At 61.5% G+C, this 53,551-nt stretch carries 46 protein-coding genes and 2 pseudogenes (1 of these 48 only partly in view); 28 read left to right on the top strand and 20 right to left on the bottom strand.

The window, feature by feature from the left end:
• Positions 1-112: 112 nt before the first annotated feature.
• Positions 113-1,084: pseudogene (locus BSP75_RS01345) on the bottom strand (IS256-like element ISAs3 family transposase); the annotation flags it as partial.
• 75 nt (positions 1,085-1,159) lie between these two features.
• On the opposite strand from BSP75_RS01345, the pseudogene BSP75_RS01340 reads away from it, so the two are divergent.
• Together BSP75_RS01340 and BSP75_RS01335 are read left to right on the top strand one after the other, a co-directional pair.
• Positions 1,160-1,357, top strand: a pseudogene (locus BSP75_RS01340) (substrate-binding domain-containing protein); the annotation flags it as partial.
• Positions 1,358-1,721: 364 nt separating this feature from the next.
• A complete protein-coding gene (locus BSP75_RS01335) occupies positions 1,722-2,672 on the top strand; it encodes a bile acid:sodium symporter family protein (RefSeq protein ID WP_075111964.1) in 951 nt (316 codons plus the stop codon).
• A 79-nt stretch (positions 2,673-2,751) separates the two neighbouring features.
• On the opposite strand, the gene ovoA is transcribed toward BSP75_RS01335, so the two are convergent.
• Positions 2,752-4,902 carry a 5-histidylcysteine sulfoxide synthase gene (gene ovoA, locus BSP75_RS01330; RefSeq protein ID WP_075111963.1) on the bottom strand — a complete coding sequence of 717 codons (2,151 nt, stop codon included), beginning with the start codon at positions 4,900-4,902 and terminating at the stop codon, positions 2,752-2,754.
• A 364-nt stretch (positions 4,903-5,266) separates the two neighbouring features.
• Between ovoA and BSP75_RS01325 the strand changes: the two genes are divergently transcribed.
• Positions 5,267-5,989: a head GIN domain-containing protein gene (locus BSP75_RS01325; RefSeq protein ID WP_075111962.1), complete on the top strand. Its 723-nt coding sequence runs from the start codon at positions 5,267-5,269 to the stop codon at positions 5,987-5,989.
• A gap of 57 nt (positions 5,990-6,046) precedes the next feature.
• Here the strand turns inward: BSP75_RS01325 and fghA are convergent, their stop codons facing one another.
• Positions 6,047-6,883, bottom strand: coding sequence for an S-formylglutathione hydrolase (fghA, locus tag BSP75_RS01320; protein ID WP_075111961.1), 837 nt, complete (start codon positions 6,881-6,883; stop codon positions 6,047-6,049).
• Positions 6,884-6,931: 48 nt separating this feature from the next.
• Positions 6,932-8,059: an S-(hydroxymethyl)glutathione dehydrogenase/class III alcohol dehydrogenase gene (locus tag BSP75_RS01315; protein ID WP_075111960.1), complete on the bottom strand. Its 1,128-nt coding sequence runs from the start codon at positions 8,057-8,059 to the stop codon at positions 6,932-6,934.
• Positions 8,060-8,179: 120 nt separating this feature from the next.
• Between BSP75_RS01315 and BSP75_RS01310 the strand changes: the two genes are divergently transcribed.
• A complete protein-coding gene (locus BSP75_RS01310; protein WP_075111959.1) occupies positions 8,180-9,085 on the top strand; it encodes a LysR substrate-binding domain-containing protein in 906 nt (301 codons plus the stop codon).
• 116 nt (positions 9,086-9,201) lie between these two features.
• Here BSP75_RS01310 and BSP75_RS01305 read toward each other — a convergent pair whose 3' ends face one another.
• The 3 genes from BSP75_RS01305 to BSP75_RS01295 are packed head-to-tail and all read right to left on the bottom strand — an operon-like array spanning position 9,202 to position 13,414.
• The gene (locus BSP75_RS01305) at positions 9,202-10,728 is read right to left on the bottom strand and encodes a DHA2 family efflux MFS transporter permease subunit (protein WP_075111958.1); all 1,527 of its coding nucleotides are present in this window, start codon (positions 10,726-10,728) and stop codon (positions 9,202-9,204) included.
• A gap of 11 nt (positions 10,729-10,739) precedes the next feature.
• Entirely contained in the window at positions 10,740-11,945 is a 1,206-nt protein-coding gene (locus BSP75_RS01300) for an HlyD family secretion protein (protein WP_075111957.1), read from the bottom strand.
• Between the two features lie 23 nt (positions 11,946-11,968).
• Complete coding sequence (locus BSP75_RS01295) at positions 11,969-13,414, bottom strand: efflux transporter outer membrane subunit (protein ID WP_148140579.1); 1,446 nt, start codon at positions 13,412-13,414, stop codon at positions 11,969-11,971.
• Between the two features lie 100 nt (positions 13,415-13,514).
• Here BSP75_RS01295 and BSP75_RS01290 point away from each other — a divergent pair, with 100 nt between their 5' ends.
• Positions 13,515-14,120 carry a TetR/AcrR family transcriptional regulator gene (locus tag BSP75_RS01290; RefSeq protein ID WP_075111956.1) on the top strand — a complete coding sequence of 202 codons (606 nt, stop codon included), beginning with the start codon at positions 13,515-13,517 and terminating at the stop codon, positions 14,118-14,120.
• Between the two features lie 397 nt (positions 14,121-14,517).
• On the opposite strand, the gene BSP75_RS01285 is transcribed toward BSP75_RS01290, so the two are convergent.
• Positions 14,518-15,381 carry a YicC/YloC family endoribonuclease gene (locus tag BSP75_RS01285; RefSeq protein ID WP_042062476.1) on the bottom strand — a complete coding sequence of 288 codons (864 nt, stop codon included), beginning with the start codon at positions 15,379-15,381 and terminating at the stop codon, positions 14,518-14,520.
• Positions 15,382-15,528: 147 nt separating this feature from the next.
• On the opposite strand from BSP75_RS01285, the gene rph reads away from it, so the two are divergent.
• From rph to BSP75_RS01240, 9 genes are all read left to right on the top strand, one after another.
• Entirely contained in the window at positions 15,529-16,245 is a 717-nt protein-coding gene (rph, locus tag BSP75_RS01280) for a ribonuclease PH (RefSeq protein ID WP_021138508.1), read from the top strand.
• 75 nt (positions 16,246-16,320) lie between these two features.
• On the top strand, positions 16,321-16,974 hold the full coding sequence (gene pyrE / locus BSP75_RS01275) for an orotate phosphoribosyltransferase (RefSeq protein WP_075111955.1): 654 nt from the start codon (positions 16,321-16,323) through the stop codon (positions 16,972-16,974).
• Positions 16,975-17,145: 171 nt separating this feature from the next.
• The gene (locus BSP75_RS01270; RefSeq protein ID WP_075111954.1) at positions 17,146-19,575 is read left to right on the top strand and encodes a heavy metal translocating P-type ATPase; all 2,430 of its coding nucleotides are present in this window, start codon (positions 17,146-17,148) and stop codon (positions 19,573-19,575) included.
• Positions 19,576-19,965, top strand: coding sequence for a Cu(I)-responsive transcriptional regulator (gene cueR, locus BSP75_RS01265; protein ID WP_069556369.1), 390 nt, complete (start codon positions 19,576-19,578; stop codon positions 19,963-19,965). It abuts the gene before it with no gap.
• A 127-nt stretch (positions 19,966-20,092) separates the two neighbouring features.
• Positions 20,093-21,247 (top strand): GGDEF domain-containing protein, encoded by a 1,155-nt coding sequence (locus BSP75_RS01260; RefSeq protein ID WP_075111953.1) that lies wholly within the window; start codon positions 20,093-20,095, stop codon positions 21,245-21,247.
• Positions 21,248-21,277: 30 nt separating this feature from the next.
• Positions 21,278-21,541: a YihD family protein gene (locus BSP75_RS01255; protein ID WP_042062469.1), complete on the top strand. Its 264-nt coding sequence runs from the start codon at positions 21,278-21,280 to the stop codon at positions 21,539-21,541.
• 155 nt (positions 21,542-21,696) lie between these two features.
• Positions 21,697-23,148 (top strand): cytochrome c oxidase accessory protein CcoG, encoded by a 1,452-nt coding sequence (ccoG, locus tag BSP75_RS01250; RefSeq protein WP_058052061.1) that lies wholly within the window; start codon positions 21,697-21,699, stop codon positions 23,146-23,148.
• A 103-nt stretch (positions 23,149-23,251) separates the two neighbouring features.
• The gene (locus BSP75_RS01245) at positions 23,252-24,241 is read left to right on the top strand and encodes a serine/threonine protein kinase (protein WP_075111952.1); all 990 of its coding nucleotides are present in this window, start codon (positions 23,252-23,254) and stop codon (positions 24,239-24,241) included.
• A gap of 229 nt (positions 24,242-24,470) precedes the next feature.
• Positions 24,471-25,079: a thiol:disulfide interchange protein DsbA/DsbL gene (locus BSP75_RS01240; protein WP_042655883.1), complete on the top strand. Its 609-nt coding sequence runs from the start codon at positions 24,471-24,473 to the stop codon at positions 25,077-25,079.
• Positions 25,080-25,153: 74 nt separating this feature from the next.
• On the opposite strand, the gene pncB is transcribed toward BSP75_RS01240, so the two are convergent.
• Both pncB and BSP75_RS01230 read right to left on the bottom strand, forming a co-directional pair.
• Positions 25,154-26,332: a nicotinate phosphoribosyltransferase gene (gene pncB, locus BSP75_RS01235; protein WP_075111951.1), complete on the bottom strand. Its 1,179-nt coding sequence runs from the start codon at positions 26,330-26,332 to the stop codon at positions 25,154-25,156.
• A gap of 1 nt (position 26,333) precedes the next feature.
• Complete coding sequence (locus BSP75_RS01230; protein ID WP_075111950.1) at positions 26,334-26,969, bottom strand: nicotinamidase; 636 nt, start codon at positions 26,967-26,969, stop codon at positions 26,334-26,336.
• A 74-nt stretch (positions 26,970-27,043) separates the two neighbouring features.
• Between BSP75_RS01230 and BSP75_RS01225 the strand changes: the two genes are divergently transcribed.
• Both BSP75_RS01225 and BSP75_RS01220 read left to right on the top strand, forming a co-directional pair.
• Positions 27,044-27,694, top strand: a complete 651-nt coding sequence (locus BSP75_RS01225) for an NUDIX domain-containing protein (RefSeq protein ID WP_075111949.1) — start codon at positions 27,044-27,046, stop codon at positions 27,692-27,694.
• Positions 27,691-28,203: a DUF523 domain-containing protein gene (locus BSP75_RS01220; protein ID WP_075111948.1), complete on the top strand. Its 513-nt coding sequence runs from the start codon at positions 27,691-27,693 to the stop codon at positions 28,201-28,203. Before BSP75_RS01225 ends, BSP75_RS01220 begins: the two co-directional genes overlap by 4 nt.
• Here the strand turns inward: BSP75_RS01220 and BSP75_RS01215 are convergent.
• From BSP75_RS01215 to BSP75_RS01205, 3 genes are all read right to left on the bottom strand, one after another.
• Positions 28,119-29,093, bottom strand: a complete 975-nt coding sequence (locus tag BSP75_RS01215; RefSeq protein ID WP_075111947.1) for an acyltransferase — start codon at positions 29,091-29,093, stop codon at positions 28,119-28,121. The two genes, BSP75_RS01220 and BSP75_RS01215, sit on opposite strands and share 85 nt — an antisense overlap.
• A 6-nt stretch (positions 29,094-29,099) precedes the next feature.
• The gene (locus tag BSP75_RS01210) at positions 29,100-29,999 is read right to left on the bottom strand and encodes an acyltransferase (protein ID WP_075111946.1); all 900 of its coding nucleotides are present in this window, start codon (positions 29,997-29,999) and stop codon (positions 29,100-29,102) included.
• A gap of 127 nt (positions 30,000-30,126) precedes the next feature.
• Positions 30,127-31,641: a YifB family Mg chelatase-like AAA ATPase gene (locus BSP75_RS01205; RefSeq protein ID WP_075111945.1), complete on the bottom strand. Its 1,515-nt coding sequence runs from the start codon at positions 31,639-31,641 to the stop codon at positions 30,127-30,129.
• Positions 31,642-32,025: 384 nt separating this feature from the next.
• On the opposite strand from BSP75_RS01205, the gene ilvG reads away from it, so the two are divergent.
• The 6 genes from ilvG (at position 32,026) to ompA (ending at position 39,743) form a co-directional block, all read left to right on the top strand.
• The gene (ilvG, locus tag BSP75_RS01200) at positions 32,026-33,672 is read left to right on the top strand and encodes an acetolactate synthase 2 catalytic subunit (protein WP_075111944.1); all 1,647 of its coding nucleotides are present in this window, start codon (positions 32,026-32,028) and stop codon (positions 33,670-33,672) included.
• Entirely contained in the window at positions 33,669-33,947 is a 279-nt protein-coding gene (ilvM, locus tag BSP75_RS01195; RefSeq protein ID WP_075111943.1) for an acetolactate synthase 2 small subunit, read from the top strand. The genes ilvG and ilvM overlap by 4 nt, the downstream gene beginning before the upstream one ends.
• Before the next feature lie 12 nt (positions 33,948-33,959).
• A complete protein-coding gene (locus BSP75_RS01190) occupies positions 33,960-34,904 on the top strand; it encodes a branched-chain amino acid transaminase (RefSeq protein ID WP_075111942.1) in 945 nt (314 codons plus the stop codon).
• A gap of 143 nt (positions 34,905-35,047) precedes the next feature.
• Positions 35,048-36,889, top strand: coding sequence for a dihydroxy-acid dehydratase (gene ilvD, locus BSP75_RS01185; protein WP_075111941.1), 1,842 nt, complete (start codon positions 35,048-35,050; stop codon positions 36,887-36,889).
• A gap of 3 nt (positions 36,890-36,892) precedes the next feature.
• On the top strand, positions 36,893-38,413 hold the full coding sequence (gene ilvA, locus BSP75_RS01180; RefSeq protein WP_058052051.1) for a threonine ammonia-lyase, biosynthetic: 1,521 nt from the start codon (positions 36,893-36,895) through the stop codon (positions 38,411-38,413).
• 235 nt (positions 38,414-38,648) lie between these two features.
• On the top strand, positions 38,649-39,743 hold the full coding sequence (gene ompA, locus BSP75_RS01175) for a porin OmpA (protein WP_075111940.1): 1,095 nt from the start codon (positions 38,649-38,651) through the stop codon (positions 39,741-39,743).
• A 79-nt stretch (positions 39,744-39,822) separates the two neighbouring features.
• On the opposite strand, the gene BSP75_RS01170 is transcribed toward ompA, so the two are convergent.
• The 6 genes from BSP75_RS01170 to BSP75_RS01150 all read right to left on the bottom strand — a co-directional run bounded on the left by BSP75_RS01170 (position 39,823) and on the right by BSP75_RS01150 (position 46,338).
• A complete protein-coding gene (locus tag BSP75_RS01170; protein WP_231554903.1) occupies positions 39,823-40,932 on the bottom strand; it encodes a YeeE/YedE thiosulfate transporter family protein in 1,110 nt (369 codons plus the stop codon).
• Positions 40,933-41,055: 123 nt separating this feature from the next.
• Complete coding sequence (locus BSP75_RS01165) at positions 41,056-42,675, bottom strand: methyl-accepting chemotaxis protein (RefSeq protein ID WP_075111939.1); 1,620 nt, start codon at positions 42,673-42,675, stop codon at positions 41,056-41,058.
• A gap of 180 nt (positions 42,676-42,855) precedes the next feature.
• Complete coding sequence (gene rarD, locus BSP75_RS01160) at positions 42,856-43,752, bottom strand: EamA family transporter RarD (protein ID WP_042657341.1); 897 nt, start codon at positions 43,750-43,752, stop codon at positions 42,856-42,858.
• Between the two features lie 125 nt (positions 43,753-43,877).
• The gene (locus BSP75_RS21395; RefSeq protein WP_005341999.1) at positions 43,878-44,048 is read right to left on the bottom strand and encodes a hypothetical protein; all 171 of its coding nucleotides are present in this window, start codon (positions 44,046-44,048) and stop codon (positions 43,878-43,880) included.
• Positions 44,049-44,174: 126 nt separating this feature from the next.
• Positions 44,175-45,671, bottom strand: a complete 1,497-nt coding sequence (locus tag BSP75_RS01155; RefSeq protein WP_075111938.1) for an aldehyde dehydrogenase — start codon at positions 45,669-45,671, stop codon at positions 44,175-44,177.
• Between the two features lie 124 nt (positions 45,672-45,795).
• On the bottom strand, positions 45,796-46,338 hold the full coding sequence (locus BSP75_RS01150) for a cupin domain-containing protein (protein WP_075111937.1): 543 nt from the start codon (positions 46,336-46,338) through the stop codon (positions 45,796-45,798).
• A 186-nt stretch (positions 46,339-46,524) separates the two neighbouring features.
• Between BSP75_RS01150 and BSP75_RS01145 the strand changes: the two genes are divergently transcribed.
• The 6 genes from BSP75_RS01145 to BSP75_RS01120 all read left to right on the top strand — a co-directional run bounded on the left by BSP75_RS01145 (position 46,525) and on the right by BSP75_RS01120 (position 53,145).
• Positions 46,525-47,856, top strand: a complete 1,332-nt coding sequence (locus BSP75_RS01145) for an aspartate aminotransferase family protein (protein WP_075111936.1) — start codon at positions 46,525-46,527, stop codon at positions 47,854-47,856.
• 81 nt (positions 47,857-47,937) lie between these two features.
• Positions 47,938-49,434 (top strand): CoA-acylating methylmalonate-semialdehyde dehydrogenase, encoded by a 1,497-nt coding sequence (locus BSP75_RS01140; RefSeq protein WP_075111935.1) that lies wholly within the window; start codon positions 47,938-47,940, stop codon positions 49,432-49,434.
• Between the two features lie 83 nt (positions 49,435-49,517).
• Positions 49,518-50,246: a hypothetical protein gene (locus BSP75_RS01135; protein WP_042062433.1), complete on the top strand. Its 729-nt coding sequence runs from the start codon at positions 49,518-49,520 to the stop codon at positions 50,244-50,246.
• A 183-nt stretch (positions 50,247-50,429) separates the two neighbouring features.
• Positions 50,430-51,401: a LysR substrate-binding domain-containing protein gene (locus BSP75_RS01130; protein ID WP_042062431.1), complete on the top strand. Its 972-nt coding sequence runs from the start codon at positions 50,430-50,432 to the stop codon at positions 51,399-51,401.
• A gap of 106 nt (positions 51,402-51,507) precedes the next feature.
• Positions 51,508-52,347 carry a PfkB family carbohydrate kinase gene (locus BSP75_RS01125; protein ID WP_075111934.1) on the top strand — a complete coding sequence of 280 codons (840 nt, stop codon included), beginning with the start codon at positions 51,508-51,510 and terminating at the stop codon, positions 52,345-52,347.
• A gap of 345 nt (positions 52,348-52,692) precedes the next feature.
• Entirely contained in the window at positions 52,693-53,145 is a 453-nt protein-coding gene (locus tag BSP75_RS01120) for an Rrf2 family transcriptional regulator (RefSeq protein ID WP_005339654.1), read from the top strand.
• Between the two features lie 72 nt (positions 53,146-53,217).
• Here the strand turns inward: BSP75_RS01120 and BSP75_RS01115 are convergent, their stop codons facing one another.
• A protein-coding gene (locus BSP75_RS01115; protein WP_005339657.1) for a ferredoxin-type protein NapF crosses the window boundary here: on the bottom strand, positions 53,218-53,551 show its 3' portion. 188 nt of this gene lie beyond the right edge of the window; the window shows 334 of its 522 coding nt (coding positions 189-522); the start codon falls outside the window, past its right edge; it ends in the stop codon at positions 53,218-53,220.

Below are 53,551 nucleotides of genomic sequence, written 5' to 3'. Positions count from 1 at the left end.
GAAAGAGAGACAAGAGGTGTTGAAAGGCTGGGGTATCCATGATGGTAGACCTCAAGGTGATGGCCTACTTCAAGATTAGCCTTTCAACATGTAATTGGGACAGAGCCTAATCGAACAGCGTGATCAGATTATCCCAGTTACCCTGCCAGGAGCGCGCTATTTGCGGGTACTGGCTATCCCAGCGCTCGCCGAAGGCCGCCAGCGCCTGCTGAGCCTCACGTTCCGTCGCAGACTGGTAGATCTGCTTCAGTTCAGCCGTCACCGCCTTGTAGTCCTTCCAAGAGACGTAGCGCAACGAGTTGCGGACCATGTGGACGATACACAGTTGGACCTTGGTCTGGGGATACTCCACGGCAATGGCATCAGGGAAGCCCTTGAGACCATCCACACACGCAATCAGGATGTCTTCCAGGCCGCGGTTCTTCAGCTCGGTCAGGACCGACAGCCAGAACTTTGCCCCTTCGGTCTCGGCCAGCCACAGGCCCAACAGCTCCTTGTGACCCTCCATATTGATACCCAGTGCCAGATAGAGCGACTTGTTGATCACCCGCTGGTTCGCGCGGATCTTCAGCACAATGCAGTCCAGATAAACGATGGGATAGAGCGGATCCAGCGGCCGGTTTTGCCATTCGTGGACCTGCTCGATGACACGTTCGGTCACCTTCGATACCAGCCCCGCCGAGATGTCGGCGTCATACATCTCTTTGAACGCGTCCACGATATCGCGCGTGCTCAAGCCCTTGGCGTAGAGGGCGAGGATCTGGTCGTCCATCTGGGTCAGGCGGGACTGGCCCTTGCGGACAAATTGAGGTTCGAAGGACGAGTTACGGTCACGAGGCGCCTGGATGGTGACCTCTCCGTGCTGTCCTTTTAGGCGCTTGGTGGAATAGCCATTGCGATTGTTTCCGGTCCCGCGGCCTTGTGGGGCGTGTTTCTCGTAGCCCAGATGCTCGTCCATCTCGGCATTGAGCGCGGTCTCGACGGTGAGCTTGATCAGCTGTTGGGTGAGGGTGCCGAGATCTTTTTCAGATTTGATGTCTTTGGCCAGCTCAGCGGCCAGTGCTTTGAGTGTGTCTTGGTCCATTTGCTTACCCACGAAGGTATCCTTTTGAAAAAGTTACTTATTCGTGGGCGGTTACACAATTGGACTTACAGGATCCAGATTGAACTTATCAGCGTCAATGACATCCCCACCGCCAAGTTCACTTTCCCGCCCCTCTCCACTGTGCGGATCCACTCCGAGTTGATGGGCTCACAAGGGATCAATCTGCTGGTCGAACGGCTGCGAGATCAGCGCTCTGTACCACAGCGAGTATTGGTGCCCAGCCGGCTAATCTTGCGTGGTACCACCCGGTAGTTTTAGTAAAACTTGCTTACCTGCAGCCGCCTCATCCTGATACGGGACTGCCTGGATCTTTATCCATGATTGGTCGGGTGTGCTGGTTGATACCACCCTTGGCGCAATCCTGAGCGGGGATATTCAGCTGGAGGTGCCGGGCGACCACCTTTTGGTCCTGTACCTGTCAGGACTGGGGGGATCCTAGCATGTTTAATTTCACTCTATCCACTGGTCGTTGCTCAACCTTGCGCCTCCTGGTTATCACGGTAAGCTGGGGGTTCGTTTCAGCGGGAGGTGCCAGACACCTCCTGTTGTGTTTCTTGTCCTCCCCGCTCCTGACCTTCCGCCACGGAGGCAGGATGCGCTCTGATGGAGACCCCCTGTGCGTCTGGATCCCTTTACTGTTGTGCTGATTGCGGTGGTCACCCTGGCCTCCCTCTTCCCTTGCGAGGGGCAGGTGGCCGTCTGGTTTGGTCTGCTGACCAAGCTGGCGGTGGCGCTGCTCTTCTTCATGCATGGCGCCAAACTGTCGCGCCAGAACCTGCTGGCGGGCCTCGGCCACTGGCGGCTCCATCTGGTGGTGATGCTCAGCACCTTCGTGCTGTTCCCGCTGCTCGGGCTGCTGCTTACGCCGCTGGTGCCTAGCTGGCTGAGTCCGGCCATCTACCTCGGCTTCCTCTATCTCTGCGCCCTGCCTGCCACCGTGCAGTCGGCAATCGCCTTTACCTCGATGGCGGGGGGGAATGTGTCGGCGGCTGTGTGCAGCGCCTCGGCCTCCAGCATCCTCGGTATCTTCCTCTCGCCGGTGCTGGTGGGGATGATGATCCATGTGCAGGGGGAGGGGATCGATACCTGGCACTCCATTCAGGCCATCATGGTGCAGCTGATGTTGCCGTTTGTGGTCGGCCATCTGTCGCGGCCACTGATCGGCCGCTGGGTCGACAGCCACCGGCCGATGATCGGCAAGCTGGATCAGAGCTCCATCCTGCTGGTGGTCTACGTCGCCTTCAGCGAGGCGGTGGTGCAGGGGATTTGGCGTCAAGTAGGTTGGTACGATCTGGCCAGTATCGTGCTGCTGAGCTGCGTCTTGCTGGCGTTGGTGCTCTGCTGGAACGTCTGGATCAGCCGTCGCCTCGGCTTCAACAAGGCGGACGAGATAACCATCGTCTTCTGCGGCTCCAAGAAGAGCCTCGCCAACGGAGTGCCGATGGCCAACGTCATGTTCCCCGCCGCCAGCGTCGGCGTCATGGTGCTGCCGCTGATGATCTTCCACCAGATCCAGCTGATGGTCTGCGCTGTGCTGGCCCGTCGCTATCATGAGCAGGGGCATTGATACTCGCGCCGTTTTGACTGCCATAGCAAGAGGGAGGCCCGTTGGCCTCCCTCTTCTCATCTGCATGCCGACTGGCGGATTAGCGTTTGCGCCAGACGGTCAGCTGCGCCACCGTGTGCTGGTATTTGCGGGCGGTCTCGCGGATGACGAAAGGCACATCCCGCGGCGGGCAGTGCTCCTCGAACTCCGCCGCCAGCAGCCGTTGCAGCGCCTGATAGGTGGTGAGCGCCTCGCCGTTTTCGCGAATGCCGCCGAGCCAGTTGGCGGGTGGGGTATATTCCGCCAGCCAGGTGTAGGGGCTGGTGAGCATCAGCAGGCCGCCGCTGCGCAGCCGGGGGGCGATGTCCCGCAGGAAGCGGGCGGGCTCTCGCAGCCGGTCGATCAGATTGGAGGCGAGCACCAGATCGTAGTGGTCATATTTGGGCTTGAGGTTGCAGGCATCCCCCTGACTGAAGTGGATGCGCTCAGCCTCACTCGCCCCCAGTCCGTGACTCGACAGGCGCGCCTCGCAATACTCCACCAGTTCCCCCTCCAGCGGAATGGCGTAGCGGAAACTGTCCTGGCTGGCGAGGGCCAGCGCCACATCGATGAAGCGGGCGGAGTAGTCGACCCCGTCCACATGCTGGAAGTGACGGGCCAGTTCGAAGCTGGCGCGGCCGGTGGCGCAGCCGATATCCAGCGCCCGCTGGTGGTTGCTGCAAAGCTCGCCAGCAAGATCAGCAAGCGTTTTGGCGTAGTTGGCTACCCCGAAGTGGCTCGGACCGTACTGGAAGTCGAGGTACTGAGCGACCAGCGTGTCGGTTTCATAGGGATTCACGATAACGGGTTCCTGATAACGGGAGACCAGATAGCGGAAACCCGCATGCTGGAAGAAGTGACGCCGGAAGGCGTAACGGGATGATTTGAGCGCTTCGTTACCCGTGCTGATCCAGCTGCCGCCCTTGATCAGGGTGTGCTTGCCATCAAAGGTGGGGGTGGAGAAGTCGTCGTAGAGCGGGTGGATTTTAAAGCCGTCGAAACCATCGATGGCGGTGCTGGTCCACTGCCAGACATTGCCCACCAGATCGAAGAACTCCCCTTGCGGGCAGGCATCCACCGGGCAGGAGGAGGCGAAACGGGCCAGATTGATATTGCCGGGGGCCTCCGTCCAGTCCGGCTGATCGCCGGGTAGCTGCTCGCGCAGCAGCATCCATTCCGCCTCGCTCGGCAGCTGGATGGGGAGGCCGGTCCGGGCCGCCTTCCAGCGACAGAAGGCGGCCGCCTCCAGCTGGTTCACCTCGACCGGCCAGTCCCAGGGCATGGCAACCTGTTCGGTCATCAGCCGCAGCTGCAATTGCCCGGGCTCGGCAGGATCACTCACCCAGAAGGTGGGCATCTGCGCCTTGGCATACTGGCCCCAGCCCCACCCCTCCTCATCCCACCACTGTTGCTGGTCGTAGCCGCCCGCCTGTACGAAGGCGAGGTACTCGGCATTGCTCACCAGCATGCGGCTGGCCTGAAACGGGGCCAGCTCGATATGGCGCTCGCCATATTCGTTGTCCCAGCCGTAGGTGGCGTCCTGCTTGCCAAGGCGCACCTTGCCGCCGGCCACCGGCAGCAGGCTGTTGGCGGGCACCTGGTCAATGCGGTGGCGGGCTTCGGTACAGGCGGGCCAATAAGGCTGCGGCCGCACCCAGGCGAGTGGCAACTGGCGGATCAGCACGCTGGAGGTCTCGAGGTGGATGCGCTCGTGCTCTATCCCCATCAGGATCACCCAGGCCGGGCTCTGCCAGTCGATAGGCAGGGTGAGCGGCATCTGGCGGATGAAGTCGCACACCAGCGTACGGACTTTGGCCCGATAGCTGCGCAGCTCGGTGACCTTGGGCCAGTCGTAGTGGGTCTCGTCCAGATCGTCCCAGCTCATCTCGTCCACCCCGATGGCGACCATGGCCTCGATGCGGGCATCCAGCCGCTGGTCGATCAGGCGCGCCGCCAGCAGCTTGTTGATAAAGAAGGCTGCGGTGTGGCCGTAGTAGAAGATGAGCGGGTGGCGCAGCGGGATCGCCTTGTTGAACCAGGCGCGCTCATCGGCCAGACAGTCGAATAGCGAGTCGTAGAGATCGAAGGTCTGGCAGAAGTAGCCAAGCAGCTCGCGCCGTTTCTGCTCGGGATCGTTGCCGATCAGCAACGGGGTGCGAGTCGGTTCCGGCAGACCGACGGCAGTGGCATAGAGAGGGCTTGCTTGGGTCATGCTCTGACTCCTTGTTGGCAGTGAAGACTGACAAGACAGTGGTAATGACATTACCGCAATAGAGAGCTTGGTACGCACGAAGTACCACTATTGGCTCAACAGATCGGTACGGCAATCAAAAATTGCCACGGGCTGTCAGCATAGTGACCGGCAGGGCGACCCGCCAATCAGCCATAAACATATCCGTTCGAGGATGGTCATTTTCACCAACATATGGTCTAAATGACTCTCTAAATACTGAGATTGGTGCAGGGGGAAATAGTTATTTCCTTTTGAATCATGCAGTTGATCTTTTGGCGCACGCTTTGCAAAGCATGAAAACCAATTGGCCCCGGATGGCCAATAGATAACGAGGAGAGTGGTGATGAAGTGGATGATGGTTGTCATGCTGGTGGCAGGGCTCAGTGGTTGCAACTGGCTGGACGAAACCCGGATCAGCGGTGCTGGCGCCGTGATCGAGCGCCAGCAACCGTTGGGCGAGAGGGTGACCCGGGTGTTGGCAGGCGTGCCTGCCACCCTCTATCTGGTGGCGGGCGAGCCGCGCGGCATCCTGATCAAGGGGCAGGAGAACCTGCTGCCCTATCTGGAGCTGACCGAGAGCGGCAACAAGCTGGAGATCGAGGTGAAGGAGGGTTATCGGCTCGACCCCACCGAACCGCTGGAGCTCACCATCACCCTGCCCGAGCTCCATGAATTGGCGCTGGCGGGCATTGCCAGTGGCGAGTTGAGCGGCTTCAAGGGGGATTCGCTGGTGCTGTCGGTGGCCGGGGTCGGTGACCTGACAGCCAGCGGGCTGGAGATGAACCGGTTGGAAGGCAATATTGCCGGTGCGGGCAGTCTGGATCTGGGGGAGGGATCGGCCAAAGCTCTCACGCTGAACATCGCCGGGTCGGGTGATATTCAGGGGGGCAATCTCAAGGGTCAGGAGGTCGAGGTCAATATCGCTGGCAGCGGAGATGTGGAGGTGCGGGCGCAGGATCTGCTCAAGGTCGGCATCGCGGGCTCGGGGTCGGTCAGCTATTGGGGCGATCCCCGACTGCGTAGCGAGATCGCCGGTTCCGGCGATGTGAGTCGTGTCGGCAGCTGATGCCAACCGATCACCACAACCCCCAACTGAAACAGGCCCGTTACGGGCCTGTGTTGATCAGAGATGGCGGGCGTGAAAGCGCAGGTGCGCCTCGATAAAGCTCGCCACGAAGTAGTAGCTGTGGTCGTAGCCCTCGTGGCGGTTGAGTTCTAGCGGCCACCCCTTGCTGGCGGCCACCTCTGCCAGCGCATCGATATGCAGCTGCTCGGCGAGGAAGGGGTCGTCCAGCCCCACATCCACCAGGGTCGGCAGCGGCGTGACCGGCTGGTGGCGCAGCAGTTGGCAGGCATCCCACTCCTGCCACAACAGCGGATTGCTGCCGAGATACGCCCCGAGCGCCTTCTGGCCCCAGGGGCAGCGGCTCGGGTGGCAGATCGGGCTGAACGCCGAGACCGAGCGGTAGCGACCCGGCTCGCGCAGCGCGGCGATCAGTGCCCCGTGACCGCCCATGGAGTGGCCGCTGATGGCGCGCCGGGTCGAGACCGGGAAGTGGGTCTCGATGAGTTCGGGCAACTCGCGGGTGACGTAGTCATACATCTGGTAGTGCGCCTGCCAGGGGCTCTGGCTGGCATTGACGTAAAAGCCTGCCCCCATGCCGAGGTCATAACTGGGATCGTCCGCTACGCCGTCGCCGCGCGGGCTGGTGTCCGGTGCCACCAGCGCGATGCCGAGCTCGGCGGCGATGCTCTGGGCGCCCGCCTTCTGCATGAAGTTCTCATCGGTGCAGGTGAGGCCGCTGAGCCAGTAGAGCACCGGCACCTTCTGGCCGGTGAGGGCCTGAGGCGGCAGATAGATGGCAAAATTCATCTCGCAGCCGAGCACACTGGCGCGGTGGCGATAGCGCTTGTGCCAGCCGCCGAAGCTCTTGTTGCTGCTGATAATCTCCAGATTCATCGAAGGACTCCTGCACCCCGCCCACGAAGGCGGGCGGGGTGATCAAGCTCAGTAGTGGATGACGGTGCGGATGCTCTTGCCTTCGTGCATCAGTTCGAACGCCTCGTTGATCTGCTCCAATGGCATGGTGTGGGTGATGAAGTCATCGAGGCGGAATTCACCCTGCATGTAGCGCTGCACATAGCTCGGCAGTTCGCTGCGACCGCGAACCCCGCCGAAGGCGCTGCCGCGCCAGACCCGGCCGGTCACCAGCTGGAATGGACGGGTGCTGATCTCCTGACCCGCTCCGGCGACGCCGATAATGACCGACTCGCCCCAACCCTTGTGGCAGCACTCCAGCGCCGCACGCATCACCTTGACGTTGCCGATGCACTCGAAGGAGAAGTCGACGCCGCCGTCAGTCAGCTCGACGATCACTTCCTGAATCGGTTTGTCGTAATCGTTCGGGTTGATGCAGTCGGTGGCGCCCAGCTTGCGGGCCAGCTCGAACTTGCTCTCGTTGATATCGATGGCGATGATGCGACCGGCCTTGGCCAGACGGGCGCCGATCACGGCGGAGAGGCCGATGCCGCCCAGACCGAAGATGGCGACGCTCTCACCCTCCTTCACCTTGGCGGTGTTCATCACGGCGCCTATGCCGGTGGTGACGCCGCAACCGAGCAGGCAGACCTCTTCCAGCGGGGCGGCCGGGTCCACCTTGGCGATGGAGATCTCCGGCAGTACCGTGTATTCGCTGAAGGTGGAGGTGCCCATGTAGTGATAGATGGGCTGGCCATCTTTCGAGAAGCGGGTGGTGCCGTCCGGCATCAGACCCTTGCCCTGAGTGGCGCGGATCTTCTGGCAGAGGTTGGTCTTGCCGGATTTGCAGAACTTGCACTCGCCGCACTCGGGGGTGTAGAGCGGGATCACGTGATCGCCCACCTTGACGCTGGTGACCCCTTCGCCGACCGATTCGACGATGCCGCCCCCCTCGTGACCGAGAATGCAGGGGAAGACCCCTTCCGGATCCTCACCAGACAGTGTGAAGGCATCGGTGTGGCAGACGCCGGTGGCGACGATGCGCACCCGCACCTCGCCCGCTTGCGGCGGCATGACTTCCACCTCTTCGATGGAGAGGGGCTGACCCGGGCCCCAGGCGATGGCGGCTTTACACTTGATGCTTTGAACCTGTGCCATGAATGACATCCTTCTTGTTGAGCAGGGTGAACAGAGATGAGTTCGGACATTCAGTGTAGTTTCCCGCCGATTTGGTGATAATGAGGGCAAATCTCAAATCACTTTTACACACAGGTAATAATGTTCGGCTGGGAAGGGATCTGTGAATTTGTCAGCGTAGCTGAGCAGGGGGGCTTTACCCCGGCGGCGCGCAAGCTGGGGGTGTCGGTGGCGCAAGTCAGCCGTCAGGTGGCCCAACTGGAGGATCGGCTGCAGGCCAAGCTGCTGCTGCGCACCACCCGTCAGGTGCGGCTCACCGAGCTTGGCGAGATCTACTATCGCCACTGCCGTCAGCTGCTCGACAACCTCTACGAGGCGGAGCTGGCGGTGGGGCGCCATCAGGCGGTGCCGCAAGGCTCGCTGCGCATCACGGCCCCCGTCTCCTACGGCGAGAGCCGCATCGCCCCGCTGGTGAACGACTTCATGGTGCGCTTCCCCCAGCTGGAGGTGACCCTTAACCTCACCAACCAGCTGCTGGATCTGGTGCACGAAGGCTACGATCTGGCGCTGCGGCTCGGCCATCTCAAGGATTCGACACTGGTGGCGCGCAAGCTGGCGCAGCGGGTGCCCTATGTCTGCGCCTCACCGGCTTACACCGCTCGCCACGGCATGCCCAACAGCCTCTCCGAGCTGACCCGCCACACCAGTCTGGTGGGCAACAGCGACGAGTGGCATTTCACTCTGGATGGCCGTCCTCACAGCGTGCGGGTGCGCGGCCTGTTGCAGTGCAACAGCGGCCACGCCCTGCTGGACGCGGCGCTCAAGGGGATCGGCATCATCCAGCTACCGGACTACTACGTGAGCGACCATCTGGCCCGTGGCGAACTGATCGAACTGCTGCCCGAACTGCGGGCCCCGGCCGAGGGGATCTGGGCGCTCTACCCCCACAACCGCCACCAATCCCCCAAGGTGCGGCTGCTGGTGGACTATCTGGCCGAGCGGCTGAGCGACCCTCACCAACCGGCACTGGTGATGCCGAGAGGCTAGGGTGCTTCCCGCCCGTTGATCCACCGACGGCTGGCGACAAACCCTATGGCCGAAAAATGAAAAAAAGCCTGAACAGAACGACCTGTTCAGGCGTGGTCTCCTCAGGGCTGAGGGACCTAGTGCACTACGGAAGTGTCTACCTGTGTTTTCGGGCGGGGCGCCAGCCAGATGGCAAACGCAGCCACGAAAAACAGCACGGCAATAATCATGAAGATCTTGTTGGTGGCCACCATCACGCTTTGGCCTTGCAGCAGCCACTCCAGGGTACCTTTGCTCTGCTCCCCGGCACCTGCCATCTGCATCGCCTGGGTGGTGTCGCCCGCGCGGTCGGTCAGTCCGGCCAGTTCGGCCCGCACATAGCGGGTCTCGCGCTCCCAGCCGGTGTTGACCATGGAGGTGGCCACCGCGCCGGAGAGCGTCCGGATAAAGTTCATCAAACCGGCGGCGGACTCCATTTCACGGGCGAGCACGCTGCCCAGCGCAATGCCGGTGAGCGGCACAAAGAACAGCGGCATGCCGATCCCCTGAAAGAACATGGGGAAGCTTATCTGCCAGAAGGTCATGTCCATGTTGGCGTGGCTGCGGTAGAGGGTCCAACCGCCCAGCCAGAGCACACCGATAAACACCATGGGCCGCGGATCGATCTTGGTCGCCAGATTGGCAATCAAGGGCGCCAGGAACACCGCCAGAATCCCCATCATGGCCGTCGAATAACCGGCGATGGTGGCGGTATAGCCCATGTAGATCTGCAGCCATAGCGGGGTCAGTACCGTGATGCCGAAAAAGGCACCAAAACCGAGTGACAGGGTCAGCATACTGGTGCGATAGCCCCGATGACGGAACACCCGCAAATCGACCACCGGATTGCGTTCGGTCAGCTCCCAAATCAGGAAGGCGACAAAGCCGATGGCCGCGATGATCGCCAGGGTCACAATCCGGGTCGATTCGAACCAGTCGTGATCCTTGCCCTCATCGAGCATGATTTGCAGCGCCGCAACCCAGACGATCAGCAACACCAGTCCCACCTTGTCGATAGGCAGCTTGAGGGTCTTTGATTCGAACGGTCGCAACAGCTTCCAGCACATCACTCCGGCCAGCAGGGCAAACGGCGCCTTCACATAGAAGATGTAGGGCCAGCTGTATTGGTCACACAGGATCCCGCCCAGAATCGGCCCCATGATCGGTGCGACCAGCGTGGTCATGCTCCAGATCCCGATCGCCGCGTGCGCCTTGTCCTTGGGGAAAATGCGCATCATCAGGGTCTGCGACAGTGGCATCAGCGGCCCCCCGCACAACCCGAGAAAGACCCGAAACAGCACCAGCATGTTCATGCTGGTGGCCATGCCGCACAGCAGCGAGAACAGACCAAACAGGATAAAGCAGGTAGCAAACACCCGGATCGGACCAAAGCGCGACGCCAACCAGCCGGTCAGCGGCACCGAGATCGCCTCGGCTACCGCATAAGAGGTGATGACGTAGGTGCCCTGGCTGGTCGAGGTGCCCAGACTACCGGCAATGTTGGAGACAGACACGTTGGCGATGGTGGTGTCGAGCACCGCCAGGAAGTTGGCCATCGCCAGGATGCCAGCGCCTAATGCCAGTTGTGCTCCGCGCAGCGGGGCCGGCTCAGCGACATGTTGCATCACGTATCTCCTCAGCCCTGCTTGCGGTCATCGGTGTGGGTACGCTCGGCCAGTGCCGGACCGGGCGCCTCGGCACGGGTATCAATGGTGGCGATCATCGACAGCCCCACCTGCAACGGACGACGGGCAAGCTCGGTGGGATCGAGCTCGATACGAACCGGCAAACGCTGCACCACCTTAATCCAGTTACCGGTGGCGTTCTGGGCCGGGATCATGGCAAACGCCGAGCCGGTGCCACCGGAGAAGCCGCTCACCGTGCCGTGATAGACCACTTCGTTGCCATAGAGGTCAGCGGTGATCTCGACCGGCTGGCCGATCTTGACGCTACGCAGCTCCACCTCCTTGAAGTTGGCATCCACGTGCACGGTATGCAGGGGCACCACGCTCATCAACGGTGCGCCAATCTGTACGCGCTGACCCACCTGTACCTGACGCTTGGCGATCACTCCATCGACGTTGGCAAAAATGCGGGTCCGTGACAGATCGACCCTGGCCTGCTCAAGACGGGCCTTGGCCAGCAGCACTTCCGGGTTGGTATCCACCGTGGTGTCCCGGATCAGCGCCGCATTGGCCTTTTGCGAGCCGATGGTCGAGTGTACGTTGGCCACGCTTTGCGCCGAGGAGGCGCGCGCCGCGCTCAGATTGGCCTGGGCCTGAATCAATCCATTGCGGGCATTGGTCAGCTCTTCGCCCGATACCGAACCGGAGGCCTGCAGGGCGGCACGACGGTCAAAATCCACCCTGGCCCGATCCAGGTCGGCTTGAGCCGCCTGGAGTTGCGCCTGGGCTCGCAGTTGGTCGGCCTCGCGCGCCTTCACCTGCGCCGCCAGCCCTTCGTCATTGGCCTGGTAGCTGTGTACCCGCCGCTTGGCCAGCGCCAGATCGGCCTCAGCCTGTGCCAATGCCAATTGTGCATCGGTGTCATCGATCTCGACCAGCAGGTCACCCTTACGGACATGCTGGGTATCGACCACCTGAATACGCTTGATGATCCCGCCCACTGCCGGAGTGACCTCGGCCAGCTCGACCGCAGTGTAGGCGTTGTCGGTCGAGACATAATGCGAGCCGACGAAATACCAGTAAGCGCCATAACCACCGGCCGCGACCGCAACGGCGGCAGCCAGCCCGATAAAGCCACGACGCCGCCGGGCATTGGCCTCACGGGCATCAAACGTCTGCTCAGCAGCGGAGTCGGAGTGTTGAACTTGTTGCGACATACAATTGAATTTCCTGTCTTTTATCAAGAGTGGGCAACGCTGTAACCCGCACCCAGTGCGTGGACCAGCGAGACATCAATGGAGAGAGCACGGGCCTGCATGTTGACCAGTACCTGACGGCTCTGCAGCAAGGCTGCCTCGGCACTGAGCACATCCAGGTAGGTAGACAACCCGCCCTTGTAGCGGTTATTGGCAATCCGGTAGGCATCTTCGGCCGCATCCACCGCAGTCCGGGACTGGATCAACCGTGCCTTGAGCGCATCCTGGCTGGTGACGGCATCGGCCACCTGCTGCATGGCCTGGGTCAGGGTCTGGTTATATTGCGCAACGGCTTCTTGATAGCGACCACGGGCACTGTCCAGCTGACCGTCCAGCTTGCCGCCGGTAAAGATCGGCAGATAGAGGGCTCCACCGACCCCCGCCGTTTGCGAGCCGGACTCGAGCAGCTTGTCGAGCCCCATCGACTGGTTACCAAAGAAGGCTGACAGCGAGACGTTCGGGTAGAACAGGGTTTCTGCGACACCAACCTCCTGAGCGGCAGCTTCAACACGCCAGCGGGCAGCGGTCACATCCGGTCTGTGCCCCAGCAAGTCGATACCGGCGCTGTCCGGCAAACCAAACACCGAGGTCATGGCCAGCGCCGGGCGCTGCAGAGCCAGTCCGCGATCCGGCCCCTTACCGAGCAGGGCGGCAATGGCATGGCTCTGCAGCACTATGGTCTCTTCCACTCCCAGCAACTCTTGCTCGGCACTCGCCTTGAGTGACTCGACCTGACGCACCGACCCCAGGGTTTCCAGACCGTTGCTGTAACGCTGCTGGAACAGGCTGACGGTCTCACTGCGGATCTTCAGCGCTTCTGCGGCTGTGTCGCGATTGGCGTACAAACGGGCCAGCTCGACATAGGACTGCATCAGGGCACTGACCAGCACCCGCTCGGCATCGGCCTGCTCCGCTTCGCTGGCAGCCAGCGTCGAGCGCGCGGCTTCCACCGTGGCCCGGTTCTTGCCCCAAAAGTCGAACTCATAACTAAAGTTCGCCATACCGCTGCCAAACGTGTTCCAGCCATGCGGTGGCAGTGAGCTGTAGTTGTAACTCACCCGCTGCCGGGTGACATCACCACTCACAGAGAGCTGCGGCATCTCACTGGCTCCGGCTTGTCTTGCCATCCCCTCGGCACTGTGCAGACGGGCCTGTGCGATGGCCAGAGACGGCGCATGGTGCAGTGCCTCCCGGATCAGCTGATCGAGCTGATTATCATGGTAACGCTGCCACCAGCTGGATTGAGGCCAGCTGTCCTGACGAGCTGCCAGCAAACTCTTGCTGTGCTCGAGGGTATCGGCGCTGGCAAGGGCCTCGCTGGGCAGATCAGGTTGATGGGCACAACCACTGAGCAGGGCAAACAGGGACCAACAACAGACTCGCCAACCCTGCGAATGGTTGTCTGCAACGTCACGAGAGAGGAATGACACATGTACTCCTGATAACTGAACTGTACGGTTTAGTTATAATTTGACAAAGCCTCTTCGTCAAGCAAAACTAGACTGATGAGTTCATTAATGAAGGTTTGCAATGAGAGTTAAAAGCGAAGAACGGCGACAGGCGATCCTCGATGTGGCCAGGGAAGCGTTTACCCAGCTTGGGTTTGAAAACACCACCATGTCGGAGATCGCCAACCGGACCGGTGGGTCCAAGGCCACGCTGTATAACTATTTCAGCTCGAAAGAAGAGCTGTTTGCCGCAGTGATAGACGAGTTTGGTCGGCAGCGGATTGCGGAAGCGTTCATGTCGATGAATCCGGCCAAGCCGGTGCGCGAAGAGATCACCCGTTTAGGCCTTCACTACCTGCGTTTTATCCTCAATCCGGACGTCATTGGCCTGCGCGCGGTGATTGTCCATGAGTCCGCCCGTACCAATATTGGCCGCGAATATTATCGCCTTGGGCCACAACGCGGCTGGCAATACATCAGCCAATATATTGAACAGCAATCTCGCAGTGGCCAACTCTGTGTCATCGAAAACAGCTGGGCGGCAGCCATGCACCTCAAAGGCTTGCTAGAAGTCGAGATGCTCGAGCCTCTCCTGCTCGGAGCAAGAGCATGCCCGGATGATAAGGAGATGGCAGAGGTCGTGGAGCGCGCCATTAACGTCTTTATGCTGGCTTACGGCCCGAGGTAGGTCGCAAGGCTGCACAGAATTCGCAGCCCTCTTTTCAGCCAATATCATCGCGCTCATAAGCCATCGCGTCAGAAGGGTTCGAACAAGCCCCTGATGTGAGGCAAAGCCGCGTTTGGCAAGGGCATCATCACCTCCTGCTTGGTCTGGCAGTGTCCTTGCGGTATCACACAGGTCATGGACCCATCGCTTCTCGAACGAGAAGATATTCTGTGTGAGTGGCTTCTTGATTGCCTGATTCAGCGATTCAGGATCACGTTACAGGGAAGTGGAATTACGTCGTATGGTGATACCACTTTGCTCGAACAATCCAGAACGATGCAAGACATGCAAAAACAACAAACCCCCGAAAATCAGGGGTTTGTGAGTCATCTGAACCAGCGATAAACGCCGAAAAACATCACTCGATGTTCTGGATCTGCTCGCGCATCTGCTCGATGAGGACCTTCAGCTCGACGGCGGACTGGGTCACTTCGGCGTTGATGGACTTGGAGCCCAGGGTGTTCGACTCGCGGTTGAACTCCTGCATCATGAAGTCGAGGCGACGGCCACAGGCGCCACCCTTTTTCATGATCTTGTTGGTTTCGCTGATGTGCATCTCCAGACGATCCAGCTCTTCGGCCACGTCGATCTTCTGGGCCAGCATGACGATCTCCTGCTCGATGCGGGCCGGATCCAGCTCCACTTTGGCTTCGGCCAGACGGTCGGTGAGCTTCTGGCGCTGCCATTCGATGATCTGCGGCAGGTGGACGCGCACCTTCTTCACTTCCACCTGAATACCGGCCAGACGCTGTTCGATCAGCGCCTTGAGGTTGGCCCCTTCGCTGGCGCGGGAGGCGAGGAAATCTTCCATGGTCTGGTCAAAACCGCCGAGCAGCTCGGTGGCGACCGCGTCCATGTCCTGCTCGGCGGCAGCCATGACACCCGGCCAGCGCAGCACGTCGACCGGATTGAGCTGGCCCTGGCCCGCTTCTTTCATTACCCAGTTGGCGCTGTCGATGATCAGCTTGGCCAGCTCTTCATTGATATGCAGCTGCTTTGCATCGGCTTGAGCGGCTTCGAAACGCAGGTTGCACTCCACCTTGCCGCGCTGCAGCTTGGCGCGGAAACGCTCACGCAGTACCGGCTCCAGGCTGCGCAGTTGCTCCGGCAGGCGAATGTAGGTTTCCAGATAGCGCTGGTTTACCGAACGAATTTCCCAAACGGCTGTGCCCCAGTCGCCCTTGAATTCCTTGCGGGCGTAGGCGGTCATGCTGTGAATCATTGATTGTTCCGGGCTTGATGAAGTGTGCGGCCAGTATACTCAGCCCTGCCCTGCTCGTCAGCCGATGCCGTGGTTTTAGCGGCTGATATTTGGGGCGGGATCACTTATAATCCCCCGCCAATTTGAGCCAGCCCAGAGGTCCGTTCCATGTCACGTCCCAGCGATCGCAGTGCCGCGCAACTTCGCCCGGTTACCATTACCCGCAATTTCACCAAACATGCAGAAGGCTCAGTGCTGGTGGAGTTCGGTAACACTCGCGTGCTCTGCACCGCCAGCGTCGACACCAGCGTTCCGCGCTTCCTGAAAGGGAAGGGTCAGGGTTGGGTCACTGCCGAATACGGCATGCTGCCGCGCTCCACCCACTCCCGGATGAACCGCGAAGCGGCCTCCGGCAAGCAGAGTGGCCGTACTCTGGAGATCTCCCGTCTGATCGCCCGCTCCCTGCGCGCGGCGGTAGACCTGACAGCGCTGGGCGAGCACTCCATCACCGTTGACTGTGATGTGCTGCAAGCCGATGGCGGCACCCGCACTGCTTCCATTACCGGTGCCTGCGTGGCGCTGGTGGATGCGCTGAACTGGATGGTCGAGAAGGGCATGCTCAAGCAGAGCCCGCTCAAGCAGATGATCGCCGCCGTCTCCGTCGGCATGTATCAGGGCGAAGCCATCTGTGATCTGGAGTACATCGAGGATTCCGCCGCCGAGACCGACATGAACGTGGTGATGACCGAAGATGGCCGCATCATCGAGGTGCAGGGCACCGCGGAGGCCGAGCCCTTCACCCATGAGGAGCTGCTGGCGATGCTGGGGCTCGCCAAGGGCGGCATTGAAGAGATCATTGCGCTGCAAAAGCAGTCACTCTCCTGATTTTAAAAACGCGGCATTGGCCGCGTTTTTTTATACCCCCACACAAGACAACGACAAGCCAAGCAAGGAGCCAGAATGAAAGCCTACCAGCGTCAATTTATCGAGTTCGCCCTGGAGAAGCAGGTCCTCAAATTCGGTGAATTTACCCTGAAATCCGGTCGTAAAAGCCCCTACTTCTTCAACGCCGGTCTGTTCAACAGCGGCCGCGATCTGGCCCGCCTCGGCCGTTTCTATGCCGCCGCCCTGATGGATGCCGGCATCGAGTTCGATGTGCTGTTTGGCCCGGCCTACAAGGGGATCCCCATCGCCTCCGCCACCGCCGTGCAGCTGGTGGAGCAGCACGATGTGGATGTGCCCTGGTGCTTCAACCGCAAGGAGGCCAAGGATCACGGCGAGGGCGGCAATCTGGTGGGCAGCCCGCTCAAGGGGCGCATCATGCTGGTGGACGACGTTATCACCGCTGGGACCGCCATCCGCGAATCCATGGATCTGATCCAGGCCAATCGCGCCTCGCTGGCGGGTGTGCTGATCGCGCTGGACCGTCAGGAGAAGGGCAAGGGCGAGCTCTCCGCCATTCAGGAGGTAGAGCGCGACTACGGCGCCCACATCATCGCCATCATCCAGATGAGCGATCTCATCGCCTATCTGGAAGAGAAGCAGGCCGAACAGCCGGAGCTAGCGGCGCAACTGGTGGCCATGAAGGCTTATCGCGCCCAGTACGGTATCTGAATGAGATGGATCATGGCGTCACCCTCGTCGAGGGTGGCGCCATTTTTTATCCGCGTTTTGCCAACATCGTTTTAAAAACGGCTGTGAACTGCTTGAGCTTGCCCTTACAGTAAAGGTTAGGGTTTGCCAGTCGGCGTTTTGTGGTGCCGACGGGTTCCCGGGAGGAACAGCATGACGATTCAACAGCAACACCTCATTCATCTGCAATTGCCGCTCAGTGGCATGAGCTGCGCCAACTGCGCCAGCCGCATCGCGGCCAGCCTCAACAAACTCGACGGGGTCACGGCCACCGTCAATTTCGCGCTGGAGCAGGCGGCCATCGAGCTGGCCAGCCCCGATCGCCTGCCTGTGGTGCTCGACAGCATCAAGAGTCAGGGTTACGACTACGGCAGCGAGACCTTTTTGTTTCAAATCACCGGTATGACCTGTGCCGGTTGCTCGGCTCGGCTGAACAAGATGCTGGCTGCACTGCCGGGCGTCATCTCCGCCGAGGTCAATTTCTCCATCGAACAGGCTCGTATCGTGCTGGTGCCTGGCGCACAGAGCCCCGCCGCCCTGCGTGAACATATAGAAGCGCTCGGCTTTGGCGCCAAACTGGCACAGGGCTCGGCCAGCGGCCGCCGCCAGCAGTTGCTGGAGCGGGAAGCGCAGGAGGCCGTCACTGCCCGTCAGGCGCAGACCCGGGTCATCGTCTCGGCTTTGCTCACCCTGCCGCTGCTGGTGGGGATGTTGGCCATGGCTGGACTGTTCCCCTGGCATCTGCCCGCCTGGCTCGAGCTGCTGCTCGCCACGCCGGTGCAGTTCTGGATTGGGGCCCGCTTCTATCGCGGCGCCTGGTTTGCCCTCAAGAACCGTGCGGCCAATATGGATGTGCTGGTGGCCACCGGCACCAGTGCCGCCTACTTCTACAGCCTCTATCTGCTGCTAACGCTGGGCATGGCGGCCAGCGGCCAGCTCTATTTCGAGGCGAGTGCCATCATCATCACTCTGATCTCCTTCGGCAAGTTGCTGGAAGCGCGGGCCAGACGCAGCACCCAGTCCGCCATTCGCGAACTGATGGCGCTGCGGCCGGAAACCGCTACCGTCTGGCGCGGCGAGAGTTGGCAGAGTGTCGCTATCGACGAGGTGCTGCGCGGTGATCGGCTGCGGGTGCTGGTGGGGGAACGGGTGCCGGTGGATGGCAAAATCGTGAGCGGCGCCAGCGAGCTGGACGAGTCGATCCTCACCGGCGAGAGCCTGCCGGTGCCGCGCAGTGTGGGCGACAAGGTGCTGGGCGGTGCCATCAACCGATCCGGCGTGCTGGAGATCGAGGCCACTACGGTGGGGGAGGATTCCAGCCTCAGCAAGATCATCGCGCTGGTGGAGAGCGCCCAGATGGGCAAGGCGCCGCTGCAGCAGCTGGTGGACAAGGTCTCTGCCGTGTTTGTACCGGTGGTTATGGCCATCGCCCTGTTTACCCTGCTGGTGTGGTACGCCATCAGCAATGACTTCGCGCAGGCGCTGCTGGCGGCGGTGGCGGTGCTGGTGATCGCCTGTCCCTGCGCGCTGGGGCTGGCGACACCTGCCGCCATTGTCACCGGCACCGGGGTGGCGGCGCGTCACGGCATCCTGATCAAGGATGTGGATACCCTGCAGAAGGCCCACGCCATCAAGGCGCTGATCTTCGACAAGACTGGTACGCTCACTCAGGGCAAGCCTGTGCTGGCGAGCTGGAGCGGCACTGCCGAGCAACTGCGTCTCGCCGCCGCCCTGCAACAGGCGAGCGAACACCCGCTGGCGCTGGCCATGCGCGAGGCGGTCGGCAACGGTGCGACATTGCCCCAGCCGGAAGCGGTCGAGGTGCGGGTCAGTGCCGGTATTGTCGGTCAGGTGGCGGGTCACGCGGTCGCCATCGGTAATGGATCCCTGCTGGCTCAGCTCGGCATTGATCAGCCGCAACAGAATGAACAAGCCGCCGATGGGGCGACCCGGGTTTGGGTGGCCATCGATGGCACGGTCGCCGGCATCGCGGCGTTGGCCGATACCCTGCGCCCCGAGAGTCCGGAAGCCATCGCCACCCTGCGCCAGCGCGGCATCGCCAGCTGGCTGGTGAGCGGCGATGCACCGGCGCCGGTGGCCCATATTGCCGCCAAGCTGGGGCTGGATGGGGCCTTTGACTCCGTGCTGCCAGCGGGCAAGGTGGAGAAGGTCGAGGCGTTGCGGGCGCAAACTCGCGGGCTGGTGGCCATGGTGGGGGACGGGGTGAACGACGCTCCGGCGCTGGCGGCGGCGGATGTCGGTATCGCCATGGGCTCCGGCTCCGATGTGGCGATGGAGACCGCTTCCATCACCCTGATGCGATCTGATCCGCGGCTGGTGGCCGATGCCATCGATATCTCGGCGGCCACCTGGCGCACCATTCAGCAGAATCTGTTCTGGGCCTTCGTATTCAACATCATCGGCATTCCGCTGGCGGCGCTGGGCTACCTCAGCCCCGAGCTGGCGGGGGCGGCCATGGCCCTGAGCAGCATCACAGTATTGAGCAATTCCCTGTTATTGAAACGCTGGCAGCCCAGGGCGGCGCACGGGCCAGCATCCAACCCGATCAGTAAGGAGGCATAAATGAACATCAGCAAGGTTGCCAAGGCCACGGGGCTGACCGCCAAGACCATCCGTTACTACGAGAGCATCGGTCTCATCACAGCACCGGTACGCAGCGACAACGGCTACCGCAGCTACACGGAAGGCGCGCTGCGCGAGCTGCGCTTCGTCAAGCGGGCGCGGGAGACCGGCTTCAATCTGGAGGAGTGTCAGGAGCTGTTGGCGCTCTATCGCAACGAGCACAGAACCAGCGCCCAGGTGAAGAAGCTGGCGCAGGAGAAGATCGTCGATCTGCGCGCTCGCATCGCCGGGCTGCAGGCTATGCTGACTTCCCTGGAAGGGTTGGTCTGCTGCTGCCACGGGGATGAGAATCCCGAGTGCCCGATCCTCGACGAGCTGGAGAAGGGGTGAGCAAGGGCTCACCTTCCAGCGCAGGGTAAACCACAGATGATTGACTAACTTCTTAATAAACGGTGCTTTATTGTTGCGGGTCAGGGGGTAGTGGTAGACTGCTCGGCTCTTGTACAGGAGTACTCAGTTGACCCAGAGTGTGACACGCCAGGTTAAGCAGGCCATCATGGCCCAGCTCTATACCCACGCATCGTTCAGTCTCCCCTGTTTGGGCGTGTTGGCATTTGGCTGGAGTCTGCTGTTTCACGACTATCTGCCCGCCACCGAAGCGCTTGGCTGGCTGGCAGGGACTTTCCTGTGGCTGCTTGGCCGGGGCTGGCACCTGCGCTGGCGGCGAGCCCGCCTGCACCAGACACCGCTGCCAGTGCTGGAGCGCGAACTTTTCATCGGCGTGACTATTACCTCCATCATCTGGGCGCTGGGGGTGCTGCTCTACATGGACAAGCTGCCCGATACCTATCGGGCCGCCATGATGATGCTCGCCAGCCTCATTCTCACCGGCAGCGCCATCATGCTGTTTGGCAGCCGCCGCACCCTCTATGGTTCTGCCCTGCCGCTGGGTATGGCAATGCTGTTCGAGCTGGGCAATGGCAACGAGCAAGAGCGGATCGTCTCCTGCATGCTGGCGGGCTATCTGTTTGTCTTTCTGCCGACCCTGCTGCGCCGGATGCGGCGGGATCAGATCGCCTCGCTCCACCACCGTTTCTCCAACGCCGAACTGGTGGCCGAGTTGAAGGTGGTCTCCGAGCATTTGCGTCTCACCTCCCGCCTCGACGGTCTGACCGGTATCGCCAACCGCGCTCACCTCGACGACTCGCTGGAGCGGGCCTGGCGCCGCTGTCACCGTGCCCGGGCGCCGCTGTCGCTGGTGCTGGTGGACGTGGATTACTTCAAGCAGTTCAACGATCTCTATGGCCATCAGCTGGGGGATGACTGTTTGCAACAGGTGGCGGGGTTGCTGGCCGAGGTGGAGCGGCGCGAGGACGATTTGGCGGCCCGTTACGGGGGCGAGGAGTTCGCCCTGCTGTTGCCCTGCACCGGCATGCAGGGGGCGTTGCAGGTGGCGGACAATGTGCGGCAGGCGCTCAAGGAGTTGGCCATCCCGCACCAGAAGTCACTGGTCTCCGGTCGGGTCACATGTAGTTTTGGTGTTGCGACACTGATACCGGATAACAGCATGAAAATCGCCGATTTGATCCAGAAAGCGGATGCGGCACTCTATCAGGCCAAGCATAATGGGCGGGATCGAATCGAAGTAGCCTTGATGGGTAAGGTTGCCTGAGTTTAACGTGACAGATTAAAGAGGTTGTCTATGCAATGTCATCGTATCGAAGAGCTGCTGGAGTTGTTGCAGCCTGCCTGGATCAAGGAACAGGATCTCAGCCTGGTGCAGTTTGTTGCCAAACTGGCCAACGAAGCGGGATTTGAAGGTTCTCTGTCCGAGTTGACCGACGACATGCTGATCTATCACCTCAAAATGCGGGAATCCGACAAGCAGGCGATGATCCCCGGTCTGGCCAAGGATCATGTGCCCGATTTCAAAGAGGCACTGCTCAAAGCCCGCGGAATCAAGTGAATCTTTAGCGGAAGCGCATCACCGCAAGGTGATGCGCTTTTTTGTTGCCGAAAATTGCGATCAAACGCCAATATTAGATACATCTAATCCACACAATTAGCATGCTGTTTAAGATATAATCCGCTCCATAACAAATAAGGGAGCGATGTCTTGCAATGGCCGACCACGATAAAATCGATATCAAGGACGTCACCGACAAGGACGTAACCGGGACCTTCAACCCCCATACGTTCAAAGCCAGCGACGACAGATTCAACCCGGGCAACCGCATCTATGTGCGGGCCCAGAAAGGGTATTGGCAGCGGGTGCGCAAGGGGATGGGCTGGTTCTTCGTTGCCCTCTTCGTGCTGCTGCCCTGGCTGCGTTACGAGGGGCGACAGGCGGTGCTGTTCGACCTCGGTCATCAGCAGTTCCATATCTTTGGCGCCACCATCTGGCCGCAGGATCTGACCCTGCTCGCCTGGCTCTTCATGATTGCCGCCTTCGCCCTCTTCTTCGTGACCACCTTCCTCGGCCGGGTCTGGTGCGGCTATCTCTGCCCGCAGACGGTCTGGACCTTCATGTTCATCTGGTTTGAAGAGAAGCTGGAAGGGCCCGCCAACAAGCGGCGCAAGCTGGACGAGGCGCCCTGGAGCGGCGAGAAGCTGGCCCGCAAGGGGGCCAAGCATCTGGCCTGGCTGGCGATCTCGCTGGTGACCGGCCTGACCTTCGTCGCCTACTTCCAGGATGTGACTGAACTGGTGCCGGACTTCTTCACCCTGCAGGCGGGGGGCTGGGTACTGTTCTGGGTGAGCTTCTTCACCATCATCACCTACGGCAACGCAGGCTGGATGCGCGCCATCATGTGTATCCACATGTGCCCCTATGCCCGCTTCCAGTCCGCCATGTTCGACAAGGACACCTTCATCGTCGGTTATGACACCAAGCGCGGCGAAACCCGTGGTGCCCGCTCCCGCAAGGCGGACCCCAAGGCGCTGGGGCTGGGTGACTGTATCGACTGCGATCTTTGCGTGCAGGTCTGCCCGACCGGCATCGATATCCGCGACGGCCTGCAGTACGAGTGCATCAACTGCGGCGCCTGCGTCGATGCCTGCGACCAGACCATGGATCGGATGGGCTATCCGAAAGGGCTCATCAGCTACACCACCGAGCACAAGCTGGCCAACGACTCCACCCATGTGGCGCGTCCCAAGCTGATTGGCTACGGGCTGGTGATGGCGGTGATGCTGGGGGTATTTGTCTACAACGCCATGTCCATCATGCCGATGGGGCTCGATATCCTGCGGGATCGCAACCAGCTGTTCCGTGAAAACAGCGAGGGGCTTATCGAGAACACCTACACCCTCAAGATCCTCAACAAGACCCTGCAGCCCCAGACCTACCAGCTGGATGTGGAGGGCTTGCCCGAGTATCAGTGGTTTGGTCCCCGTGAAGTGACCCTGAAGGCAGGCGAGATCTATACCTTGCCGGTCAGTCTGGCGGTCGATCCCTATAACCTGAAACGGCCAACGCTGGACATCCAGTTCGTGCTGAAACGGGAGGGGGCGGCGCCCGATGACAGCAAGGGTAACCTGCGTCAGGGCAGCAAGTTTATCAGCCGGTTGTAACCGCGTGTGGCGGCGGGGCGGGCGCTATGCCAGTCCGGTCACCAGCGAGCACGGCAATGCCGGGCAGTAGTGATAGAATGGGGCGCAACGGCGCCCCTTTCTTATGGTGGATGACATGCGTTTCAACTATTCCGACCTCAATCCCGACCTCATCATGGATGCGCTCGATCTCAGCGGCCTGCGGCTCGACTCCGGCCTTATCGAGCTCAACAGCTACGAAAACCGGGTCTATCAGTTTCAGGATGAGGATCGTCGCCGCTATGTGGTGAAGTTCTACCGTCCCGGCCGCTGGAGCCGGGCCCAGATCCTTGAGGAGCATGAGTTTGCCACTCGTCTCGCCGAGGCGGAGATCCCGGTCGCTGCGCCGCTCGCCTTCGCGGGCGAGACCCTGCTGGAGCATGAGGGTTACCCCTTTGCCATCTGGCAGAGCGTCGGTGGCCGTCAATTCGAGGTGGATAACCTCGATCAGCTGGAGTGGGTGGGGCGCTTCCTCGGTCGCATCCATCAGATCGGTGCCAGCAAGCCGTTCCACCATCGGGTGCGGCTCGATGTGGAGAGCATGCTGCACGAGCCGCGTCAGCTGCTGGCGTCTGGCGAGTGGCTGCCAAGCGGGCTGGCGAAGCAATTCTTCGGGGTGCTCGACGAGCTGATCAAACATGTCAGCGACGCCATGACCCTCGATGTGGCGCAGATCTCGCTGCATGGCGACTGCCACCCGGGCAACATCCTGTGGCGCGATGGCCCCATGTTTGTCGACCTCGATGATTGCCGCACCGGCCCCGCGATTCAGGATCTCTGGATGATGCTGAGTGGCGAGCGCCACGAGCAGCAGATCCAGCTCGACACCCTGCTGGCGGGCTACGAGGAGTTTATGGAGTTCGACTCGCGGGAGCTGGCGCTGATCGAGCCGCTGCGGGCGATGCGCATCGTCCACTACATGGCCTGGCTGGCGCGGCGCTGGGAAGATCCCGCCTTCCCCCGTCACTTCCCCTGGTTCAATACCGATCACTACTGGCGTCAACAGATAGCGACCCTGCACGATCAGCTGGAAGCACTGAAGGCACCGCCGTTGACCCTGATGCCTGGGTGGTAACTTATCCGGCGACCAGCAGATAGCCCCACCTTTGGCACGATCAGCTGGAGGCACTCAAGGCGCCGCCGTTGAGTCTGATGCCAAACTGGTGAAATGGAAGGGATCTTGCGTGGCCAGCGGGACTCGATCTCCGGCCCTGACCATTGACGTCAGCATGGCGAAACAATAGGCTTGGCACTGCTTCGGTTCGCCGGGCGTGCCTCACAGTGATCCCTTAACAGGAAACATCATGAAAAAAGTTCTATTTTTCCTTGCTGCCATGCTGATGATCCCCATGGTTCACGCCGCCCCCGAGTTCAAGGAAGGCGTCAACTACGATGTGGTCAAACAGACTGGCAGTGCCCAGCCGGAAGTGATGGAGTTCTTCTCCTACTACTGCCCGCACTGCGCCACCTTCGAACCGATCGTTGAGCAACTGCAAGCCGGTCTGCCGAAAGGCGTCACCCTGAAGAAGAACCCGGTTGCCTTCCTCGGCCGCGAAATGGGCCCCGAGATGCAGCGTGCCTATGCCGTTGCCAGCCTGCTCAACGCCGAAGCCAAGCTGACCCCGGCCATCTTCACCAAGATCCACACCCAGCGTCAGCCGCCGATGAGCCGTGACGAGGTGAAGCAGATCTTCGTGGACAACGGCGTACCGGCTGAAGAGTTCGACGGTGCCGTCGACAGCTTCGCCGTCTCCGGCATGGTCTCCCAGTTCGATCGCAACACCGAGAGCTACAACATTCGCGGTGTACCGGCCTTCCTGGTGAACGGCAAGTACATGGTGAAGATTGAATCCATCACCTCTCAAGAGCAGTTCAACCAGCTGGTGCAGTTCCTGCTGGCCAAGAAAGACTGATACCTTTTGAGTCGATAAAAAAAGCCCGCCGGTGCGAACCGGCGGGCTTTTTGTTTTCTGGCGCTCGGTGAAGATCAGACCCCGACGTGGAACGCCTGCTTGAGGTTGCGGATGAACTCCGCATCCCGGCAGAGGGTCTTGCCCGGGCTGTCGGAGATCTTGGCGACCGGGCCGCCGTTGCACTCCATCAGCTTGAAGACGATGTTCATCGGGCTGACACCGGGCAGATCGCAGGTGAGCTTGGTGCCGATGCCGAAGCTGGTGTTGATGCGGCCACGGAAGTGACGGAACAGCTGCACCGCCTTGTCGAGGTTGAGCCCGTCGGAGAAGACCAGGGTCTTGTCGGTGGGGTCGATACCGAGCCGCTGATAGTGGCTGATCGCCTTCTCGCCCCACACCACGGGATCACCGGAGTCGTGGCGCAAGCCCTGATAGCTGCTGGCCAGCTCGAAGTCGAAGTCACGCAGGAAGGCATCCATGGTGATGCAGTCGGTCAGGGCGATGCCGAGATGGTCGGTGAACTCGTCCAGCCAGCTGGTGAGGGCGGCGCGCTGGCTGTGCTCCAGCGGGAAGCCGAGCTGCTGGTGCGCCTGGAACCATTCGTGGGCCTGGGTGCCCACCGCAGGCAGCTTGTACTTCTGGGCCAGCATGTAGTTGCTGGTGCCGCGAAACGCCGGCAGCCGCTCCTTGAGGCGACCCACCACCGCATCCTGCACCGAGTGGGAGAAGCGGCGGCGGGTGCCGAAGTCGATGAGGTTGAACTCGCTCATCTCCTCCGGGCTCAGCTCCTGCTCCAGCTTGTCGATCTTCTGATCGAGCCGCTCCAGCGCGTGGCTGACACCGAACTGGGGGTAGCGGAAGCGGTTGCGCATCTCGCTGATGATGGCGAGCACCGGGATCTCCCACAGGATCACATCCTGCCAAGGGCCCTCGACCCGCACATTGATGCGGCCATCCTGCTCGAACACCTTGAGCAGCGAGGCATCGAGCGGCTTGCGGCGCAGGTGGTCGAGGTAGTCAGGGGTGAAGAAGGGGCGCTCGGCCAGAAAATCGAGCTCGGGCTTGGTCAGTCGCAGGGATCCGGCGAGGCGCAGCTGCTCCTCGATCTGCCCCATCATGGGCAGCAGATCCTCTTCATTGCGGCTGTGAAACTCGGCCACCACCTCGGCATCCGGATAGCGATGGAACACCGCCTGCTGCATATGCAGCTTGTAGGCATCGGTGTCGAGCAGGCTAGTGAGGATTGGGGGCATATCAGGCGTCCAGCAGGCGTTGTACATCGATCAGGGTCTGGGCCAGTTCGGCGCCAGCCTCGATCATCTGGGTGTGGGCGCTGGCAACCGTCTCGGGCGCGATGCCACGGCAGGCATCGAGATGGACGATTACCCGGAAACCGGCGCGGCGCAGTTGCAGCACGCTGGTTTTGACACAGTAGTCGGTGGCGAGGCCGCCGACCAGTACGGTGTCGACCTTGCGGGCTTGCAGGAATTCGATGAGTCCGGTGCTGCGCCGTTCGGCCAGATCGTGATAACAGGCGCCGTAAGGGTGCAGATCCGGCTCGACCCCCTTCCAGATGAAGAAGTCATAGTCGATGGGGGCGGGCAGGCCGTCGAGCAGCTCGAAGCCCTTGCTGCCCGGCACGCAGTGCACCGGCCAGGTGAGGTCGGCGTTCGGCAGATCCAGCGGCAGCAGCATGCCTGCGGGGTCAGAGACGGCCCAGTCGGCATTGGCGGGGTGAGCGTCCTTGCTGCCGATCCGCAGCGTGGCGAGGGTGGCCTGAGCGTTGAGCGCAGCCACAATATCATCACCGCCCGCGACGGGCAGTTCGTTCGGGCAGAGGGGGGTAAAGCCCTTCTGCGCATCAATATCCAGGCTGGCGACGGTTCCCATGATTGGCTCCTGCACATACTATTCGTGTGATATTATCTACCAAACATTAATGGAAGGCGAGCAGGGCGATCGGCATGCTGAGAATGAGTCTGGATATGGTGGTGCTGCGGTTGCATGACGAGCGGCTCGAGCTGCTGCTCGAGACCCGTGATCGCCCCCCCTTTGCCCACAGTTGGCAGCTACCCGGTTTGCGTATCGACGAGGCACTGGATCGGGATCTGGACGCTGCCCAGCGCCGCCTGCTGGCGGAGTGGGGGCTCGGCCACTGCTACAGCGAGCAGGTCTGTACCCTCGGCAATCTGGAACGGGATCCCCGCGGCTGGTCCACCACTCTGGTCTATCTCTGCCTGGTCGATCCGGAAGTGGAAGTGACCCACGGCTGCTGGCATCCGCTCTCCAATCTACCGGGGCTGAGCCTCGCCTTTGACCATGTCCAGCTTATCGCCAAGGGGCTGGAGCGGCTGCGCATCAAGAGTCGCTACAGCACCCTGCCGTTGCATCTGCTGGGGCCCGAGTTCACCCTCTCCGAGGTGCAGCGTGCCTTCGAAATCATCCTGCAAACCCCGATGAATACGGCGGCGTTTCGCAAGCGGATCCATCGCGCCGACATTCTGGTGGATACCGGCCGCAAGCGTACCGGCAAACAGCGCCCCGCCATCCTCTACCGGTTGGAGAGCCCCTGCTGCGTGATGTTTGATCAGGTGATGCATGGAGCGGAAGCGTGAGTACCAATCCCGTTCGTGTGCTGGTCAGCGCCTGCCTGTTGGGCCAGCCAGTGCGTTACGATGGCCAGAGCAAGGGGATTGTCAGCGATTGGCTGAGTGAGCTCGGATCCGAAGGGCGGGCGCTGGCCTTCTGTCCCGAAGTGGCGGGCGGCTTGCCGACCCCGCGCCCTCCTGCCGAGCGGCAGGGCGAGCGCGTAGTGACGGCGAGCGGGCTGGATGTGACTGAAGAGTTTGATCGCGGCGCCGAGCTGGCCCTCGCGCTCTGTCAGGCGCAGGGGATTCGCTTCGCGCTGCTGAAAGAGGGGAGCCCCTCATGTGGCAGCGGCCGCATCTATAACGGCCGCTTTGAGGGAATTTCTGTGGCGGGCGAGGGCAAGACCACCGCCCTGCTGCGCCGCCACGGGATTGCGGTCTTTTCCGAAGATCAGCTGGCCGAGCTGGCCTCGGCGCTCTCTTTGGATGCCTCTTTGCTGGATATCTCTTCGGCAGCAACCGGCAGCGGCGCCTGACTGTTCTGCCACCCCTCCAGCACTTCGTCTTTCTCCTGCCAGCGCTGGTTTAGCCACTCCTGAAAACCGCGCTTGAACTGCTTGTCATTGAAGTAGTCACCCACCAGCGCCTCATCCACCGGCAGCTCCTCGATCCGCACCTGAATGCGCTTCACCCGCCCCATCAGGAAGTCCTTGAACGGGGTCTCGGCGTTGTCCGGATAGCGGATGGTGACGTTGATCAGGCTGTCAAACTGCTCCCCCATGGCGGCCAGCGTGAAGGCCAGACCCGCCGCCTTGGGCGGCATCAGATGGCGGTAACGGGAACGGGCCGCATCCCGTTTCTGCTCGGTGAAGCGGGTCCCTTCCACGAAGTTGATGACGGTGGTGGGGATGTGGCGAAACTTCTCGCAGGCATTGCGGGTGGTTTCGATATCCTTGCCGCGCAGGTGCGGATTTCTTAACAGAAACTCTCTCGAATAGCGGCGCATAAAGGGCATGTCGAGTCCCCAGCAGGCAAGTCCCAGCAGCGGGATGTAGATCAGCTCGTGCTTCATGAAGAACTTGGGCACCGGCAGTCGATCCCGGAACAGGTGGCCCAGCACCACGATATCGGTCCAGCTCATGTGGTTGCTGATGATGAGATACCAACCATCCTTGCGCAGTCGGGTCTTATCTTCGATCTGCCAGTCGATGCGCATCGTGAGACGGATCACCAGCGCATTGCAGGCGAGCCACAGACGCATGAAGCGGTTGTTGAGGTGGCTGCAGGCGCGGCCAAAAGCCGGAACAGGCAGCAGCAGTTTGGCCAGCGACACCAGCAGGATCAGGCTGGCGCACAAGGCGGTGAACAGGATGGTCAGGCCCGCGCTGATGATCAGCACCAGCGGGCCGGGAAGCAGGGATAGCATGGGTGTTTACTGCGCCTTGGTTGCCAGCAGTTGGCTCAGGGTCTGGTCCTTCTCGTGCCAGATCCCGTTCAACCACTGTTGAAACTCTTGTTGGAAGTCGGGGTCATTGAAGTAATCCCCCACCAGCTTGCGGTCGATCGGCAAATAGCGGACCTGAACCTTGATTTGCCCGACCCGGCCGCACATGAAACCCCAGTAACTGGGAATGCCGTCCGGATAGGCGATGGTGACATCCACCAGTTGATGCAACTGATCACCCATGGCGGCCAGGGTGAAGGCGATGCCCCCCGCTTTCGGGAGCAGCAGATGACGATAGGGCGAGCCCTGCTTCTGATGCTTGCTGCCGGTGAAGCGGGTGCCTTCGACGAAGTTCATCACACTCACCGGAATGTGGCGGAACCTGGCGCAGGCCTTACGGGTCGTTTCAATGTCTTTTCCCTTCAGATGGGGGTGTTTTTCCAGAAATTTTCTGGAATATCGCCGCATGAAGGGGAAGTCGAGTGCCCACCAGGCCAGACCGAGAAAAGGCACCCAAATCAGCTCTTTTTTGAGAAAAAACTTCAGGAAGGGGATTTTTTGGTTAAAAACCCGCTGCAGTACCAGTATGTCGACCCAGGATTGATGGTTGGCAATCACCATATACCACTCATTCCGGCGCCCTTTGTCCACTCCGACCACCTCGAAAGGGGTTTTGATGATGGTTTTCTGGATCAGATTGTTGAAACCGATCCAGCAGCTGGCACAGCCATCCAGCAGGGCATTGCAGAGGGTTCGCCACCCTTTGAGCGGTAACGGCAGCTTGAGCAGACCCAACAAGAAGATGGGGATAAACCAGAAGAGGGTGTTGAAAAAATAGAGCAGGGTGGAGAGGCTGCCGCGCAGTCGCTCTGTCAGCTTGTTGGGCATGAGTTCGGGTCCGTCTTGCTGTCGATAAAGGGCCATCAAGTGGTCAGATCTGTGGCCATAATATCAGCCGCTGGCCCGTGAGACCATTAAGAGCCGTCACAGTGCCGGACTCACATTTTCCCCTCTATCAGCTGCTGCGCAGCCGCGACAGCAGACGATCCATGGCACGATAACCGAGAGCCTCGATCAGATGCTCCTTGCCGATGGCCGGTTGCCCCGCCAGATCGGCGATGGTGCGCGACACCCGCAAAATGCGGTGCCAGGCCCGGATGCTGAGCCCCAGCTTCTGGATGGCGTTCTCCAAAAACTCGGCATCTTGCGGCGATAATCGGCAAATATCTTCGATTTCACGACTATCCAGCAGATTGTTGAGCTTGCCATTGCGGCTGAGCATGCGCTCCCGCGCCGCCAGCACCCGATCGCGGATCTGCTGGCTCGACTCCCCCCGCTCCGCCTTGCCGGTGAGACTCCCCTTGGGCAGCAGCGGCACCTCCACCGTCAGATCGAAGCGGTCGAGAAAGGGACCGGAAAGTTTGCCGAGGTAGCGCAGGATCTGATCCGGGCTGGAACGGGTCTGGCCGTCGCCATAGTGGCCGCAGGGGCTGGGGTTCATGGCGCCCACCAGCTGGAAGCGGGCGGGAAAATCCACCTGACGGGCGGCCCTGCTGATGGTGATGTGGCCGGTCTCCAGCGGTTCGCGCAGGGAGTCGAGTACCTTGCGCTCAAATTCGGGCAGCTCATCGAGAAACAGCACCCCGTTATGGGCCAACGAAATTTCGCCGGGCCGCGGATGGCTGCCGCCTCCCACCAGCGCCACTGCGGAGGCGCTGTGGTGCGGCGTGCGATAGGGCCTGTGGTGCCAGTGCCCGGCGCGCGGGGTGAGGCCACCGATGGAGTGGATGGCGGCGGTCTGCTGCGCCTCCTGTTCGCTGAGCGGCGGCAGAATGCCGGGCAGGCGGCTGGCCAGCATGCTCTTGCCGGTGCCAGGCGGGCCGATGAACAGCAGGTTGTGGCTGCCGGCGGCGGCGATCTCCAATGCCCGCTTGGCCTGGGACTGGCCGATCACATCCTGCAGATCCGGCACATCGGGCAGGGTATCAGTGGTCTGGGGCTCCGGCAGTGGCAGCTCGTATTGACCCGCCAGCCAGGCGGTGACGGCCAGCAACTGGTGGGCGGTGCGCACCTCGGCATCCTGAATGAGGGAGGCCTCGGGGCCGTTCTCTCGCGGCACCAGCAGGGTGCGTCCTGCATCGCGGCAGGCCAGTACGGCGGGCAGCACCCCGAGCACGGGACGGATCTCGCCAGTCAGAGCCAACTCCCCTAAAAATTCGTGATTGAGCAGGTATTTTGCCGGTATCTGCTTGGAAGCGGCGAGAATACCGATGGCGATGGCCAGATCGAAACGGCCGCCCTCCTTGGGCAGATCGGCGGGGGCCAGATTGACTGTGATGTGCTTGCTCGGGAACTCGAAATTGCCGTTGAGCAGGGCGCTGCGTACCCGATCCCGCGACTCCTTCACCGAGGTTTCCGGCAATCCCACCATGTTGAAGGCGGGCAGGCCGTTGGAGAGGTGAACTTCCACCGTAACTTGCGGAGCCGCGATCCCGAGGCTGGCACGGCTATAAACCACAGCTAATGACATAAATCCCGTCCTTGAGTTGATATATGTTCTGACTAACTGCTTGTTGTTGGTTTTTTATTCCAGAGTTCCGGCTGAGGAATAGCCAAAATCAGTGGGTTGTCACAGAAAAAAGTCTTGCCCAATAAAAATCACCGTGCTAGTTCTAATAGCCATTCGCGGTGCAAATCGCCCCAATTTCACAGGATTTCCGGTTGTAACTATGAACATGGCCTCCCGTTTCGTCAGCATTATTGTGGTCCTAGTGGTGATTATTATCTCACCGCTCGGGGCTCGTTTAGCTGCACGGAACAAGGGATAGACCCACCACCGGACAGAACGAAACAAGCGACCCCCGAGCCTCACAGCTCGGGGGTTTTTTTTCGACCAAAGGACAGGATTTTCCACATGAACGGCGCGCAGTTTTTGGTACAGGCTCTCAAGAAACAGGGTGTGACCCAGGTGTTTGGTTACCCGGGCGGGGCCATCATGCCGGTCTACGATGCTCTGTATGACGGTGGTCTGGCTCATCAGCTCTGCCGCCACGAGCAGGGTGCCGCCATGGCGGCGGTCGGTTATGCCCGCGCCTCTGGTCAGGTGGGCGTCTGCATCGCCACCTCCGGCCCCGGTGCCACCAACCTGGTGACCGGTCTGGCGGAGGCGCTGCTCGACTCGGTGCCGCTGGTGGCCATCAGTGGTCAGGTGCCTTGTGCCGCCATCGGTACCGATGCGTTTCAGGAGGTCGACGTGCTCGGCATGTCCCTCTCCTGCACCAAGCACTCCTTCATGGTGACCGATGCCGCCGATCTGGGGCGCGTGCTGGCAGAAGCCTTCGCCATCGCCACCGAAGGGCGTCCGGGCCCTGTGTTGATCGATTTTCCCAAGGATGTGCAGCTGGCTGCCGTGCCTACCCAGAGCCCGCTGTTTGCTGTGGAAGAGCCGGAGGCGCTCAATCCCTCGGAGTTGACCGCAGCCCGCACTCTGATCGCTGCTGCCGAGCGCCCGGTACTCTACGTCGGTGGCGGGGTAGGCATGGCCAATGCCGAGCAGCAGTTGCGTGACTTTGCCGCTGCCACCGGCATGCCTGCGGTCACCACTCTCAAGGGGATTGGCGCGCTCGACCCCGACAGTCCCGTTTATCTGGGCATGCTCGGCATGCATGGCACCAAGGCCGCCAACTACGCGGTGCAGCAGTGCGATTTGCTGCTGGTGGTGGGCGCCCGTTTCGATGATCGGGTGACCGGCAAGCTGGAGGAGTTCGCCCCCGAGGCCAAGGTGATCCATCTCGATGTGGATGCCGCCGAGTTCGGCAAGCGCCGCGCTGCCGAGGTGGGTATCACCACGGATCTCAAGCGGGTGTTGCCCGCCCTCGCCATGACTCTCTCCATCGACCCGTGGCGTGAACACTGCGCCGCCATGGCCCGCGAATATGCGTTTCGCTACGACCATCCCGGCCAGCCCATCTATGCTCCGGCGCTGCTCAAGCAGCTCTCTGCCCGGCTGCCGGAGACCAGCGTGGTGGCCTGCGACGTCGGTCAGCACCAGATGTGGGTGGCCCAGCACATGCGCTTCACCAGCCCGCGCAACCACCTCTCCAGCGCCGGTCTCGGCACCATGGGGTTCGGTCTGCCCGCCGCCATCGGCGCCAAGATGTCGCGCCCGCAGGATGAAGTGGTGCTGGTGAGCGGTGACGGCTCCTTCATGATGAACGTGCAGGAGCTCGGTACCATCCGCCGTGCCCAGCTCAAGGTGAAGATGGTGCTGCTGGATAACCAGCGCCTCGGCATGGTGCGCCAGTGGCAGGAGCTGTTCTTCGACGGCCGCTACAGCGAGACCATCCTCTCCGACAACCCCGATTTCGTCGCGCTGGCCGCCGTTTTCGGCATTCCGGGCGAAACCATCACATGCAAGGAGCAGATAGCCGGTGCCCTCGATCGCCTGCTGGCAAGCGAGAGTGCCTATCTGCTGCATGTGGCTATTTCAGAGGAAGAAAACGTCTGGCCCCTGGTTCCGCCGGGAGTCGCCAACCACAAGATGATGGAGCAACGCCCATGAACCCGCACACCCTTGCCCAGCCAGCATTTACACAACACACCCTGCATATCCACGCCCAGCCCAGACCCGAAGTGATGGAGCGGGTGCTGCGGGTGGTGCGTCACCGCGGCTTCGCTCTCTGCGCATTGAATATGGAGCAGGATTGCCAACAGCTGCGGATCACGGTTACTGTCGAGTCGGTACGTCCCATCCAGCAGTTGTGGAGCCAGCTGGTGAAGCTGGTGGACGTCTCCCGGGTCGATGCACTGGAACAGCAACCCCGGATCAGAGCTTAAGGAGCCAAGCCAATGTCACAGCCTTCCCAATCCGCCTCTCAACCCAAGTACATCTGGTTCAACGGCACACTGGTGCCCTGGCAAGATGCTCAGGTGCACGTCATGAGTCACGCCTTGCACTACGGCTCCTCAGTGTTCGAGGGGGTACGCGCCTACGATACCCCCAAGGGCACCTGCATCTTCCGCCTGCAGGAGCACACCCGCCGACTGTTCGATTCCGCCAAGATCTACTGGATGGACGTCCCCTACAGCGAGTCCGACGTAAATGAAGCCTGCCGCACCGTGGTGCGCGAGAACGGCCTGAAGAGTGGCTACCTGCGCCCGCTGGCCTTTGTCGGCAACGTGGGGCTGGGGCTGCATCCGCCGCTGGATGCCAAGGCCGACCTGATGGTGGCCGCCCTGCCGTGGGGCGCCTATCTGGGGGAAGAGGGGCTGAAAAACGGGGTGGATGTCTGTGTCACCTCCTGGAACCGGCTCGCGCCCAACACCATTCCCACCGGCGCCAAGGCGGGTGGCAACTATTTGTCCTCCCAGCTGATCAGCCGCGAGGCCAAGCGCAACGGCTTCGCCGAGGGGCTGGCGCTGGATGTTAACGGCTATCTGAGCGAAGGGGCGGGGGAGAACCTGTTCCTGGTGAAGAACGGCGTGCTGTTCACCCCGCCCGCTACCGCTGCCATCCTGCCCGGCATCACCCGTGACACCATCATGACGCTGGCCCGCGATCTCGGTTACGAGGTGCGCGAGCAGGCGCTGCCCCGTGAGGCGCTCTATGTGGCGGACGAAATCTTCATGACCGGCACCGCCGCCGAAGTGACCCCGGTGCGTTCCGTCGATCGAATGAAGGTGGGCGCTGGCAGCCGTGGCCCGGTGACCGAGCAGTTGCAGAACGCCTTCTTCGGCCTGTTCAACGGTCAGACCGAAGACAAGTGGGGCTGGCTGACGCCAGTCAACGACTGATGAGAGAGGGGAGGCGTCACGCCTCCCCGAGTCGCTTCCGGTGAAGGCTCCCCGAGGTGCCTTCACCAGGATCGATTCCGATCCACTCGTATCATCACCGCATAACGCATCGAGCCCATATGGGCATTCAGGGAGTAGAGACAATGCCGAAGTTGAGATCCGCCACCACCACCCACGGACGTAACATGGCCGGGGCCCGCGCCCTGTGGCGTGCCACCGGAATGACCGATCAGGATTTCGGCAAACCCATCATCGCCGTGGTCAACTCCTTCACCCAGTTTGTGCCGGGCCACGTCCACCTCAAGGATCTGGGTCAGCTGGTGGCGCGCGAGATTGAAGCCGCTGGCGGCGTTGCCAAGGAGTTCAACACCATCGCCGTGGATGACGGCATCGCCATGGGCCACGGTGGCATGCTCTACTCCCTGCCATCGCGCGAACTGATTGCCGACTCGGTGGAGTACATGGTCAACGCCCACTGCGCCGACGCCATGGTCTGCATCTCCAACTGCGACAAGATCACCCCGGGGATGCTGATGGCCGCCCTGCGTATCAACATCCCGGTGATCTTCGTCTCCGGCGGCCCGATGGAAGCGGGCAAGACCAAGCTCTCCGACCAGATCATCAAGCTGGATCTGGTGGACGCCATGATCCAGGGCGCCGATCCCAAGGTCTCCGATGCCCAGAGCGAACAGGTGGAACGTAGTGCCTGCCCCACCTGCGGCTCCTGCTCCGGCATGTTCACCGCCAACTCCATGAACTGCCTGACCGAAGCGCTCGGCCTCTCCCAACCGGGCAACGGCTCCATGCTGGCGACCCACGCTGATCGGGAGCAGCTGTTCAAACTGGCGGGTCAGCGCATCGTGACGCTGGCCAAGCGCTGGTATGAGGAGGATGACGAGAGCGCCCTGCCGCGCAATATCGCCACCAAGGCGGCGTTCGAGAACGCCATGGCGCTCGATATCGCCATGGGCGGCTCCACCAATACCGTGCTGCACCTGCTGGCGGCGGCGCAGGAGGCGGGCGTCGACTTCACCATGGCCGATATCGACCGCATGTCGCGCAAGGTGCCGCAGCTGTGCAAGGTGGCGCCCTCTACCCAGAAGTACCATATGGAAGATGTGCACCGCGCCGGTGGCGTGGTCGCCATTCTGGGCCAGCTGGAAAAAGCGGGTCTGGTACACGGCGATACCCGCACCGTGCTGGGTTGTTCCCTCGTCGAACAGCTCAATGAATATGATGTCAGCCGCCAGCCGAGTCAGGAGGTGGTGGACTTCTACCGCGCCGGCCCTGCCGGGATCCGCACCACCAAGGCCTTCAGTCAGGATTGCCGCTGGCCGGAGCTGGATCTGGACCGCGCCGAAGGCTGCATCCGCTCGCTGGAAAATGCCTACAGCCAGGAGGGCGGCCTCGCCGTGCTCTCCGGCAACCTCGCGCTCAACGGCGCCATCGTCAAGACCGCCGGGGTGGATGAGGAGAACCTCACCTTCCGTGGCCCGGCACGGGTGTTCGAGAGTCAGGAGAGTGCGGTGAACGGTATCCTCGACGGCACCGTGAAAGCGGGCGAGGTGGTGGTGATCCGCTACGAAGGGCCGAAAGGGGGCCCCGGCATGCAGGAGATGCTTTACCCCACTACCTATCTGAAATCCATGGGCCTCGGCAAGGCGTGCGCTCTCATCACCGACGGTCGCTTCTCCGGCGGTACCTCGGGCCTCTCCATCGGCCACGTCTCGCCGGAGGCGGCTTCTGGCGGCACTATCGGTCTGGTGGAGGATGGCGACATCATCAGCATCAATATCCCGGCCCGTAGCATGGTGCTTGAGGTGGCCGACAGCGTGCTGGCTGCCCGCCGCGTCGCCGTGGAAGCTCGTGGCTGGAAGCCGCTCGATCGTCAGCGTCAGGTCTCCTTTGCCCTGCGCGCTTATGCCATGTTCGCCACCAGCGCCGACAAGGGTGCGGTGCGTGATCGTTCGATGCTGGGGGAGTAAGTCATGGTCTCTGCGGCTGATTATCTACGCAAGGTGCTGCTTTCTCCCGTCTATGAGGCGGCGCGGGTGACCCCGTTGCAAACCCTGAAGAAACTCTCCGAGCGGCTCGGCAACCATGTCAGTCTGAAGCGGGAGGATCTGCAACCGGTTCACTCCTTCAAGCTGCGCGGTGCCTACCACAAGATCGCCACCCTGACCCAGGAGCAGAAGGATCACGGCGTCATCGCCGCCTCTGCGGGCAACCACGCACAAGGGGTCGCCCTGTCTGCCGCCAAGCTGGGTATCAAGGCGATCATAGTGATGCCCAAGACCACGCCGGACATCAAGATCGACGCGGTGCGTCGTCAGGGCGGTAACGTCATGCTGTTTGGCAACAGCTTCGATGAGGCCTATGCCGAGAGTCGCCGCCTCGCCGAGCTGGAGGGCTACACCCTGATCCCGCCGTTTGACGACGTCGAGGTGATCGCGGGGCAGGGCACCATCGGCAAGGAGCTGCTGGATCAGGACATTCACCTCACCCACGTCTTCGTGCCGGTGGGTGGCGGCGGTCTGGCCGCCGGGGTGGCGGTCTACATCAAGCAGCTGCTGCCGGATGTGAAGGTGATCGGGGTGGAAGCGGAAGGCTCAGCCTGCCTCAAGGCGGCCATGGCAGCGGGCGAGCCGGTCAATCTGGAGCGCGTCTCGCTGTTTGCCGACGGGGTGGCGGTCAGACGCATCGGCGAGGAGACCTTCCGCCTCTGCAACCAGTATCTAGACGAGGTGGTAACCGTTTCCAACGATCAGATCTGCGCCGCACTGAAAGACATTTTCGACGATTGCCGCGCCATCGCCGAGCCGTCGGGCGCCCTGTCGCTGGCGGGCCTCAAGGCCTACAGCGAGCGGGAGCAGGTCAAGGGGGCGCGGATGGCGGCCATTCTGTCCGGCGCCAACGTCAACTTCCACAGCTTGCGCTACGTGTCTGAACGCTGCGAGATCGGCGAGAAGCGCGAGGGCATGCTGGCGGTGACCATTCCCGAACGCAAGGGCGCTTTCCTCGACTTCTGCCGTCAGCTCGGCCCCCGCATGGTGACCGAGTTCAACTACCGCTACGCCGATGCGGAGCAGGCGTCGCTGTTCGTCTCGGTGCGTCTCACCGGCGGTGACGAGGAGCTCGGCCAGATCATCGATCAGCTCGGTGGCAACGGCTATCCGGTGGTCAACATGACCGAGAGCGAGCTGGCCAAGAATCACGTGCGTTACATGATTGGCGGCCGTCCGGCCCGGCCCCTCGGTGAACGGCTCTACAGCTTCAAGTTTCCGGAGCAGCCGGGCGCTTTGATGCGCTTCCTCGAGACCCTCGGCTGTCGCTGGAATATCAGCCTGTTCCACTACCGCAACCACGGTGCCGACTACGGCCGGGTGCTCTGCGCCTTCGAGCTGCCGGACGAGGACGTGGCCGCTTTCCACGACTACCTGCACGAAATTGGCTACGGCTGGAAAGAGGTGAGCGACGACCCCGCCTACCGGTTGTTCCTGGCCAGTTGACGGGTCAATGACGGATGAGGGGGGCCAAGGCCTCCCTCCTCTTTTCAAGATAGTGGCCCCATGACCGATGGTTTTTGCAGCGGAGAATGTAGCCAAGCTCACACTCCTGGTGGCTTGGTCATTTGAGGCTGCGTTCGGATGGGATACCCTGATTGACGGAGAGGCCGCCTGACGGCTTCACACAGGGATAGTGCGCACTCAGGCGCCCATAACGACTTATTGCAGAGGCGAACATATGAATAAATCCATGCTTGCGGTATTGGTCAGTGGTTTGCTGGCGGCCGGGGCCGTGCAGGCCGCCGCTCAGGACAATACCTGGTATGTCGGTGGCAAGGCTGGTTGGTCGAACTATTACGGTGTTGATCACAACGAGTATGCCGAGGCGATTTCCCAATCCCTGGGCAATACCAGCGAGAACACGGATGATCTGGGACTGGGCCTGTTCGCCGGTTACCAGCTCAACCCCAATCTGGGCTTCGAGCTGGGTTATGACTGGCTCGGTAAATATGAAGGCAAGGCGGGGACTGGTAGCAATACCCTCAATACCGAAGCCAAAGGCCAGATGATTCAGGCCACCATGAAGATCAGCTTCCCGGCCACCAATGTGCTCGATCTTTATGGTCGACTGGGTGGTGCTTATGCCTGGACTGAAAATGAAATCAGCTTCGCCAATGTCAGTGAGACTGGCAAGAAGCATGGTGCCGCCTTCGTCGGGGCGCTGGGTGCCGAATACACCATCGATCGTGACTGGGCTGCCCGTCTGGAGTACCAGTACACCACGCCGCTGGGCGATACCTCGCTCGATCGCTCCGGCATCGAGCTGGATAACGGTCTGATCTCGTTCGGCATGCTCTATCGCTTCGGCCAGCAAGGGGGCGAGGTTGCCGCACCGGCGCCTGCTCCGGCTGCCGAACCGGCCCCTGCGGTCGTGGTGGCGCCCAAGACCTTCAGCCTGAGTTCCGATGTGCTGTTCGAGTTCAACAAGGCGACCCTGAAACCGGCGGCCAATCAGGCGCTCGATGCCCTGTTCAGCCAGATTGTGGCGGCCAATCCGAAGGATGGCGTCGCGACTGTGGTGGGCTATACCGACCGCATCGGCTCCGACAACTACAACCTGGCCCTCTCCGAGAAGCGCGCCCAGAGCGTGGCCAGCTATCTGGTTTCCAAAGGCTTGTATGCCGACAAGGTGCGGGTCGAGGGGCGTGGCAAAGCCAACCCGGTCACTGGCAACAGCTGTGCCAGCCGTTCCAAACAGGAACTGATCGCTTGTCTGGCACCGGATCGCCGGGTGGAGATCAATCTGGAAGGGGTATCCCAGCCCGCTCAATAAGCCGAGCAACGGGATCGATAAACGAAAAACGGGAGGCCAGGCCTCCCGTTTTCTATGGCGTGCATTGCGATGCTGGGCGTCAGAGCCCGAATAGCGGGCGCAGGCGAATGCCGATCAGGCTGCCAGCCAAGGCCATCAGCATCCAGACCCAGCCGTGCAGGCTGCCGGACGCCGTGCCATCGAAGAAGCCGCCGAGGTTGCAGGCGGCGTACATGGCCCCCATCCCCATCAGCAGGCCGCCAATGATGGATGCCAGACTGTTGCCGATCCGCATCGGGGCGAAGTTACCGCCACCGCTCAGGCAGCGCGCCAGCATGGCTCCCAGAATGCCGAGCCAGAACATGCCGACCATGGGGTTGATAAAGAGCGGCTGGGCCAGTTTCGGGTTCCCCTCGAACAGGCCGAACAGGGAGGCGCCGCGCAGCGCCATGTCATAGACGGCGCCGGTGATGGTCCAGGCCGAGCCGTGCAGTGCGACCACGGCAGAGTTGAGCAGGGCGATGATGATGCCGCCGGTCAGCACGGTGAAGCGGCCATCGCGCCAGAACAGGTTGCCACCGCTGAAGAGGGGCTTGAGCTCGCCGGTGCGCTTGAGTTCGCTATTGCGAAACAGCATGAACAGTACGGCAACCAGCGCCAGGTTGAGCAGCATGCCGCTCCAGATGTTGCCGGTCAGATCCTTGGCCAGCACCACCTGGCTTGAGAAGGTAGCGGTCAGCTCGGGGCGGAACTGGTTGCTGATGAGGGTGCCAATGCCGTAGCAGATCAGCACCAGCCAGAAGCGGGGTTGCCCCTCGCCACAGCAGTAGAGTGTGCCGGTGGCGCAGACGCCTGCCAGCTGCATGCCGATGCCGAACAGGAAGGCGCCGACAATAAAGGGAATGCCGATAGCCATCACGTTGCCCACCATGGCATCGCCAAACAGGGCGTGGCTAAAGGAGAGGAAGCAGGTGAACAGCAGAATTTCGATGGCGATGGTGAGCAGGTGAACCCGCACATAGTAGCTGTTGCGCTTGGTCAGCATTTCGCGCCAACCAAAGACGATACCGAAGCGGCTGAAGGAGAGGGTGAAGCCGAAGCCGAATCCGATCAGGGCCATCAGAGCCCATTTCATACCAAAGGTGTTGCCAAGCCAGAGTAACGCTCCCCCCGCGAGTGCCACGATGGGGAGCGACCATTTTCGAGTCATGTCAGTTGATCCTTGCAGTTGGTTTTTTAGAGGGGCGGATCCTATTCCCTCATGGAGTCCAATGCTACCCATTTTGCCAACGCAGAGGAAAATGGCGGCGCTGACGCCCGTCAGCGCCCCAGATCAGTGGCGGGGGGTGTCGAGATGGAAGTGACGAGTCTGCCTGGTCAGGATGCGGGCGTGCTGGGCGACCATGGTCGCCTCTTCGGCGGCGTGACTGGCGCTCTGGTTGACCTCGGCCGCCAGCCGCGACATCTCGCCGACCTGATGGTGGATCCCCTGTACCAGCCGGGTTTCATCGGTCATCAGCTGATCGACCTGAGCGATGCGCTGGTTGATCTCCTCGCAGCTCTGCGCTATCCGGGCGACGCTCTGGCCTGCTGTCATCGCGTGGGCGACCGCCTGTTCGACCCGGGTCAGCTCGGTATCCATCTCGCTGGCGGCACGCAGGCTGACATCCTGGATCTTGCCGATGATGGTGTTGATCTCGGTGGTGGCACTGCCGGTGCGGGTCGCCAGCGAGCGCACTTCATCGGCCACCACGGCAAAACCGCGCCCCTGTTCGCCCGCTCGGGCGGCTTCGATGGCGGCATTCAGTGCCAGCAGATTGGTCTGTTCCGCAATGCCATGGATAGCGCCCGCCAGCCCGGCAATCTGCTGCGAAAGACCGGCCAGATCCGAAATGGTGCGCGAGACCCGCTTCACCCCCGCTGCTTGCTCCTCGATCACCTGTTCAACGGTGTGAATAGCGTGAGTGGCTTCTTGTGCGCGGGTGGCGGACTGCAGGGTTTGCTCCCCAACCTGATGCAGCTGGCTACCCGCCTGCTCGATGGAGTGGGTGAGCTGTTCGATGGCCTGCTCGATATGGTGGGCCGCCCCGACCTGCGCCTGACTGTCATCGGCGTGCCGTTGCGCCATCGACGTCAGGTTGGTGGCGCGCTCATCCAGCGTACTGGCGCTGCGCTGCAGCGACTCCACCAGGGTGGCAAGCTGGTCACGCATGGCCCCAATCTGGCGGATCAGCTCGCCAATGGCGTCGAGGCCCGGCTCCGGCATGGGGCGATTCAACTCCCCTTCGGCGATGGCGGCGGTGGCCTTACCGGCGGCCAGCAGTCGCTGCTGGGTGGGGCGTCCCAGCCAGAAGATGAGCCCGGCCCCCAGCAGTGCGGCGCACAACAACAGGCCGTAACAGAGTCGGGTGGTGTTGGCGAGATGGGCCATCTGTTCGGCGGCATACTGGTTGCCGCTGATGACGGTGGCGTCCACCCCGAGCCGATGGGCGTTATAGAGGGTGTGCAGACGCGCGGCAATCGCACCCGCCTGTGTCAAATCGCCCGCCTTGATCGCGGGGACAAACTTGGCGTTGAGCAGTTGCCAGAACAGCTCTCCCTGTACTTTTTGCTCCCCCAGTAGCCGCTCCCTGAGGGGCTCGTTTAGATTGCTCTCTTGCCAGAAGCGGTTGCGGCTCTCGAACTCTTGTTGCAGCCGAGCGAGGGTTTGCAGCAGGGCCTCCCGCTCCTCCGGTTTGGCATGGAGCAGGGTGTAGACCTGCAACTGGGATTCGATGAGGTAGAGGGGCGGCGGCAGAATATCGGCCACCACGTCCTTTCCCTGTCCCATCTGGTCGGCTGCGCTCCTGACCGAGTAAAGTCCGAAAAAGCTGATGGAGATCAGCGTGATAATAACTATGACCCCCAGAATTTGGCTAAAAAGCAGGGATCTGTCGTGAATGTGCTTGAGCATGCTGCCTCCATTCGGCTCCGTTCATGGATAGCATAGCTCTCTGGCGGGATGATGCGACTCGGTTGTGACCAGTTGATGGCGCGTCGGCTCTGAGGCATGGGTGGTCGCTGTCAGGAAGGGGTGGGTGGCATAAAAAAGAACCCCGGCTGATGAGCCGGGGTCGAGGGGGGCGGGGAGGTGTCAGGTCCGGCTTGGCGCGGCTCTGCCGCTGCGCAAGCCATCGAGGCTGAACAGCACCAGCGCGCTCCAGATGCAGGCGAAGGTGAGCAGCTTGTCCATCGCCAGCTCCTCGCCATAGAGGGTGACGGCGAGGATGAACATCATGCTGGGGCCAATGTACTGGAAGAAGCCCAGGGTGGAGAGCTTGAGCCGGGTCGCGGCGGCGGTGAAGCAGAGCAGGGGGGCTGTGGTGACGGCGCCTGCAGCGATCAGCAGCAGGTTGAGGTGCCAGTCGTTCTGGGTGAGATGGCTGGTCGGACTGTCGGCAAAGCCCCACAGATAGATGGCCGCTGGCGGCAGCATGATCATGGTTTCGATCAGCAGACCGGTGAGGGCATCGAGGGCCAGTTTTTTGCGCACCAGACCATAGATGGCGAAACTCGACGCCAGCACCAGCGCAATCCAGGGCAAGGAGCCAAAGGCGATGAGCTGGATCGCCACCCCGGCAAAGGCCAGCGCCACTGCCCACCACTGCAGGCGGCGCAGCTTCTCGCTCAGAAACACCATCCCCAGCAGCACGTTGAACAGCGGGTTGATGTAGTAGCCGAGGCTGGCATCCAGCATGTGACCGTTGTTGATGGCCCAGATGAACAGCAGCCAGTTGCCGCCGACGGTGACCGAGGTAAACGCCAGGGTCAGCAGCACTTTTGGCTGGCGCAGCACCGCTTGCACCTTGTGCCACTGACGGCCTGCCAGTGTCAGCACCATCAGCAGCACGCAGGACCAGATCATCCGGTGGGTCAGGATTTCGGCGGCCGGGACGGCAGAGATGGTCTTGAAATAGATGGGGGCTATGCCCCAAAGGGTATAGGCGCACAGGGCGTAGATGACGCCCTGACGCTGGATCTGTTGCGGCATGCGGATGACCTTTACTGAAGCGTTGGATGCGGGAAAACATCGCAAAAAATCAGTGTAGCGATCCTTTTGCGGGGAAAGAAGCGAATAAACGAAGTTTGAGGGGAAGGAAGCGAGTGGCTGGCCGGTCAGCCTTTACCGCGGCGGATCTTGTCGACATCCATCAACAGCCACAACATCAGGGCGATGGCGGAGATCCAGGGGCCCCAGGTCACGTAGGCCTCGCCGTGCCCCAGCACGAAGAACAGCAGGGGCAAACCGATCACCAGAAAAAGTACGCTTCCCAGAAAAAATAGCATTTTTGTCTTTATATTTAACATGTTGGCTTTTTTGTCATTATAAGGATTGGGGCCGGTGATGGAAGGCCAAAAATGCAAAAGGGGGATTTCTCCCCCTTTTTGATCCGGTAGTGCTGCTTTATGGCGTTACTCCAGCTGGATCCAGGTGCTTTTCAGCTCGGTGTACTTCTCCAGCGCGTGCAGTGACTTGTCGCGGCCATTGCCGGACTGCTTGAATCCGCCAAACGGCATGGTCATGTCGCCACCATCCCAGTTGTTGACGAACACGGTACCGGCGCGCAGGGCGCGGGAACCCTTCACCGCCTTGTTGAGATCCGCCGTCCAGATTGCCGCCGCCAGCCCGTAGTCGCTGTCGTTGCCAAGGGCAATGGCCTCTTCCAGCGTATCGAAGCCGGTCACCGCCAGCACAGGGCCGAAGATCTCTTCGCGGAAGATGCGCATCTCGGGGGTCACGTCGTCAAAGATGGTGGGCTCGATATAGAAGCCGCCACTCTCCATATTGGTGCGGTTGCCCCCTAGCAGCAGCTTGGCTCCCTCCTGCTTGCCAATCTCGATATAGCGCAGCACCTGCTCCATCTGGATGTGATCCACCATGGCGCCGATGCGGGTGGCAGGGTCGAGCGGGTTGGCCGAGATCCACTCGCGGGCATGGGCCAGCAGCCGCTCCATAAATTGCGGTTTGATGCTGTTTTGCACCAGCAGGCGAGAGGCGGCGGTGCACACCTCGCCCTGGTTGTAGAAGATGGCGCCAGCGGCGCTCTTGGCCGCGGCGTCCAGATCCGGCGCATCCGCCAGTATGATGTTGGGGCTCTTGCCGCCGCACTCCATAAAGGCGCGCTTGAGGTTGGACTTGCCGGAGCACTGCACCAGATGCTTGCCGATCTTGGTTGAGCCGGTGAAGGTGATGCAGTCCACATCCATATGCATGGCCAGCGCCTCGCCCACGGTGTGGCCAAAGCCCGGCAGCACGTTGAACACACCGTCCGGAATGCCCGCCTCCTTGGCCAGACCCGCGATGCGCAGGGCGGTCAGCGGGGATTTTTCGGAAGGCTTGAGAATGACCGAGTTGCCGGTAGCGAGCGCCGGGCCCAGCTTCCAGCAGGCCATCACCAGCGGGAAGTTCCAGGGCACGATGGCGGCAACCACCCCGAGCGCTTCGCGGGTCACCAGCGCCAGAGCGGACTCCTCCACCGGGGCGACCTGATCGTAAATCTTGTCGATCGCTTCGGCGTTCCAGGCGATGCAGTTGGCGGCGGCGGGGGCATCATAGCCCATGGCATCGCCGATGGGTTTGCCCATATCCAGCGACTCCAGCAGCGCCAGCTCTACCTTGTTCAGGCGCATCAGCTCGGCGAAACGCTGCATGATCTGCTTGCGCTGTTTCGGGGCCAGCCCGCACCAGCGTTTGTCCTCGAAAGCGGCACGGGCGGCCTGCACCGCCAGTTCGGCATCGGCGGCATCGCAGGCCGCCACCTTGGTCAGCAGCTTGCCGTTGGCCGGGTTGATGCAATCGAAGGTGGCGCCATTGACGGCATCCCGATAACTGCCGTTGATAAAGGCTTGCGAGGGCAGGGTCAGATGGGAGGCCTTGTGTTGCCACTGGGCCAGGGTCAGGTCACTCATGTTCACTCCTTGAACCGGCAAAAGTCAGTTTCCGCGTATCAATATGCTAAACATCCTGCCGCTTGTAAATCCATCTTGTAACAATTCATTAAACATTGGCCCCTGGCCGACGCGCGTCTGAATGTCAGAAACTGGCGGGGGTGTTGGCCGAAATCAGCACGCACTCCTGCTCGCCGCTATTGCGAAAACGGTGGGGGGTGCGGCTGTCAAAGTAGTAGCCATCCCCGGCGCCCAGCAGGTAGAGCTGCTCGCCCACGGTCACTTCAACTTCGCCCTTGATGACGATACCGCATTCTTCACCCTCGTGGCTCAGCATGTCGTCACCGGTGTCGGCGCCCGGTGGCAGCACCTCCTGCAACATGCCGATGGCGCGGTTGGCACGGCTGTGCCCGACCAGCCGATAGCTGATGGGATGAGTGCCGAGATCCGGCATATCCGCGGCGCGGAAGATCACTTCGGTGCCCATTTCGGTCTCTTCGGTGAAGAAGCTGGCCAGCGACATGGGGATGCCTTCCAGCACCTTGCGCAGGGAGGCGACAGAGGGGCTCACCTGATTTTTCTCGATCTGGGAGATAAATCCGTTGGTCACACCGGAGCGCTTGGCCAGCTCGCGCTGGGAGAGGGCTGCCTTGGTGCGAACCGCCTTGAGGCGGTGACCGATATCCATCTATAGACACTCCTTGACTGTTTACTATTATTAAAATTGTGTTAAATATCTTATACCACCCTGCTGATGCATCTAGCTAGGGGTGGCACCAGACAGGGCAATATCGAGCCCTTTTTTATGGATTCAGGTGTTTAATTTAATAGGCATTAGCCGACAGTTGCTAAACACCTTAAGGATGAGGTGACCATGAAACCGATCAGCGACATCAATACGCCCTCCGACATGTCTGCGTTCTGGATGCCGTTCACCGCCAACCAGCAGTTCAAGGCGGCGCCACGGATCCTGAAGTCGGCAGAGGGGATGTATTATCACTCAGAGGATGGCCGCAAGATACTGGATGGCACAGCCGGACTCTGGTGTTGCAACGCGGGCCATGGTCGGCGCGAGATTGCCGAGGCGGTCTCCCAGCAGATTTCCCACCTCGATTTCGCCCCTACATTCCAGATGGGCCACCCCCTGCCGTTCGAGCTGGCCAACAAGCTGGTGGAGATTGCCCCCAAGGGGTTTGGCCACGTCTTCTATACCAACTCCGGCTCAGAGTCGGTCGATACCGCGCTGAAAATCGCGTTGGCCTGGCAACGGGCTCGCGGTCAGGGCACCCGTACCCGACTGATTGGCCGCGAGCGTGGCTATCATGGGGTCGGCTTTGGCGGTATCTCGGTGGGGGGCATTCCCGGCAACCGCAAGTGGTTTGGTTCCCTGCTGACTGGCGTTGATCATCTGCCCCATACCCTCAACATCGCCAAGAATGCCTTCACCAAGGGGCTGCCCGAGGAGGATGTGGCGCTGGCCGACGAGCTGGAGAAGATCGTCTTCCTGCACGATGCCAGCAATATCGCGGCGGTGATCGTCGAGCCCATCGCTGGCAGCACCGGCGTGCTGATGCCCCCTAAAGGCTACCTCAAGCGGTTGCGGGAGATCTGTACCAAACACGGCATCCTGCTGATTTTTGACGAGGTGATCACCGGTTTCGGTCGCCTCGGCTCCCCCTTTGCCGCACAGGAGTTCGATGTCATCCCCGACATGATCACCTGCGCCAAGGGGCTCACCAACGGCGCCATCCCCATGGGGGCTGTGCTGGTGCAGAAGCACATCTATGACGACATGATGGCGGCAGGCAAGGGGGCCATCGAGCTGTTCCACGGCTACACCTACTCCGGCCATCCGGTGGCTGCAGCCGCCGGGCTCGCGACCCTCGAGATCTATCGCAACGAGAACCTGCTCAGCCGCGCCGCCGATCTGGCGGGCTACTGGGAGGAGGCGGCCCATTCGCTGAAGGGCTGCAAGCATGTGAAGGATGTGCGCAACTACGGACTGGTGGCGGGTATCGAACTGGAATCCATGCCGGATGCGCCGGGCAAGCGCGCTTATGAAGTGTTTGTTCGCTGCTTCGAGAAGGGGGTGCTGATCCGGGTGACCGGCGACATCATCGCCCTGTCGCCACCCCTCATCATCGAGCGCAGCCAGATCGACGATCTCTTCACCCTGCTGCAGGATGCCCTGCAGGCACAACCCTAACCCATTGGATGGCCCCGCACTGGCGGGGCCTTGCGTTGTCTTACTCAGCGCAATTACCACATCAGTGATCACGGAGGATACATGACATACAGGGTCAGCAACTTCATCAACGGCCAGCTGCAGGAGAGTCGCAGCGAGCGGCAGGGGGCCATCTTCAATCCCGCCTGCGGCAAGCAGCAGGGGAGCGTCGGGCTTTCCAGCGCCGCCGAGTGTCAGGAGGCGATCGCCATTGCCGAGCGCGCCTTTGCCGACTGGTCACAAACCCCGCCGCTGGTGCGGGCCCGGGTCTTTTTCCGCTTCAAGGAGTTGATGGAGGAGCACAGGGACGAGCTGGCCCAGCTGATCAGTCGCGAACACGGCAAGGTCTTCTCCGATGCGCTGGGTGAGTTGACCCGCGGGCTGGAGGTGGTGGAGTTTGCCTGCGGCATTCCCCATCTGCTCAAGGGGGAGCACTCCCTCAACGTCGGCCGCGGGGTAGACAGCTACTCCATGATGCAGCCGGTGGGGGTCTGCGCCGGTATCACCCCGTTCAACTTCCCGGCCATGGTGCCGCTCTGGATGTTCCCGGTCGCCATCGCCTGCGGCAATACCTTTATCCTCAAACCCTCCGAGAAGGACCCCTCTCTCTCGCTGCGGATGGCCGAGCTGCTCAAGGAGGCCGGTCTGCCGGATGGCGTGCTCAACGTGGTGAACGGTGACAAGGAGGTGGTGGACGTGCTGCTGACCGATCCGCGAGTCGGTGCCGTGTCGTTTGTCGGTTCCACCCCCATCGCCCAGTACATCTATGCCACCGCCTCTGCCCATGGCAAGCGGGTGCAGGCGCTGGGCGGCGCCAAGAACCACATGGTGGTGATGCCGGATGCGGATCTCGATCAGGCGGTATCTGCCCTGATGGGGGCCGCTTATGGGGCGGCGGGCGAGCGTTGCATGGCCATTTCGGTGGCGGTGGTGGTGGGTGACGAGACCGCCGATGCACTGGTGGCCAAGCTGACACCGCTGGTGGAAAAACTGCGGGTGGGCCCGGGGTTGAGCCAGAGCCCGGAGAACGAGATGGGGCCGCTGATCAGCCGGGAGCATCTTGCCAAGGTGCGCGGTTACGTGGATCAGGGGGTGGCCGAAGGGGCCGCGTTGCGGGTCGATGGTCGTACGCTGAGTCACGAGGAGGGGTACTTTATCGGTGGTTGCCTGTTTGACGAGGTGACGCCCGAGATGCGCATCTACCGCGAGGAGATCTTCGGCCCTGTGCTCTCCATCGTGCGGGCGCCCGACTACGAGACGGCGCTGCGGCTCATCAACGAACACGAGTACGGCAACGGCACCGCCATCTTTACCTGTGACGGCGACACCGCACGGGACTTCACGGCGCGGGTGCAGGTCGGTATGGTAGGGGTGAACGTTCCCATTCCGGTGCCGATGGCGTTTCACAGCTTTGGCGGCTGGAAGCGCTCCATCTTCGGGCCGCTCAATATGCACGGGCCGGACGGGGTTCGCTTCTATACCCGGATGAAGACGGTCACGGCGCGCTGGCCCCAGAGCCTGCGCAGTGGTGCCGAGTTCTCCATGCCGACCATGAAGTGACGCGCTGGCGCGTGTTCATGGCCTAACCTCTTGCCCCTGCCGGTCGTTGATTGGCGGGGGCGAACTCTGTAAAGGAACAACAGATGCGATTGGGAATTCTCGATTGTGACCGGCTCGATCCCGATCTGGCGGATCGTTTTGGCCCCGTTTACTCCGAGATGTTTATCAGGGGCTTCGCGGCCCTGGCCCCCGAACTGGAATTTCGGGTCTGGTCGGCTCTTGATGGGGAGTTGCCGGATGATCTGCACGAGTGCGATGCCTGGCTTATCACCGGCTCGCGCCACGATGCTTACAGCGATATCCCCTGGATTCAGGCGTTGCGGGCGTGGATCCGCCAGGCGCACGATGCCGACGTCAAGCTGGCCGGTGTCTGCTTCGGTCATCAGGTGATCGCCCAGGCACTTGGTGGAGAGGTGGTGAAGTCCACCAAGGGGTGGGGGCTGGGGGTGGCGGTTCACCCTATGCTGGCGGATGCGCCCTGGATGGCGCCGGCGCGGGATCAGATCCGCATTCTGGCCAGCCATCAGGATCAGGTGGCCTTGCTGCCACCGGGGGCGACCCGGCTGGCGGGCAATGATTTTTGCCCCAACTTCATGTTTTTGCAGGGGGATCACATCGTCGCCATTCAGGGGCATCCGGAGTTCTCGGTGGAGTACAACCGGGCGCTGATCGAGCGGCGCCGTGGCCTGTTGCCCGACGAGCGCTACCAGAGCAGCCTCTCCTCGCTGGAGGGGGAGGTGGATTCGGCGACCATGATGCAGTGGTTGCTGCAGTTTCTGGGGATCCTGCCGCTGCGGGCTGGCGCGGCCTGAGCCCGGTTTGTCAGCCCCCCCTTCGGATGCTAGATTTTGTAGCAAAATGAAGGATCAAGCGCTGAGATGTCGGGATCGGATGGTACACTGGCCGCCCATGTGGCGGCCTGTTTGTCTGGCTTGATTGCCGTCCCGGCCTGAGCCAAACCTGTCTGAGCCAAACCAGTGTGAGAGTGTGACGCCTTGAAACTACAGCAATTGAAGTATTTGATCGCGATCCGAGACCACAACCTCAATGTGTCCGTGGCTTCCGATGCGCTTTTCACCAGTCAGCCGGGGGTCAGCAAACAGATTGGCCTGCTGGAGAGCGAGCTGGGGGTGCGGATCTTCGAGCGCCGTGGCAAGCACCTGCACCGCATCACGCCGGTGGGGGAAGAGATCATCAAGTGTGCCGAGGCAATGCTCAATATCGAGAGCAAGATCAAGGCGATCTCCCGCGAGTATCTGGACCCGACCGTGGGCACCCTCAATATTCACACCACTCATACCATCGCCCGCTACCTGCTGCCCAAGTCGGTCACCTACTTCACCAAGAAGTACCCCAAGATCTCGTTCCACCTCCATCCGGTGATGTCGGCGAGCAAGGAGCAGATCAGCAAGGGTTACTCCGATTTCTCCATCGTTGCCCACGAAATTGGCTTCGACAAGGAGCTGATTGCGCTGCCCGCCTACCTCTGGACCCTCTCGCTGGTGGTGCCGCAGGATCACCCGTTGGCCAAGGTGAAGAAGCCGACGCTGGAGCAGCTCTGCCACTACCCGATCCTCAGCTACGAGAGTGGCGCCACTGGCCGTCAGGTGCAGGACGAGGTGTTTCAAGCGGCTGGTCTCACTCCGAGTTACTACATGACGGTGATGGATGCCGGGGTGATCAAGCGCTACGTGGAGCTGGGCTTTGGCATCGGCATTATCTCCTCGCTGGTGGCCAACGATACCGATGCCCCCGGGCTGGTCTCCATCAATCTTGAGCACCTGTTCAAGCCCTGCCCGGCGCAGATCTGTTTCAGCAAGAGCATCCTGCTGCAGAACTACATGTATGACTTCATCAGCTCCTTCTCGCCCCACCTCACCAAGGAGGTGATCCAGAGCGTGATGCAGCAGCCGAGTCAGGCGCGTATCGACGAGCTGCTGGCCGGGGTGGAGCTGCCCATCTATTGATCCCGATCGGATTCCCGATCGCTGCCGGTTGTCTCTTCTGTCAGGCTGGGCTCTACTCGGGGTTCAGCCTGTCTCTTTTGGGCTATCTCCATCGTTCGAGGTCTCTATGTCCCGCATTCTGCTGCTTGCCAATCTCAACTGTGATCATGTGCTTTCCCTCTCCGAACCGCTGGTGGCGGGGGCCCGGCTGCAATATGTGGATCAGGGGCGCAGGCTGGGAGGCGGCGCAGCCAACACCGGCATCGGGCTGGTATGGGCGGGCCACGAGGTGACCATCGCTTCCCGCATCGGGCTGGATGAGACCGGCGACTGGCTGCTGGAGCAGGCGGCAGGTTACGGGCTGGATTGCAGCCATGTGGAACGCTTTGGTGGCGAGACCGGCGAGCTGCTTATTCTGGTGGACTCCACCGGTGAGCGCACCATACTGCGCCGCCCGCGGCGTCCCGATCTGCCCGGCGATCTGCCGCTGGAGGGGATCGATTGCCTCTACGTGAACTATCCCGGCACCGCCATCATCAGCTACATGCGCCAGATGCTCGGCAAGAGTTTCGTGGTGGCCCAGTATCCCAAGGGCGGCCAAGCGCGCCGCCCCTGCCACGTGCTGGTGGCCTCCCGCTCCGACCTCGGCGAGGTGAGCGACCCTTGGCAACATGCCCGCCAGCTGGCGGGGGAGCAGCTCGAATGGCTGGTGTTGACCGAAGGCAAGGCGGGCGCCGTGGCCATCCATGGCGAGGAGCAGATTAGGGTCGCCGCCCGGCCGGTCTCGGTGGTCGATACCACGGGGGCGGGGGATGCTTTCGCTGGTGGATTGATCCACGGTCTGGCGTGCGGCATGGCCATCAAGGATGCGTTACAGTGCGCGGTGGACTGGGGCGCGTTTGCCGTCGCCTCCGAGAGCTCCATCCCCTCGGTTGCGCTGAAAAACTGGCTGAAACAGCCCCACTGAACCATCACTCTGCCGGTCGATTCAGGGGCGGTTCGCGGGCCATATGGCGGCTGGTCGAAGGGGCTTGGTGAGGGGGACTATTCGGGAGATTTACCCGCCATAAAGCGGGTAAACGCCGGGCTAACCCGGCAAGTTTGCGATCAATCAAAGAAAGTGTCGATTTATGTGCATCTTCATCGACACCCGGTTGTGCTGCTCTTAACCTGTCACTCCGCAACTCAGATTAAGAGACAGGCCCCCCTCTGGCGCACCAATGGGCAAACAGAGGCAAACCGGTTGTCTCCTGCCTCTTAGCTCAACGTTGTCGTCCTGATTCCTGGCTTGTAGTAAGAGGCAAGTGCGACCATGCAACTGACACGATTTACCGACTACGCCCTGCGTACCCTGACCTTCCTGGCGGTTCAGCCGGGGGATCGTCTGTCGACCATTACCGAAGTGGCCGATACCTTCGGCATCTCTCGCAACCACGTGGTCAAAATTGTGCACCAGCTTGGCATCAAGGGGTACATCGAGACGGTACGCGGCAAGCACGGTGGCATCCGCCTCGGTCGCTCGGCGGTCTCCATCAATTTGCGGGATGTGGTGATGGACATGGAGCATGTGCTCTGTCCGGTCGATTGCAAGCGGGAGAACTGCCGTCTCTCCGGCGGCTGCCGTATTCAGGGCATTCTGCGTCGCGCCATGAACGCCTTTCTCGAAGTGCTGGGCGAGTACACCCTGGCCGATGCGGTGCGCGATCCCAACCGTCTCTGCCACCTGCTGGGTATCGAGCAAGAGACGATTGTGACCATGGCCTGACGGGGCGCGGGATAACGAACAAGATGTGAAAGGGGCCTGATGGCCCCTTTTGCTTTTGTACGCAGATGGTTTTTAACGACTGCCTGGCTGGCGGATCAGGGTGATGGCGCCGTGCAGGCAGGCGAGGCCGCAGGCACCGCAGCCATTGCAGGCATCCATATTGACGTTGATGCCGTCGGCGGTGGCCTTGATCGCCTGTTGGGGGCAGGCATCTTCACAGAGCAGGCAGTAGAAGCCCTGCCGTGCCTGACAGCTCTCTTCAATCTGGACCCGGGTCTGCACCTGTCGACCCAGTTGCAGATCGAGGGCGCCGGTGGGACAGGCTCTGGCGCAGCTGCCGCAGTAGCTGCACTGGCCGCAGGCAAGATCGAGCACCGGCGTACCGGCGATGGGGCTCCCCTCGTAC

This window comes from Aeromonas sp. YN13HZO-058, from assembly GCF_001921245.1.
Lineage (GTDB): Bacteria > Pseudomonadota > Gammaproteobacteria > Enterobacterales > Aeromonadaceae > Aeromonas > Aeromonas allosaccharophila.
This window is presented reverse-complemented; position numbering and strand designations above follow the sequence as displayed.

What these genes read in the sequence shown, in the direction of transcription:
- BSP75_RS21395 (WP_005341999.1), bottom strand. Translation starts at nt 44,048, where the DNA reads ATGCTATTTTTTCTGGGAAGCGTACTTTTTCTGGTGATCGGTTTGCCC.
- BSP75_RS01255 (WP_042062469.1), top strand. Translation starts at nt 21,278, where the DNA reads ATGCAATGTCATCGTATCGAAGAGCTGCTGGAGTTGTTGCAGCCTGCC.
- BSP75_RS01315 (WP_075111960.1), bottom strand. Translation starts at nt 8,059, where the DNA reads ATGGCACAGGTTCAAAGCATCAAGTGTAAAGCCGCCATCGCCTGGGGC.
- BSP75_RS01145 (WP_075111936.1), top strand. Translation starts at nt 46,525, where the DNA reads ATGAAACCGATCAGCGACATCAATACGCCCTCCGACATGTCTGCGTTC.
- BSP75_RS01215 (WP_075111947.1), bottom strand. Translation starts at nt 29,093, where the DNA reads ATGCTATCCCTGCTTCCCGGCCCGCTGGTGCTGATCATCAGCGCGGGC.
- ilvG (WP_075111944.1), top strand. Translation starts at nt 32,026, where the DNA reads ATGAACGGCGCGCAGTTTTTGGTACAGGCTCTCAAGAAACAGGGTGTG.
- BSP75_RS01140 (WP_075111935.1), top strand. Translation starts at nt 47,938, where the DNA reads ATGACATACAGGGTCAGCAACTTCATCAACGGCCAGCTGCAGGAGAGT.
- cueR (WP_069556369.1), top strand. Translation starts at nt 19,576, where the DNA reads ATGAACATCAGCAAGGTTGCCAAGGCCACGGGGCTGACCGCCAAGACC.
- rph (WP_021138508.1), top strand. Translation starts at nt 15,529, where the DNA reads ATGTCACGTCCCAGCGATCGCAGTGCCGCGCAACTTCGCCCGGTTACC.
- BSP75_RS01155 (WP_075111938.1), bottom strand. Translation starts at nt 45,671, where the DNA reads ATGAGTGACCTGACCCTGGCCCAGTGGCAACACAAGGCCTCCCATCTG.
- BSP75_RS01230 (WP_075111950.1), bottom strand. Translation starts at nt 26,969, where the DNA reads ATGGGAACCGTCGCCAGCCTGGATATTGATGCGCAGAAGGGCTTTACC.
- pncB (WP_075111951.1), bottom strand. Translation starts at nt 26,332, where the DNA reads ATGCCCCCAATCCTCACTAGCCTGCTCGACACCGATGCCTACAAGCTG.
- fghA (WP_075111961.1), bottom strand. Translation starts at nt 6,883, where the DNA reads ATGAATCTGGAGATTATCAGCAGCAACAAGAGCTTCGGCGGCTGGCAC.
- BSP75_RS01125 (WP_075111934.1), top strand. Translation starts at nt 51,508, where the DNA reads ATGTCCCGCATTCTGCTGCTTGCCAATCTCAACTGTGATCATGTGCTT.
- BSP75_RS01120 (WP_005339654.1), top strand. Translation starts at nt 52,693, where the DNA reads ATGCAACTGACACGATTTACCGACTACGCCCTGCGTACCCTGACCTTC.
- pyrE (WP_075111955.1), top strand. Translation starts at nt 16,321, where the DNA reads ATGAAAGCCTACCAGCGTCAATTTATCGAGTTCGCCCTGGAGAAGCAG.
- BSP75_RS01210 (WP_075111946.1), bottom strand. Translation starts at nt 29,999, where the DNA reads ATGCCCAACAAGCTGACAGAGCGACTGCGCGGCAGCCTCTCCACCCTG.
- ilvA (WP_058052051.1), top strand. Translation starts at nt 36,893, where the DNA reads ATGGTCTCTGCGGCTGATTATCTACGCAAGGTGCTGCTTTCTCCCGTC.
- BSP75_RS01290 (WP_075111956.1), top strand. Translation starts at nt 13,515, where the DNA reads ATGAGAGTTAAAAGCGAAGAACGGCGACAGGCGATCCTCGATGTGGCC.
- BSP75_RS01285 (WP_042062476.1), bottom strand. Translation starts at nt 15,381, where the DNA reads ATGATTCACAGCATGACCGCCTACGCCCGCAAGGAATTCAAGGGCGAC.
- BSP75_RS01205 (WP_075111945.1), bottom strand. Translation starts at nt 31,641, where the DNA reads ATGTCATTAGCTGTGGTTTATAGCCGTGCCAGCCTCGGGATCGCGGCT.
- BSP75_RS01150 (WP_075111937.1), bottom strand. Translation starts at nt 46,338, where the DNA reads ATGGATATCGGTCACCGCCTCAAGGCGGTTCGCACCAAGGCAGCCCTC.
- BSP75_RS01300 (WP_075111957.1), bottom strand. Translation starts at nt 11,945, where the DNA reads ATGTCGCAACAAGTTCAACACTCCGACTCCGCTGCTGAGCAGACGTTT.
- BSP75_RS01225 (WP_075111949.1), top strand. Translation starts at nt 27,044, where the DNA reads ATGCTGAGAATGAGTCTGGATATGGTGGTGCTGCGGTTGCATGACGAG.
- BSP75_RS01165 (WP_075111939.1), bottom strand. Translation starts at nt 42,675, where the DNA reads ATGCTCAAGCACATTCACGACAGATCCCTGCTTTTTAGCCAAATTCTG.
- BSP75_RS01170 (WP_231554903.1), bottom strand. Translation starts at nt 40,932, where the DNA reads ATGACTCGAAAATGGTCGCTCCCCATCGTGGCACTCGCGGGGGGAGCG.
- ompA (WP_075111940.1), top strand. Translation starts at nt 38,649, where the DNA reads ATGAATAAATCCATGCTTGCGGTATTGGTCAGTGGTTTGCTGGCGGCC.
- BSP75_RS01310 (WP_075111959.1), top strand. Translation starts at nt 8,180, where the DNA reads ATGTTCGGCTGGGAAGGGATCTGTGAATTTGTCAGCGTAGCTGAGCAG.
- BSP75_RS01245 (WP_075111952.1), top strand. Translation starts at nt 23,252, where the DNA reads ATGGTGGATGACATGCGTTTCAACTATTCCGACCTCAATCCCGACCTC.
- BSP75_RS01325 (WP_075111962.1), top strand. Translation starts at nt 5,267, where the DNA reads ATGAAGTGGATGATGGTTGTCATGCTGGTGGCAGGGCTCAGTGGTTGC.
- ovoA (WP_075111963.1), bottom strand. Translation starts at nt 4,902, where the DNA reads ATGACCCAAGCAAGCCCTCTCTATGCCACTGCCGTCGGTCTGCCGGAA.
- BSP75_RS01305 (WP_075111958.1), bottom strand. Translation starts at nt 10,728, where the DNA reads ATGCAACATGTCGCTGAGCCGGCCCCGCTGCGCGGAGCACAACTGGCA.
- ilvD (WP_075111941.1), top strand. Translation starts at nt 35,048, where the DNA reads ATGCCGAAGTTGAGATCCGCCACCACCACCCACGGACGTAACATGGCC.
- BSP75_RS01135 (WP_042062433.1), top strand. Translation starts at nt 49,518, where the DNA reads ATGCGATTGGGAATTCTCGATTGTGACCGGCTCGATCCCGATCTGGCG.
- BSP75_RS01240 (WP_042655883.1), top strand. Translation starts at nt 24,471, where the DNA reads ATGAAAAAAGTTCTATTTTTCCTTGCTGCCATGCTGATGATCCCCATG.
- BSP75_RS01190 (WP_075111942.1), top strand. Translation starts at nt 33,960, where the DNA reads ATGTCACAGCCTTCCCAATCCGCCTCTCAACCCAAGTACATCTGGTTC.
- BSP75_RS01270 (WP_075111954.1), top strand. Translation starts at nt 17,146, where the DNA reads ATGACGATTCAACAGCAACACCTCATTCATCTGCAATTGCCGCTCAGT.
- ilvM (WP_075111943.1), top strand. Translation starts at nt 33,669, where the DNA reads ATGAACCCGCACACCCTTGCCCAGCCAGCATTTACACAACACACCCTG.
- ccoG (WP_058052061.1), top strand. Translation starts at nt 21,697, where the DNA reads ATGGCCGACCACGATAAAATCGATATCAAGGACGTCACCGACAAGGAC.
- rarD (WP_042657341.1), bottom strand. Translation starts at nt 43,752, where the DNA reads ATGCCGCAACAGATCCAGCGTCAGGGCGTCATCTACGCCCTGTGCGCC.